A 41,130-nucleotide genomic window follows, 5' to 3' on the forward strand; every position below is an offset into this window, starting at 1 on the left:
CCCGGGCTTACGTCAGTCGCTTTAACTTTAGTGGTTCGGATCAGGAAAAGAAAATTTCGAATCTTTCCGGTGGCGAGCGTAACCGCGTTCACCTGGCCATGATGCTTAAGGAAGGTTCTAACCTGCTCCTGTTGGATGAGCCAACCAACGACCTGGACATTAACACGCTCCGGGCACTGGAAGAAGGTCTGGAAAACTTCGCGGGTTGTGCCGTAATTATTTCCCACGACCGCTGGTTCCTTGACCGGATTGCTACACACATTCTGGCTTTTGAAGGGGATTCACAGGTATACTGGTTTGAAGGTAACTTCAGTGAATACGAAGAAAACCGCCGCAAACGTCTGGGTACGGATGCTACACCTAAGCGGATTAAGTATAAAAAGCTGATGTAAATAGATTGAAAGAGGAATACGTCTAGGCGTATTCCTCTCATTTCTTCAGGGCTTGTGATACTGATATTGTAGCTGAATTCTTAAGGCTAAAATTCCTACATACGCGGCTACAGGGCCTACTAAAACTCGCCAAGTTAAAGCCGTAAAACAGGCGAAACTTTTCGTAAAAACTACCGTATATAAAACATACAGTACAGGAAACCCCAAAGCCCACATAACTCTCTTTTTGGTTAAAACTCCTTTTTTTACTAATGAAATTTGGCTTCCAATCATTCCCAGATATAAGAAGGTTTCCAAAAGAATTTCAGGCCATTCTGTAGAAAAATACGGCATCAGGTAATATAAAGGAAATCCTGTTTCATTATACCACAAAGGATAATAAGCCATTCCTCCATAACAATTAAATACCTGACAAAGCAGTGCACATAGTAATTGCATCCACGTTAAAAAGTAATCTACATTTTTCATATTTATCCCCTGTTATTTAGCTTTTCAAACCTACATTTAGCTTGTAATCATAACATTACCCAGAATCTAGTTCCGCCTTTATCCATGGTTATAAAAGATAGAATCTTTTTGTCTTTTATTAAAAGATTTAGCAACGTCTCATTATTTGATTTAACGCAGAAAACTCTTTCATTATATTTTTGCTTATGTAATAGGTTTTTCTCTTCCTTATGTAATTTTTCGTAAGGGACATATTGAAACGTACGCAGGTCTTTGGGAGCTATCTTTTGATGAACACTTTCTAATACCATTCCTATAAGTTCTTTCCTTTTTATTTGAATGATGTCATCTTCTTTGTTAGTACCGTTGCTAAAGTAAGCTTCTAAAATTTCTTGCTTATTAAAATTTGCTTCGTGAATAGCTATAACAAAGGACACAGCCATTTCTCTTTCGTTGCTAGCGATTGGTTTCGTATCCACAGCCATTATTCCCCATAGAAGCGGCACGAACAGTAAAGTTTTCATTTCAGAAATGATTCAATAGTTAATACTAATTCCTGCCTTGAATAAGGCACTATCATTTTCTTGCTAATAGCACGCAATCCTTCCCTATTTTGATGATGAGCTTCCCTGAAAGCCTCTGATTGTTACCTAATAAAAACAAAGTAGCTCTCTAAAGAAGGACTTAAATAGTCCTGAGAAATGTAAATAATCCAGCCGTTAAACGCTTGTTTTCTTACTCAGATTCATCTTATCCTGAATTGATACGGTATAGACCGTTCTTCGTATGTTTCAGATTACCAACAAACCATTATCCGCTTCGCTAACAGAAGTAGATTAATCTAAAGCGTCTAATAGTTCAATGGACAGCCGATAAGATAGGCCAAAAAATAGAGTAAGCACAGAAGATAAGAAGGCATAACGCTCATAGGTAGAACTGTTTTGTTTACAAAAACAAAACTCTATTCTCAGAACCAGCCATCCTTTTACAAATGTTAAAAAATCAATAGAGAAGCATACCTTTTAGGTAAATCCTTTTCACGAAACAACGTCGAGATGATACCAGTAATCTATTTTAGCTTATTTACCCTTGGCAGCTGTTAACATCTCTTTCGCCATATTAACCAAGTTACTCGAAGGATAATTATCAATGAAAACCGTCAGAGCTTTTCGATAGGCCTCGGCATTTTCGGTTTTAGCTACCAGCATAGTTTTCAACAGAGCAAATTTATCTTCGAGTGCATTGCCGGCATATTGCTTTAATCCCTGCTCGGTCTGCGTGAGAGCATTGGTATATTCTCCCTTCTGATAAGCTTCGTAAGCTTGGGCGTACAGGTTCTGAGCGGCGGCTTCTGCTCCGGCTGTCAGGGGCGTTAAGCTGCTGCGATTGATGAGTCTGACGTAATAGGATTCAGGAAACTTCTGGAACAAGCGGTTTTTGAATTCATTCTGGCGGGGTGTTCCTTCGCTAGCCAGATAAGATAAATACAGGGTTTCGGCTTCGTATTGCGTAGCTGGAAAAAGGGCTAGTAATTTTTCAAACGTGGCAATGGCTTTGTCGTTTTCTCCCAACCCAAGTCGGTAAATTTTTCCTAATTCATAATACGCGTACTCCTGCTTTTTCTTCGATTCTATCAACGCATCCGGCCCAAACGGAATCGTCTTCTTGAGCGTTTCTACTTCCTGTTGCAGCGGAGAAAGCTTTACCTCCGTCACATTACCTGACCCAGACTGAGTACTGTTGGTATTGCGGGCCGCAGCCACCGCTTCGGGGTTTTTAAAGACGTTTCCTTGGTTGCCCTTCGCCAGTTATCCTCCAGCGTACGCGTCCCCCACTTTTCCTGAAATTCCTGCCGACCGCGTTGTACCGAAGCTGGATTATAGAAATACCAGGCATTCGACGCCTGCACATTATCCGGCTGCATGCCCGAAGAAGCCAGAATCTGTTCCTGCTGAGCCCGGGCAGCTTTTTCTTCGGCGATCTGTTTTTCGCGGGCTTCTTTCTCTTTTTTCTGCTTTACGTACGTTTCCAGATATTTATCCAACTGAGTCGGATTCATAGCCGCCAATCGCTGTAAACTATCTTCGGTTTTTATGACTTTCCAATGCTCTACAAAAGCGTCAAGCACTTTCTTTTTCTCCGTGATCTGAGCCAGATTTGGCAGGCTTCGCGGATTCAACGCAATTGTACTGTCATAATACATTTTAGCTGCTTCGTATTCCTGCAAAGGCTCATAGCTCAAATCCGCAATTCGCAGATAAATAGCAGAAAGTTGCTCGGGTCGCTCTGTGGCTCTGGAGGCGGCCTGCTTGTAGAAAGGTAAAGCCTCGCGAATGCGACCCCGGCGTTCTTCAAATGAGCCCATAGCGAAGTAAATCTGATCTTGTAAATCAGCATTCTTACGATCTTTAAGCATCTTGTTAAAGCTTACTTTGGGATCGGTATTGGGCTCATTGAGCAACGCGTTCAGGCGGGCATAAAAAGAAAGATCATAGTTCGGACGGCTTCTCTGAACCGAAGCGTATTTCTCGAGAGCTTTTTCGGGCTTAGACGTTAATTCGTAAAGTTGTCCGAGAGCGTAATACACCCGGGCTTTCTTTTCGTTTTTCTTCATTAACGGAAGGCTTTCTTCCAAAATGGCCGCTGCAATGGCGTATTCCCGATTAAGCTCATGCAGGTAAGCTTTCGTTAAGTAATACGTCAGGGTTTGTTCCTTGGATAAGGGTAAATTCCGCACTACCTCAGCCACTCGCAGAGCCGAGCGGTATTCATCCTGCTCGGTATAGGCTCGCATCAATCCAATCAAAGCATCCGGTCGGGCATTCGACTCGGGATAATTCGTATTAACGTACTTAAAGGTTTCGATGGCATTTTTAAAATCTCCCTGAAGCAGGCGGGCTTTCCCCAGCAACACGTAGGCATCAGGCAAATATTTAGCATTCTGGTGACGCTCGGCTACCAGAGAAGACTTTTTAATAATTGCCGTTAAATCTTTTTCTACCTGTTTGGTTTCCATCGAATCGATGGGCATTAACACAGGTAATAGAATGGCATAGTTATCCTGACGATTAGCAAAAAGCGTTTTTTCGGCTTCTCCCATTATTTCCCGAGCCTGCAATAAGGCATTATACTTGGAAGTAACATTATGGAAAGCCACATTTGCCGGAGCCGTTGAGTGTTGCGTACAGCCAAACAGACCAGTCAGAAGAAAAAGGGCAATAAAAGAATATCGATACAAGGGAGTTGGCATGGAAATAATTACATCGATTCTAAAACGTAGGGGCTGGCTTATTTTTTATGCCAAGTTCGTAAATTCTTACCAAATATGAATTCAAAACCTTTTTACCTTAACACCTATGGCAGGCCAGGATCCCCAATCTAATCCCTACATTCGCTACACGGGTATTGCCATGCAGATGCTGGTTACCATCGGCGTAGGCGTGTTTTTAGGCCTTAAACTCGACGAGTGGATGGAAACCAAAACACCCTGGTTTACCATTGGCTGTTCGTTATTTTTCATTATGGCCGCTCTAATTTCTTTGATCCGTAGTTTACCTAAAACCTAGCACGCAGGCAGGTTCCCCTGCATCTACATCCTTATTTCGTTCCTACCTTTACAGCCTGATCTATTAAGAATAGCTGATATGTGGCGGTTAATTATCCCTATCATTCTCGTAGGAATTGTATTTTTTCTAGCTCCAGTGCTAGGCCTCCAGTCTTGGATTCATCCGCAAAGCTGGGAAATGTTAGCCTTCTTTGGGGGCCTCGGATTTTTAAACCATCGGCTGGTGGAAAGGGGCATGGCCCAAAACGGCGACAAGTTCGTTACTTTTTACATGGCGAGCATGGTTTTACGGCTTGTATTGAGTTTTGTATTCCTGATAGTCTACTTTTTTCTAGGCACGCTTGCTATCAAGCACTTCATAATTCAATTTTTTGTACTCTATTTATTTTTCACAGGTTTTGAAATTGCCGGAGTGTATAGTAACTTGCGGCACTTTTCGGAGAAAAAGCCCTGAAATCCAGACGTGATGAGCCGCAATCGTTCGTATAAAGCACTTGCTATCAGTATTCTAACTCTAGTATTTTCCGTTTTTAGCTCGCCAGCTACTTTTGCTCAACATGAGCACGAAGGGCATGCGGAAGCCACCCATAGCCATGGAGAAGCGGAAGAATTTAATCCTGGTCAAACTATTCTTCATCACGTAGCCGATGAACACCAGTGGCATTTAGCAACTATTGGCGAATCGCACCTGGCTATTCCTCTACCTGTGATCCTGTATACGCCAACCCGGGGGGTTCATGTATACTCTTCAAAGGAATTCTATCACGGGTCAGGTGAGCATGATGGATTTACTTTACACCACGAACATTTCACATCAGAGGATGGATCTACCGTTTATGATTTTTCCATTACCAAGAACGTAGCTTCTCTGATCATTAGTGTCATTCTTTTAATTACGATTTTCTTTGCCGTTCGCAATGGTTACGCGAAACGTCAGGGTAAAGCTCCCAAAGGAATTCAGTCTGCGATGGAGCCTTTCGTCATCTTTATTCGTGACGAAGTAGCAAAGAATTATATTGGTGAAAAACATTACCGCCGCTTCCTTCCTTACCTGCTGACGGTATTCTTCTTCATCTGGATTAACAACCTGCTCGGCCTGCTTCCAGGAGCAGCTAACGTAACAGGTAACATCGCCGTTACGTTGACCCTCGCCGTTTTAACGTTCATCATTGTGAACTTCAACGGTCGCAAAACCTACTGGACGCACATTTTTGCCATGCCTGGTGTCCCCAAATGGATGCTTATTGTGATGACTCCCGTAGAGATCGTGGGTATGATGATGAAGCCTTTCTCATTGATGGTTCGTCTTTTTGCTAACGTTACGGCAGGTCACATTATCCTGTTGAGCTTACTGAGCTTGATCTTTATTTTCAAGTCAGCTGCTTTAAGTGTGATTGTAGGTCCTTTCACCGTGTTTATGACGATGATTGAGCTTTTAGTAGCCGTACTTCAGGCCTACATCTTCACCGTGTTAACCGCTAGTTACATTGGAGCTGCCGTGGAAGAACATCACCACGACGATCATCATTAATCTTTGAATTTGTACCCAAGGGCTGATTTGGCCTGAGGCTTTTTATACATTTTTTGTTTCACTCTTATAATTACAAACAGTCATGTTGACTATTCTCTTACAAGCTGCTCAAGAAGGTGGACTTTCATTAGCTTACTTAGGTGCTGCTATCGGTGCTGGTCTGGTTGCTATTGGAGCAGGTCTGGGTATCGGTCGTATCGGTGGTACGGCTATGGAAGCAATCGCTCGTCAGCCAGAAGCTTCTGGTAAAGTTCAGGGTGCGATGTTGATCGTAGCTGCCTTCGTGGAAGCCGTTGCTCTGTTCGGTGCAGTAATCTGTCTGCTTGTTGCCGTAAAATAAGTTACGCTTCAAGTACGAACGTACGTAGAGTTATTAGGTATCAGGTCTGGCTTGCATTAGGTGACCAGACCTGGTATCAATCTTAGTGAAACAAGAAAGAGAATATTAAAACGCAGGGTTAGTATTAACCTGGTTTTCAATTTCCAACACCCAAATAGTTCCCACTAACATGGACTTAATTACCCCAAGTCTTGGTCTTATTTTCTGGCAGTTAGTATTCTTTCTGCTGTTAGTATTTGTACTGGGTAAGTACGCCTGGAGACCTATTTTATCAAGTCTGAGTGAGCGTGAAAAATCAATCGAGGATGCTATTGAATTAGCAAAAAACACTCGTAATGAAATGGCTCAGCTTAAGGCTGACAACGATAGAGCCAAAGCAGATGCTTTGATTGAGCGGGATGCCATCCTCAAACAAGCTCGTCAAACGGCAGAAAAAATGATCGCGACTGCTAAAAACGAAGCCGCTCAGGAAGCCAAAGCTGAAATTGAGAAAGCTCGTAAAGCATTCCGTGAAGAACAGGCTGCTGCCGTTTCTAAGCTGAAAAATGAAACAGCTAAAATTGCCGTTGAAATTGCTGAGAAAGTACTTCGTCGTGAATTATCCGACAAAAATGCTCAGGAAGCTTTAGTAAACGATTGGCTCCAAGACGCAAAACTGAACTAATTCCGCACGGCGAAAACGAGCTCCAATGCTTGTGTTCGCAAATATGCATCCCACTATGTCTGAACAAAGCGTAGCGTTTCGATATGCAAAGTCATTGATCGGGCTTGCTCAGGAAAAAGCAGTACTGGATACGGTTTATAACGATATGCAGTTGTTTGCAGAAACCTGCCAGCAAAACCGTTCGCTTGCTCTTACGCTGAAAAGCCCTATCGTTAAGCACTGGAAGAAACTGGAAATCCTAAAAGCCCTGTTCGAAGCACGGGTGAATCCGATTACTTTCAGCATTTTTGAAATTATTACTAAGAAAAACCGTGAAGCCCTGCTGCCTGCGGTTGCCAAAGAATTTAATCGGCAATACCAGCAGCTCAAAGGCATCGAGGTAGCCCATATTACGACGGCTTCTGCCCTGACTGAAACGCAACGTAGCGAATTTAAAGCAATGATTGCCAAACAGACGGGTAAGAGTATCGAGCTGTCGGAGACCGTAGACCCTCAACTCATCGGGGGTTATTTACTGCGGGTAGGAGATAATCAGATTGATAATTCCATTAAGAGTCGTCTGAACTATTTGAAAGTTCAGTTCGCTCAAGATTAGTTTAGTATAGAGTATCCCTTTTATTTCTGATTTTTTACCTGTTTGCATACAGTTAGAAAAAACCCACCAGATTGGCGGGTTTTTTTTGTGCCTAACTTACACTGGTAATCTGATAGGTTTTCCGATTAAAGAAAAAGGTATCTCCTACTCGTTTGTGAAGTAACTGATTTCCAATGGGAGATCCGGGTGAGATCACGAATACTTTAGTCTCCTCTATCTCCAAAGCTCCTATACTAATGGCAATGAAAAACCATTCGTCATTAGCCTGAATCAAAGCTCCCAATTCTCCTTTCTGGCAGGGCATGGCTAACTCCTTGCGTTCGAGTTGTAAACGCTCCTGACGCAGTAACTCGTATTGCTGAGCGTATCGATCGCGTTCGTTTTGAGCCATGGCCCGGCCCGTTTCGTATTTATCGCCAGCAGAGCTTTTACTCTCTTCATTAGCCGAAGCCTGAGCCGCCTGCATGGCGTTCCAGGCGATGCTTACTTTTTCGTCAACGATAGCTTTGAGTCGCTCCAGCAAAAATTCTTTAGTCATACATTCATTCATAAAAGAAGGGCTGATGAACACTCACCAGCCCTTGTGCTAAGATAAAATCGGAAGCCGATTATTTCAAGCCCAGATCTTCCTGAATCTGTTTTACTTTCGCTTTTAAGGCATCGTAAGTAGCGTTGAAATCTTCTGCCTTCTCCAAAGGAGCATTTACCGATACGTAGAATTTAATTTTAGGTTCGGTGCCCGAAGGACGAGCGGATACCTTCGAACCATCCGCCAGAATCAGTTGAATTACGTTCGACTTCTCAATACCCATCTCGGCAGGAATCGACGTTTGCTGACCCGTTGCCACATCTTTGGAAACCAGATTTTGGTAATCCAGAATCGTGACGGGCTTCGAACCGGCTACTTCCGCAGGTGGATTATTACGCATGTCGCTCATCATTCGCTGAATCTCTTCAGCTCCTTCTTTGCCTTTTTTCGTCAGTGAAATCAGTCCTTCGTAATAGAAACCGTTTTCCATGTACATTTCTGTAAGCATATCAAACAGACTCTGGCCGTTATCTTTGGCATAGGCCGTTAGCTCCGCAATCATGGCACAAGAGGCAATCGCATCTTTGTCGCGAACAGCGTCACCAATCAGATAACCATAACTTTCTTCTCCACCACCAATGAACTGCTCTTTACCTTCCAGATCGCGAATAACACCCGCAATGTATTTGAAGCCTGTGAGGGTATTGTAACAATTTACCCCGTAACTATCACACATTTTATCGATCAGATCCGTCGTTACAATAGTTTTGGCGACGAATTCTTTTCCGGTTAATTTACCGGCTTCCTTCCAGGCTCTCAACAGATAGAAGATAATCAGACTGGCCATCTGGTTACCGTTTAAAAGCTGCCATTCGCCATCGGCATTCTTTACGGCAGAACCCACGCGGTCGGCATCGGGGTCTGTTGCCATTACTAAATCTGCATCAATTTCTTTGGCCTGATTCATCGCCAGCGTCATCGCCTCGGTTTCTTCCGGGTTCGGGTAAACTACCGTTGGGAAGTTACCATCGGGCGTAGCCTGTTTTTCAACGATGGTTACATTGGTAAAGCCAATTTTCTCCAGAGCTTTTGGTACCAGCGTAATTCCAGTTCCGTGAATTGGAGTGTAGACAATTTTCAGGTCTTTCTGACGCTCAATAACCGCGGGATTAACCACGTTCTTAGTAATCACCTGCTCCAGGTATTTGGCATCCACCTCTTCGCCAATGCTTTCAATCAGCTCAGGGTTTCCTTCAAAGTTGATGTCATCAATTGACTGAATGGCATTTACTTCGGTAATGATATTTTTATCGTGTGGAGCTACTACCTGAGCTCCATCGTTCCAGTAAGCTTTATAACCGTTGTATTCTTTAGGGTTATGCGAAGCGGTGATCACTACGCCACTCTGACAACCCAGCAGACGAATTGTGAAGGAAAGCTCAGGAGTAGGACGCAGTTCACTAAACAGATATACCTTGATACCATTGGCAGAGAAAATGTCAGCCGCTACCTGAGCAAATTCGGGTGACATGTTGCGGCTATCGTGAGCGATGGCCACTTTAATCTCCTGATTGGGAAAGCTTTTCTTTAAATAATTGGCCAGACCCTGCGTAGCAGCTCCTACTGTATAGCGGTTCATGCGATTAGAACCTACGCCGATTAATCCGCGAAGACCGCCCGTACCAAACTCCAGCTCTTTATAGAAAGCATCGGTCAATTCTGTGTCATTTCCCTCATCAATCAGCTTTTGAACAGCTGACTTTGTTGTTTCATCATAATTTCCTGAAACCCAATTTTGTACTTTCTGGCGGATAATTGCGTCGAGACCGGTTGACATAATATGTTATGAATTGTTAGTAAATATTAGATTGAAGCTATGGTTTTATAAAAAGGTCTGCAATTATAAGAAGTGGATTCAAATGACAAACCATTCCTTGTCTTTTATTCCATTTTTATATCTTTTCTTAAGTTTTGGCTCAAATCCAGGAAAAGTGAATTTGAACATTTTATCTAAAAAATTTAAAACTTATAAATCCACACATCCTTAAAATCTCGTTAATATGATTTGAGAACCAATTACAAATCAACCCCTTACCATAACTAAGGACGGCCTGAAAATGTTAAGTGAATTTTTCATTCAGCCAGGGCCAGTTCGTAACCGGATCATTAACTCAATTCTAATTATTATTCTTCTTTAGTGGTAACTCACTTTCTTGTGTAACCCTTTATCCAGTTAATAATTGATTATTATGGAAACTACGAATCAAAACAAACAATCAAGTGGAATTTGGGGAGCTGCGTTTGCAGTAATGCTTGCCATCTCTGGTGTACTAGGCTTCTTGCTCTTCCAAGAAAAATCGGAAACGGATAAGCAATCCACTGAAATCAGTGTGAAAGCCCGGGACTTAGCTATTACCCACAGCCGACTCGACTCGATTTCTCGGGAGTTAGACGCCAAAATTGCTCAGGTTCAGCAATTAGGTGGTAACATCGAAGAGCTGCAAAAGTTAAAAGCACAATTAGAAGCGGATAAATCTTCTTTGTTGAAGTCTAAAAATGTATCCATTGCCAAGTACACTAAGAAAATTAAAGAATACGAAGCTATCCTGACCCAGAAAGACGAAGAAATTGCTCGTTTACAAGAAGAAAATGGTCAGTTGAATACGCAGAACCAACAGTTAACCCAGGAAAACACAACGATCCGTACCGACTTGGACAATACGCGTCGTTCCTATAGTGACTCGGTAAGTAATTTGCGTACTTCTAACCAGGAACTGGCTGATAAAGTAACGATTGGTTCAGCTCTGCGTGCGGAAGGCGTTCGGGTACTGGCTGTGAATAAAAGAGGTAAAACGCGTGAAAACGATGACAACGAGTATAAAGGCAGAAGAGTAGATAAAATCAAAGTAGCCTTTACGCTGGCTCCTAACCCTTTAACGAAAGAAGAATCGAAAGACATCATGCTTCGCGTGGTTGATCCTCAGGGTGCCGTATTATCAGATACCGAAACGGGTTCAGGCATCTTCTCTTTCCAGGGTCGTGACATGCAATACACCTATAAGCAGTCCGTGCAGTTCAACAATAACCGTCCTCAGGTAGAAATGCTGTACACTCGCGGTCAAGAGTACAAAAAAGGTAAATATAACGTAGAACTTTACGCCGAAGGGTTCAAAATTGGCCAGGGCGAGTTCGTAGTACGTTAATAGAATAAAGACTAGTTTAGTTAAGTAATTATCATAGCTGTAATAAAAAGAACCGCTCCTATTAGGGCGGTTCTTTTTTTGCTGTATTAATGAATGAATTTTATTGATAGGCAATGACTTCTGGAACAGAATCGCCCGTAATGAAGCGGGTAACTTCCAGGGCATTTTCCCGGCAAGCGGCAATGAGCGGATGCAGAGGTTCAGTCAGAGAAGCATTCAAATCCGCGATACCGGGCTTAGCCATATAGGCTGCATTGATTACTACCTCGCCTAACTCTGGGTGCTTATACACCAACAGAGGTCGCCATTCGGCTGAGGCCGTCAGGACATTATAAAGTTTTTTGGCAATTTCATAGGATTCATCCGTCGCTTCAAAGGCTATTAATTTTGTGGGTCGACTGGCTAAATGAGCCGTACGATCCTTGATAAGAGCATCGATTTTGGCTAATTCTTTGCGGTAAATACCAGTGAACTTACCTGTGCGGATGCGTTCGCGTAAGGAGAATCGAATGAAATAAGTCAGCGAGTCCGTTACATTTAAGCCAATTTCTGCCATTTGTTTAAAAATAAACGAAGACGGTGACATGCCAGGTAAGGTATTAGGATCGTGCAAAAGCACTTCCCCCTCCGGGCTTAAGAAACCATCAATGCGGGCACAGGCTCCGAAAGCAAACAAACGGAACGTTTCCTTTACGTACGCGTGGACTTTTTCATTATTCGCTAAGCTCGTACGGATTGGAATTCCTTTACGAACTACTGAGGTTAAATACTTGGTTTTAAAGTCAAAAACAATGTCCTCATCATCTTTGATGACTTCGGAAGGCGGTAAAGCCAGCGGTTTTCCGTCAAAGTCCTGAATAACCCCACAACTAAATTCCTGGCCTTTCACGAAGCTTTCGAATAAGACGGCATCTTCCGAATGAATCGAACTGAGCTGAACGGGTTCGTATTGCTCGGCGAAACGGGTGTCTAATTCTACCCAAAGCTCAGCAGGGTGCTTACAAAGTTTTTCTTCGTTGATAAACAAAGGAAAAGCAATGCCCTCGTCCAGATTGGTGATTTGCTGTAATAACGCTCCTTTTTCTTCGTAAGAAAGCATCACCCATTCCTGAGGGGTAATCGTTTTCTGGAAGAAGCTTTGAAGCACACCCGCTTCAAATGCCTTTATATCGTCGGTTTTAACGAAGGATACCCCAATGGATGAGCCCTGATGGGGAGCTTTACAAACAAAAGGTAGTCCTACCTGAGCTTTTACCTGTTCGAATAATACTTCTTTATCAAAGCGATCCCATTCGCTTTTACTCAACGAAAAGAGGCGTTTAGGCAACCCGACCGTTCGTTGAATGAGCTCGTTCTGAGCGATTTTATCAATACCAATGCCCGATCCCATAAGACCGGAACCGTAATAAGGGATACCGTACCATTCCAGTAAACCCTGAATGGCTCCATCTTCCAGTTGCGGGCCGTGCACCGCCAGAAAAGCAAAGTCAAAATAGGCCTTAAACTCATGGGGTAACAAACGTTTACCCACGCTGGCAATCATCGCCTCTTCCTGATCAGGGCTTAGGCTCAACGACTCTTCGTAGACCCGGAAAGGATATTTATCTGAAGAAACAAAGGCCTGAGGAGGGTAGAAATCGCGAATGGAAGCCGATTCCATGTACGTCGGATCGATCAGGATAAAGTTACCACGTCCATCAATAAAGATGGGGATAGGTTCAAAGAGGTAGCGATCCAGACCCGTATAAGTCGTTTTACCTCCCAGAAAAGAAATCTCCCGTTCACGAGCCGGGCCGCCGAAGAATATACCAACTTTAAACAAGAGCGTAAGCTTTTAAATATGTACAAAACCAAAACCGTCCTTTGACTTTCGAATTTACAGTGCACAGCATAGATTGTCACGAGCTTACCGATGATATTCTTACAAATACCATAAAATATCCCCCATACGCAAAATCCCGAAGTAGTGCTATTGAGCATACTTCGGGATTTTATCGTACAAGCAGACTAAAGGAAATCTATTGATGCCTAACCAGTAACTTCTTTGTAATTAAGGTTTTACCCTCTAAGGACAATTGATAAAAGTAAATATTGTTGGGTAAATGACTGGTTGAAATGCGTTGTTTACGCTCGCCAGGTTCTAATACCACCCCTCCCATTTGCATGCCTAGGGGGCTATACAGCGTAATTTTTGCTTCTCCTGCATGAGCTGCTACGGCATATTCTACTTCGATATGATCGTTCGCAGGATTGGGATAAGGGTTGGAAACGCTGATTTTATCGTTAACAAACAGTTTCTCTGACGAAGAAGATTCGTCAAAATCGCGGGAGCTTTCAGAAGCGACAACCGCCAGCGGAGCCAGGGGTTGTTCCGTTTTAGAAGAACCGTTAGACTTAGGTCGATTCCGTAAAAGCGTCCGGTAATACTCATTGACAGCCGTCGAGCGATTTGGTCTTACTTCGCGGGCAATTTCTGCCTTTGGGTAAAAATAAGGATTAATCTGCGTCGAGGCGGTCGTTGATTTTGCTTTAGGCTTAATATCTAATCGACTGCGTTTAGGCTCTCCCTGAGCATAGGTACTAATCGGATTCCCTAACAGGAAAACGATTAAAAGTCCGTACAGAAAGAGTAAAGTGTGTTTCATAAATCATCTAAACTACTAAAGCTACCAAATGCCTAAGCAAATGTAGCTATATTATATTGATAACCAAGTTTTTAACATGTATTAACAAAAGTAACCTTAGGCATTACTATTTGTTTTGAAATCGTTTGCAGAAAAAGATATACCAAAGCTTTTCTGCGAACAATTCCCCAAATTTTCTCATTTTTTCATCGAAGCCGTCGTCGGTACTTTCTTCGTACTCACAGGATTAGCAGGCGGAGTAACCGTTTTTTTAACCCGTTTAACCATGTCTCGGGTCGGTCGATCTTTCTCTCGCCAGTTAAAACCATCCAGCTCCCGGTTCTCACTGGTTACTTCTTTTGGGGGATGTAAAACCCCATCTGGCGTTCCCAGGAAAGCGATGCGTTTGACCTGTCCTTCTTTAAAATGTAATCGCATCCGTCCCGATTGGACATAATTCATGCCAATGGGTTTATTATCATCTTTCTTGGCGAAGTAAATACTTTCTCCATTTCCCTCCACCAGCGTATGATCCAGCTCCGATTTGGCATTAAAATAGGCCGTTATTCGCCTGCCTTTTACCTGATTAAATTGCATCAGCGTATCTCGGGCAATGATAAAAGCCCGGCGTTTGAGATACATCGTCCGCATCTTATTATCCACCAGTCTCACCAGAATGGTATCAGCTTCCGACTGATTCTGACCATTCCAGAGAATGGGCTTCTTAAAGAAAGAAATCAGTGAATCCGCCATATTATAGATTAATGAGTCACATTTGGCCTGCAAATCCCGCCTGAATACCAAGACATTTCGATCCGCAATCAAACGACGAGTCGTGTCTTTTACACCCCTGATTTCCTGTGAAATCAAGGTATCCGCCGAGAGTAACAGCGTGTCCTTGGAAAAGAATTTACGCAATAGAGCTTCTCCGTACACTCGGGAAATGCCCGTTTTGCCAAAATACCTTCCGATTTGCCCCGTCAAAATCGCACTATCTTTTTTAGCAATCATCACCACGTTTCCCCGGGCAATCCCGATCTGAGTAATCGGATCGTAAAACAGACTATCTCCGGTGAGTTCGTTATGAGGCATTCGCACCGTTGAACGCCCCCTAAAATTCGATATTCGTGTATTTAAGTTATAAGAACCCGAACTCGTAAAAAGGGTATCGTTTTCCGCCTGCGATTTTTTCTTTTTTGAAATAATCTTCGTCGGAGCAATGAAATAGGCATCTTTGGAAAGGGTACTGTACCTTAGAGAATCAGCAAACAGGTCCGTTTCAGGACTAATCATTTTTACGTTTTTCTTAAAGAGTGACAGCTTCGTCAACGTATTGTAATAACCTTCCTTACTCGTCAGCGTACTGGTTTTATCCACCAGCGTACCGCCCGTATTATAACTGGCAATGCGGGTGTTCATGTCATAATCCAGCTTGCGGGTTTTTAGCGTAGCCGTTTTATCGTTGAGCGTAACGACACGCCCCAGCATTTTCGATTGACGGGTATTACCAAAATACATGGCCGTATCTCCGGTGAGGGTCAGACTGTCCCCCTGAATAATCCTTACATTTCCGTAGGCTTCTACTACATTAATGAGATCATTTTTCTTAGCCAGGTTACAGAGCAAAACGACATTACCCTGCCGCATCCGCACATTGCCACGTAGAAAGGTGTTACCCGCCGTCTGATCCACCCATAGTGTATCCGAATAATCGACGTCAACAATTTTTCCTGTTAGAGCAGGGTTTTGAGCGGCTCCTAAAAAAGGAAGACCGAGTAATAAGCCGAGAATATATATTTGCCAGTATTTCATTGCTTTGGCAAAATTAACTATTCCGATCCGTGCTGACTGATTTTTTAGCATTCATTAACGAGAGAAAACTTTTTTCATCGACCCACCGCCTGTTAGTGGCCGTGAGTGGTGGACTCGATTCGGTGGTGCTAACAAAACTGCTCCAGCAAGCCGGCTTCTCTTTTGCCATCGCCCACGTTAATTTTCAATTACGAGGTCAGGAATCGTTCCGCGATGAGCTTTTTGTGCAAACGCTGGCTGAATCGTATCAGGTTCCTTTGTATATCGAACGTTTTGATACTAAAACTATCGCCCTACAAAGCGGACTTTCCACGCAGCTCACCGCCCGAAATCTCCGGTATGACTGGTTTGAGAAAATTCGTGTCAAAGAACATTTTGATTGGATTCTCACGGCTCACCATTTGAATGATTCGCTCGAAACCCTACTGATGAATCTAACTCGTGGGACGGGGCTTTCCGGCATTCGCGGGATTCCCGAAAAAAATGGGTTTATCACCCGTCCGCTTCTAGGCTTTAATCGCACTCAGTTACATCAATATGCACAGGAACAGGGCTTAAGTTGGGTGGAGGATTCCAGTAATGAAAAAGATGACTATCAGCGAAATCAGCTTCGTCACCATGTCGTTCCGCTACTGGAAAAGCTTAATCCTAGTTTGACCCAAACCCTTCGGCATACGCTGGATCGTTTGCAGGCAGCCGAGCGTTTCATTGATCAGCAACTAGGTGTGTTTAAACAAAAAGTCACCCAAAATTCCGTTATTCCTTTTACAGTCCTTGAAGCTTTTCCAGAACCCTTGTTGGTTCTCAGCGAAACGCTCAAGGCGTATCATTTTACGTATCAGCAGAGTAAAGCCATTTATGAGAACCGCTTTGCTCAGCCCGGAAAGCGGTATAGCTCCCCCTCCCACTTACTCGTACTGGACCGTCAGCAATGGATTCTTCAGTCCAATTCAGACCGGGCCTTGCACAGCTACGAAATCAGTACGGTTCCTTTTTCTATGAATACCCCATTTTTCAGCCTGACGTTGCAATGGGTTGAAAATTTTTCTTTTTCCTCAGATGCCCACGTCGTGTTTCTGGATGCATCTCTGCTCGATTTTCCGTTACAATTGCGTTTATGGGAATCAGGAGATTGGTTTTGTCCGCTGGGAATGAAGGGTAAAAAGCAGAAAATCAGCGATTTTTTAATTAATCAAAAAGTATCAGTGCTGGAAAAAGAAAGCCTGTATCTTCTTGAGTCAAAGGGTAATATTGTCTGGGTAACGGGCAAACGCCTCGACGACCGTTATAAAATTACTGAAAACACTACGCAGATTTTACGGGTTGAATTACGACCAATTTCGTCTATCCATTAATCTTCACTGCTTTGCGGTAGTGGACATTTCCGGCAAGTGTATAGATTTGTCAGGGCAAAAGCTCTAAGCCATAGGCCGTACTCTTAAACCTTACTCTCATGTCTTTATCATTTCTCAAAACCGGAGGACTCGCTCTGACTCTGGGCTTGGCCATAGCTTCCTGCCAGTCCTCCAGCGAAAAATCTGCTCAATCTCAAGAAGATTCCACCATGACCTCCCAAACTTCAACTATTACCAAAGCTCCTTTCGGAACGCTCGAAGGCCAGGCCGTTGATTTATACACGCTCACCAACAGTAAGGGCATGATCGTGAAAATCACTAACTACGGTGGAATCATTACCGAGTTACACACGCCCGACAAAGACGGCCATTTCGATGACATCGTGCTTGGATTTGATTCGTTAGCCGGTTACCGTCAGGATGTTCCTTACTTCGGAGCTTTGATTGGCCGTTTCGGCAACCGTATTGCGAAGGGCACCTTTAATCTGGAAGGAAAAACCTACAAACTGCCCATCAACAATGGCCCCAACTCTCTGCACGGTGGCAAGGTAGGTTTTGATAAAAAGGTCTGGACGGCAGAAGAAGTAAAAACGGATTCGACCGTAGGTCTGAAACTCAACTTGGTGAGCCCCGACGGTGATGAGGGTTACCCCGGAACGCTCCACGTAACGGTTACGTACACCCTAACCAACGACAATGCCCTTCGGATTGATTATGAAGCGACAACAGATAAGTCTACGGTGGTTAACCTAACCAATCACACCTACTTTAACCTGACAGGCGGAAAACGCGATATTCTCGATCACGAAGTGGAGTTGAAAGCGAGTAAGATTGTTCCTGTAGATGCTACGCTTATTCCAACGGGTAAGCTTCAGGATGTGAAAGGTACTCCCTTTGATTTCACCAGCTCGACGGTCATTGGCAAGCGTATTAATGATACTAAAGACGAGCAGATTAAAAATGGCGGCGGTTATGACCACTGCTGGGTATTCGATCAATCTGGTACTGGTCTGATCTCGCAAGGTTCTGCTTACGAACCAACGACGGGCCGTACCATCGAGTTATTAACGACCGAACCCGCCGTACAGTTTTATAGTGGTAACTTCCTCGACGGTAAACTGACGGGGAAAGGCAACACCAACTACAAAAAACGCTGGGGCTTCTGTCTGGAAACAGAGCATTACCCTGATGCTCCTAATCAGCCGTCATTTCCTTCAACGGTATTAAAGCCCGGTCAGACCTACAAATCGACTACGGAATATCGTTTCTCGGTTAAAAAATAAATCGTTTAATCTGGCAGGAGCCGGCTTGGAAAGGAAATCTTTTCGGGCCGGCTCTGCTGTTTGGTTTAGAATTTTTAGACCTTTTCGGGCATACAAACCAGAGCATACTCATGAATGTATACGTACAAACGCCCTTAGGCAATTCCGAAAAAGAATACTTTACCAGCAAACTTCCGGATTCCGTTCAGGCGGTTTTTGAATCCGATTTATCCGAATCCACCCGTCGGGAAAACGTCGAGAAGGCGGATATCATTTTTGGTAATGTACCGGCAGAGTGGCTCGAAAACGCCAAAAATCTTCGCTGGGTGCAGTTACATTCCGTTGGATTTGATAAATACCAGGATTTAAAAACCAAGGCCACGTTAACGAACATGAAAGGCTTTTATGCCCAACCCTGTGCAGAAACGGCGGTGGGCGGAATCTTGGCTTTTTACCGAAAAATGGACGTTTTCGGCATTCTTCGCAGTCAGAATAAATGGGTGGGACAATCCATGCGATGCGAGATGAGCTTACTGCGAAAGAAAAAAGTGCTCATCATCGGCACGGGCAGTATTGGACAAGCCTGTAAGAAAATTCTCAGCGGTTTTGATTGCCGCATCGACTTTTTTGGTCGTAGTAGTCCCGAAGCCCGTTTTCGTACCCCAGAAGAGCTCATAAACGGCATTCAGGAGTTTGACGTGATCATTAATACCCTACCTGGGACGGAAGAAACCCGCAAATTTGTATCAGCTGAGATGATTAGCCGTTTGAACGGTAATACCGTATTTGCTAACGTAGGCCGGGGTACTACCGTCGACGAAGAAGCTCTCACCCATGCCTTACTGAACGGGGATATCGCCGGAGCCGTACTGGACGTAACCCAGGAAGAACCCCTTCCCGAAAAACATCCGCTCTGGGATTGCCCCAACGTTATTCTTTCCCAGCATTCCGGCGGTGGTTACCGCGAGGAATTCCAGGATTTATCAGATATTTTTCTGGAAAACCTGGATCGTTTTTTGGCTAACCAGCCGTTGGAAAACATCATTGATCCGAAAAAAGGGTATTAGGTGGGTTTGACGCTGTTTGAAAAGGGCAATAAGGCTTGAGGGGTTTGATTTCGTTTCGCACGTGGACGAAACTTGAAACGTCTCCAACCTTTTCAATCATCAAACTCCTTTCAAACCACCTCAAACACGAATCAAACCCTTTCATAACGAGACTTTTAGATCCTGTTTTCAGGAAAATCTGATAATAAAGCAACCTCAACCGAATAGTTTTGCATCTTTTTACGTTAACAGGGCTGCCATCTTACTTAAAAAGCCTACGGAACCATTGTTAACTCTAAAAGGAAAGACGTATCTTTGCGGACTTATGCAGACTATTCGGTATTTTGTTCTATTTCTGGGCCTTACCGCCCTTTTGACTTCCTGCGGAAGTTTTGAGAAACTTCGCAAGAAAGGTACGGACGAGCAGAAGTATCAGGCTGCTTTGACCTATTACAAAAAAGGCGACTACGATAAAGCCGTTTTACTCTTCGAAGAGCTTAAACCTATCTTGAAAGGTTCGGATCAACAGGAGTTGGCTACGTTTTATGAAGCCTACTGTAATTATCACCTTTCGCAGTATGAAGTAGCTTCCTTCCAGTTCAAACGGTTTTACGAAACCTTTGGCCGAAGTGACTACGCCGAAGAAGCTCTTTACATGAGTTCCTATGCCTCGTACCGGGCCTCCATGCCCTATTACCTGGATCAGGCCAGTACCTTGACGGCTATGGATAACATGCAAAGCTTTATTAACACGTATCCTCAGAGTAAATTCGTAGACGAAGCTTCCAAAATTATCAAAGAGTCTCGCAGGAAGCTGGAAAAGAAAGCGTACGAACGGGCCAAGCTGTACTTTAAAACCAGCCCGGCGAACCTCCAGAATTTCCGCTCTGCCGTTTACGCCATTAACAACTTTAAGAAAGAATTTCCAGACTCTGATTATAACGAAGAGTTAGCCTTCTTACAGGTTCAGGCTCAGTACGAATTTGCTCAGAACAGTATTTACAATAAGCAAAAAGAGCGTTACGACGAAACTGTAAAATATTACCAGGATTTCGTTGATGCTTTTCCGCAGGGAAAATTCACCAAGAAAGCCGAGCGGTTCTACGAAGATTCCGTGAAACAATCGAGCAGACTGGCTGAAGAAGAGCGAATCGCGAAAGCTGCTCAGGAAAAAGCAAAAGAAAAAGCTGCTGAACCCGCTTCGACCGGACGCGTAGGTGGCTCGACTAATAAATAAGCTCACCTGGGGTGAGTGATTCCATTCAAATCGTAAACAATAAAGATCAGAGATATGCCTGCCAATCCTTCTATCGTCACCCGCGACACAGACAAACTGGCCGCTAAGACGAACGGCAATATTTATGAAGCCGTGGCCATTATGGCCTCTCGTGCCAAGCAACTTTCCGTTAAACAAAAGGAAGAGCTTAACCAGAAACTTTCGGAGTTTGCCTCAACGGTAGATAACTTGGAAGAAATTTTTGAAAACCGCGAACAAATCGAAATTTCAAAGCATTACGAGCGTCAGCCGAAGCCTTCTTCTCTGGCCATCGAAGAATATATCGAAGAGAAAGTAAACTGGCGTTACCGCACCGATTTACCCAGTGAAGATTAATCACTAGCCCTTCGAAAAAACCTCCGTATCTTCGCCGATACGGAGGTTTTTTCATATAATAACGATCTTATGCTTGCAGGAAAACGGGTGTTACTGGGCGTTTCCGGTAGTATCGCTGCCTATAAAATTGCCAGTCTGGTTCGCTTACTTATCAAAGCCGGGGCCGAAGTACAGGTCGTCATGACCCAGGCGGCTACCGAGTTTATTACCCCATTAACGCTTTCGACGCTTTCCAAGCGTCCTGTTTACAGTCAGTTTGTTAGTAATCCAGAAACAGGTACCTGGACGAATCACGTGGATTTAGGCCTTTGGGCAGATGTGATGCTGATTGCTCCTGCCACGGCACATACCCTCGCCAAAGCCGCTCATGCCCAGGCGGATGATCTGCTTTCAGCCGTTTATTTATCCGCTCGCTGTCCGGTTTACTGGGCTCCGGCGATGGATCTGGATATGTATCAGCACCCGGCGACGAAAGAAAACCTGCGACGGCTGGAAAGCTTTGGTAATCGCATGATTCAGGCTGGATACGGAGAACTCGCCAGCGGATTAACCGGCGAAGGCCGTATGGCGGAGCCCGAAGAATTACTGAGTATTTTAGAAAAACACTTTCAGCAGGATAGTCCCTGGAAAGGCAAAAAAGTATTACTAACTGCTGGCCCTACTCAGGAGGCTATTGATCCCGTTCGGTATATTTCCAATCATTCTACCGGAAAGATGGGTTACGCCCTGGCAGAGTCTCTGGCAGAAGCGGGAGCTCTGGTAACCCTAGTAAGTGGCCCCACACACCTGCTCATTAAAAACCCGGCTATTCGAAAAATTGATGTTCGCTCAGCCGGGCAAATGTATGAGGCGGCTCAACGGGCTTTTCCTGAACAGGATGTTACCATCCTAGCCGCCGCCGTTGCTGATTATACCCCCAGCGTGGTAGCTTCGGAAAAAATCAAGAAGAAGGAAGCCATTTTCAATATTGAACTTCGGAAAACCGTTGATATAGCAGCGACCCTGGGCAGTCAGAAAAAACCTGGTCAATTATTGATTGGCTTTGCCCTGGAAACCAATAACGAAGTAGAAAATGCGACGCAAAAGCTTCTGAAGAAAAATCTGGATTTGATTGTGCTTAATTCGCTTCAAAACGCCGGAGCAGGCTTTGGACACGATACCAACCAGATCAGTATTATTGATCGGCAGCAGCGTTTGCTTGCTTATGAATTAAAATCGAAAACGGCAGTAGCAACGGATATTCTCGAAGCTATTGCCGCGTATTTATAATGCCATCCATCCCCGATACGTTATGAAAAGCTTTTTACAGAAACTTGGGTTATGCTTTTCCTGCCTTTTGCTGATTAACCCGGTCATTAAAGCTCAGGAAATTGCCTGCACCGTCACACTACGGACCGATCAGATGCGGGTAAATCAGCAATCTAATAATGGGCAGCAGGTTTTTGGAGAATTACAACGGGTGATGACCGAATTTGTAAATGGTCGTCGCTGGACAAACGATCAGTTTCGGGAAGAAGAAAAAATTCGACTGGATATTTCATTAACCTTTCAGAAGGCCACCGCTCAGGGCGATTACGACGCTCAGGCCGTTATTCAGGTCTATCGTCCCATTTATAATTCCAGTTATGAAAGCGTACTGCTGCGGTACGTAGATCGGTCCTTTTCTTTCAGGTATTTACCCGAAAATCCGCTGAATTTTAATGATAATGTCTTTTCAGATAACCTGACATCGCTCCTGGCTTATTACAGTTACATCGCTCTGGCTCTGGATTATGATTCTTTCGGAAAACGCGGCGGCGAACAGTGGATTCAGCGGGCGTATAACGTAGCCAATTTGGCTTCAACGGGCGGTTTTATCGGCTGGGATCAACGTGGCGACCAACGGAGCCGGTATTGGCTGGTGGAAAATCTTCAAAATCAGCAGTTGATTCCTTTCCGTGAGGGCCTTTATACGTATCACCGTCTGGCCCTGGATACCTTTGGTGATCAGCCCGATGAGGCCCGTAAAAATATCCTCGGCGTTTTAAATAACATTCGTCAGGTTGTTCAGCTCAAGCCTTCTTCGTTAGTAATTAACAGCTTTTTTGATGCCAAATCCAACGAGTTAATCCAGGTCTTTTCCCGCGGAACGGCTGCCGAGAAAAATCAGGTCTATCAGGTTCTTTCCCAACTCGATCCAACCAAAGCCGATTCATACCGACAACTCGTCAAGTAAGCTTCTGGAATAAAGCTTTTAGACCTTTTAGTTATGATTTCGCTACGCCCTGCCACCACTAAAGACCGAGATTGGATTTATTGGGTTAAGAAAAAAACGCTGGGTTCGTACGTAGTGGCTACCTGGGGAGCTTGGTACGAAAAAGTCCAGCGAAACTTCTTTGATGAGACTTTTCAGGAATCCGTCATTCAGATCATCTATTATGACGAGCAACCCGCTGGCATACTCCGCGTAGAACGGCGGGATCAGGAAATATTTCTTTCGGAAATTTATATCTTGCCCCCCTTCCAGAATCGAGGCATTGGGTCTTTATTATTGGAAGAATTAAAGACCGAAGCTCAGCAACAGAACTTACCTTTGCAACTTACCGTTTTACAGGTTAATCAAGCCGCCCGCCGTTTTTACGAACGCCACGGCCTAAGCTGTACGGGCGAGATTAAGCATCATTACGTTATGACCTATCATGGGGAAAAGAATCGTTAGAATTCCGGCTACGTCAGAAGCCCTTTCGGGCCTGAAAGGCATTCATCTCAACCTGGTGTTGCGAAACGGCGTTACTTATTTTGGTCGCTTCATTTCGGAAGAAAATCAGGTGATTACTCTGGAAGATGGTTTACAGCGTGAACGCCGCTATCCGCTACAGCAGATTGAGGAAATTGTTTACGATATAAACGCTGCCTTTTAATTTTGGCATACGCCGCCTCGTATCCTTTTGTACCTTTGAAGGTGACCCTTATTCCTACTCATGCTTTCCAATCTGCTTATACAGAATTACGCACTTATTGAAACCCTTGAACTTTCGCCCAGCGGAGGTTTAAATATCATTACTGGTGAAACCGGAGCGGGAAAGTCCATTTTACTGGGAGCCATTGGCATGCTTCGTGGCAATCGGGCCGACACGAAAGTGCTTTGGGATCCCAACCAGAAATGTATCATTGAAGGTCAGTTTGATATTTCGGGTTACTTTATTAAGTCGATTTTTGAAGAAGAAGAAATCGATTACGACACTACGTGCATCATTCGCCGGGAGATTAGTCCTTCGGGTAAATCCCGGGCTTTTGTCAATGATACGCCCGTTAACCTGGAAACCCTCCGCCGGATTGGCTCGGAGTTAATGGACGTTCACTCGCAGCACGATTCTATTTTGCTGGGTTCGCAGGAATATCAGCTACAACTGGTAGATACCTACGCTCAGAACAGTTCTTTGCTAGAGGCTTACAAAACGCAATTCAGCGATTTCCGAAAAAAACGCGAAGCCTACGATCGGCTTCAGGCAGAAGCCAAGGATATTCGGAAAGAATTTGACTATAACTCCTTTTTGCTGGAAGAGCTTTCCAAAGCCCGTTTTCAGGAAAACGAACAGAGTGAACTAGAGAAAGAGTTAACCACGCTGGAAAACGCCGAAGAAATCAAGCAAAAGTTAATTGCGGCCACCGGCTACCTCAACGATCCCGAGCAAAGCATTCTGGGTTGGATGCAGAGCGTAGTTGGCCATCTCAATACCATCAGTGGCTATAACTCCGTTTACGCTTCCCTGCGGGATCGCGTGCAAAGCTGCTTGATTGAGCTTAAAGATGTCGTCGTGGAACTGGAGTCGGAAGGCGATTCCGTGGAGCTGGACGACGAGAAAATTGTTTTGCTTCAGGAGCGGTTAAGTATGCTTTATAATTTACAGAAAAAGCATAATGTCACCACCGTAGCCGAATTATTAGGTATTCAGGCTGAGTTGGAAACGAAAGTATCCAAAGTTCTCAATCTGGATGATGATCTGGCTGCGGCTGAAAAGGCCGCTCATAAATCCTGGGAAAAACTCGAACAAGTAGCTCGCAAACTTTCAGATTCCCGCAAGGCCGTTCTTTCGGAAATTGAAGATCTGGTATCGGGCTTGTTAAGCGATCTGGGTATTCCCAATGGCCGTTTAGTCGTGGACATGCAACTGGGCAAACCTAGCAGTCAGGGCATTGATACGGTTAATTTTCTCTTTTCGGCGAACAAAGGCATTCAGCCCCGGCAGCTTCGGGAAGTAGCTTCCGGCGGAGAATTCAGTCGCTTAATGTTGGCGGTGAAATACATTCTGGCTAATAAGCGGTCATTGCCTACGATTGTCTTTGACGAAATTGATACGGGTATCTCCGGCGAAATCGCCATTAAGGTGGGGAACATGATGAAAGACATGGCTCAGGGCCATCAGCTCATTGCAATTAGTCACCTTCATCAGATTGCCGCCAAAGGCGATGCTCATTATTTTGTTTATAAAGATCATTCTTCCGACCGAACGGTTTCCCGCATCAGGCAGCTTTCAACGGAAGAACGGGTGCTTGAGATTGCTCAAATGATTGGAGGAGCCAAGCCCTCTTCGGCTGTGATTGAAAACGCCCGGGAATTACTGAGTCAGTCTTAAATTCGCTTCATTCCTAATAAACCCCCAATAGTTATGAAAACAGGTTGCTTATCCCTTTTATTCATTGCTGCATTAACTGCTTGTCAGAATCCTCCCAAGGAAGATTTGACTAAATTTCAGAAAGAAGTAGAAGGCATGCACGACAAAATCATGGGTCCTTACATGCAGATTGCCGATTTACAGGAAGAAATCCGTCAGCAAATAGCCAAGGATACCACGCAACGAGCTCAGGGCGATAGTTTGATTGAAGCTCTGGGGAAAGCCGAAAAAGGAATGGACGAATGGATGGGTAGCTACAACGGTGATACCCTGCTGGATTTATCTCCCGAAAAAGGCAAGGCGTATTTAGAAGCTGAGAAAGCAAAAGTTACCGCTGTTGAGCAACAAACCAGCAGCAGTGTAGCCGCCGCTAAGGCCTTTTTGAAGAAATAATACTGATTGAAATTTCCATGAAAATAATAAAATTATCTGTACTATTACTTTCACTGGTAGGCTTATCTGCCTGTGAATCAGAACCAGTTCGTTTGCCCATTTTGGGGCCACGGCAGGGGGTTTCAACGAAAGTAGTAGACGGGAAAGAAGTAACTGATACCCTTTATCATCAGATTCCGGATTTTGCTTTTGCCAGTCAGTACGGCGATACCATTACCCAGAAAAATTTCGAAGGGAAGATCTATGTCGCTGACTTTTTCTTTACGACTTGTCCCACCATCTGTCCTAAAATGACGATGGAAATGCGGAAGTTATACGAGAAATACAAGGACGATCCGCAGGTCATGTTTCTCTCCCACTCGATTGATCCCAAACGCGATAGTGTAGGCCGTTTGAGGCAATACGCAACTGATTTGGGCGTATTTGGGCAAAAGAGCTGGTACTTTGTAACGGGTGATCGCAAGGAAATTTTTGATATTGGACAGAATGCCTACTTCGTTTCTGCTAAGGAAGACAGCGACGAGCCCGGCGGTATTCTCCACAGCGGAGCTTTCATTATCATTGACCCTCAGAAACACATCCGTGGCATTTACGACGGCACGCGGGATGAAGTAGTAGGCGAAGTAAGTGAAGCCATTACCTTATTAAAGAACGAGGCGGGAAAGTAATCAAAACTTAGGGCCGGGTTACTTTCGACAATCCTTATCTAGTAAAGTATTTCCGTTCCCCTCACTGAAAACTGTAAACCTGACAACTATAAATAAATTATGTCCCAACGTCAAACCATCCTTTCGGGCTCGCCCTGGGAAGATAAAGTAGGTTACTGCCGGGCCGTACGCATCGGTAATTTGATTGAAGTCGCTGGCACGGTAGCCATCGTAGACGGTGAAAAAGTAAAGGCTGATGATGGCTACGCTCAAACCAAAAACATCATCGAACGCATTGAAAGAGTGCTTGAAGAAGCCGGAGCCAGCCTGAAAGACGTGGTTCGTACGCGGATGTTTACCACGGATCTAACAAAGTTTGACGAAATTGGCCGGGCACACGGTGAGTTTTTCAAGGATATCAAACCCGTTACGGCTATTTACGAAATCAGTAAACTCGTTAGTCCAGAGTACCTGATTGAAATTGAATTTACGGCCGTTCTGGCTTAATCATTGGTACTATAAAAAAGTTCCGCTGTCAATCAAAACAGCGGGACTTTTTCTTTATAAAATCACTTCCTGATTATCCTTTATGTTCATCACGAAGCAGATCATTAACCGTTTTTACCGGATTAAACGTAATCAGGGGAACTTCCACGAATAAGGTATTCCAATCCGACATCGAGCCATTCCAGAGACCGGGTAATTCCTGAGCTTTCAGGTCTTTTCCGTCTTTGGATTTTTGGGTAATAAAGCCCGTCTGCGGATCGCGGAATTTCAAAAGGTCAAAAGCTTTGCCTGTGTAGTCCGTCCAGGAACAAACTAAATCGACGGGATTGAAGTGGGTAGCTTTCAGGAATTTGTCTTTCTGTACCTGATCGTCCATGTCAACCTGAGCGGATTCTACCACCTGTAGCTGACTCGTGCCATCTGAACTTTTCGCCCAGAAAGGTCCGCCCCCTGGCTCACCTACGTTTTTAACCATTCCGCACACCCGAATCGGACGATTGAGTTTGGTACGGAAGTACTCAACTACTTTTTCTACCGGCCATTCGTAGAAACCTTCAACGGGTTCTACGCACAGCACACGACGTAAAAACTCGTCGATTTCAGCCATTAATTCCTGACTGGTATCGCCGCTATCAAGCCGCTTGAGGTAATCAAATAACCGTTGACGTGTTTGCAACAACGTTCCGGCGATGGCTCGTTTGTAAATCGTTGTCGTGTTCTTTAAACGATCAGGAACAACGTTATCAATATTCTTGATAAACACCAGATCAGCCTCTACATCATTCAGGTTAGCCAGTAAAGCTCCGTGACCCGCAGGACGGAAGAGCAGCGAACCGTTTTTGTCAGTGAACGGTGTGTTATCGAGGTTTACAGCGATTGTATCCGTTGAAGATTTTTGTTCGGAGAAATCAATTCCGAAGCCGAGGTTATGACGCTCCGCGTACTCAGCCGCTTTTTCTTCGATTAATTCCGTGAATTTAGCCTTATGCTCCGGCGACACGGTAAAGTGAATAGCGACTTCGCCTTTCGAGCGGGCATAACTGGCTCCTTCCACCAGGTGCTCTTCCACAGGCGTACGATTTTCGTTTTCGTAACGGTGAAATTTCAGCAAGCCTTTGGGTAAAGAACCGTAGCCCAGACCTTTGTCCGTCAGAAAATACTCAGCAATGGTTAATCGGTCCGCCGTTTCGATGTCAAATCCGTCTTTAGCTAAAACAGCTTTCAGGTCATCATAAAACGCAAATTCACGGATTCTCTCGAAGAATTGCTCCACGGATGAGTCCGATTTTCCAGCTTCGAGAAAAGCAAATAAGGATTTAAACATACGGGTGGCGGCTCCCGAAGCAGGAACAAACTTAACGATCCGAAGCGTTGGCACGTATTCTTCGTAAGTATCGAGAGCTTCCTGAATTTGCTCATCAGTTAATTGAAGAATACCATCCTCCGGCATAGCGGCACGGGTTAGTTTCATCCATGGAAATCCATCAATAAAGTACTGAATCTGGTCTTTGACCGTTTGTATCTCAATACCTTTGGCTTCAATTTGTTCTAAATCCTTTTGAGAGAACATAATAAACAGTAATGTTGAGGCTGAAATTCCTTCGTTAAGTGGATAGTTAGTTTTTAATTCTGTTTTAAAATTAGAGCATTTTCTAGAAGAACTAACTTCAATCTTTACTTAAAGTTTATAAAAAGCCATGAACTATCACACTTCTTATCGATTGATTATTTTTTTAGGTTTACTCACGGGTGCCACCGCTTGTGATAAGCTATTTCCCGAGAAACCGGAGACGGCTTCTTTCGGCTCGGCCCAAAATCGAGGGGTACTTGACAACCCGGATATAACTGAAGCGTCGGGGCTGGCCGTTAGTCGTTATAGCCCTAATCTTATATGGACACACGACGACTCAGGTAATCCCAATGAGATTTATCTGCTCGATGATACCAATGCAAAATGGAAAGCTACCTTAGTGCTTGAAGGAGCCGTTAATAATGATTGGGAGGACATGGCGGCCTCCATCCGCGACGGCGTTCCGACTTTATACGTAGGCGATACGGGAGACAACCTCAACCAGTATGCCACGCATATTATTTACCGTTTTACCGAACCAGACGCTACCAAACTATCGGGAAAAACTTCGGTAGCGTCCTCGGCTATTGACCGGATTACCTATCGTTATCCCGATGGGCAGTGGGATTCAGAGGGCTTCTTTGTAGATCACGAGACGCAGGATATTTACATCATTTCCAAAGTTAGCTCTGCTACCAAGCTCTATCGTTTGCCTTATCCACAATCAACGCAGAGCGTTATTACCGCCGAAGTAGTAGAAGACCTTGCCCAAACTACCATCACAGCGGCAGATCTCTCACCCAATGGGCAGGAGTTACTCATCAAAGATTACCTAACGGTTTTTTACTGGAAGCGTAATAGCGGCGAGAGCATCGCCCAGATGATGAAACGTTCTCCCCGCGTGATGCCCTATTTCCCAGAGCCTCAAGGTGAGGCAATTGCCTTTGCTACGGATAACTCCGGTTATTTTACCCTTAGTGAAGATCGTTCCGGTATTCGCGGACATTTGTATTTTTACCCCCGCAGATAACCCGAACACTTGTGACGTTAAGTGACGAATACTTTATGGCCGTAGCCTACGAGCTGGCCCAGCAGGCCGCTGAAGTGGGCGAAATTCCCGTGGGTGCCGTGGTGGTATCCCAAAACCGAATCATTGGTAAAGGTCGAAATCAGACTGAAGAATTACGTGACGTAACGGCCCACGCCGAAATTATTGCCCTGACGGCTGCTAGCCATTACCTCGGCTCCAAATTCCTTCGCGATTGCACCCTCTACGTCACGCTTGAACCCTGCGTGATGTGTGCGGGAGCTTTATACTGGGCTCAGTTGGGGCGTTTGGTTTACGGAGCCAGTGATTTAAAACGGGGTTTTTCCCAATCGGGCTCTTTATTACACCCTAAAACCCGGGTTACCTCGGGCATTATGGCCGCTGAAACCGAGCAGCAGCTACTCGATTTTTTCAGAAAATTACGACGGAACTAAGCCTTTCTTTAATATTGCAATCGGTTTAAGGAACCTTTGGACCTTGGAACACCTTTTTAAAACGAGTAGTCACTCATTTACTATTTCTAAATTCTATAATATTCAACCAGCTATGGCTTTTGAACTTGCTCCTCTCCCCTATGCGGCAGATGCATTAGAGCCTCACTTCGATGCTCAGACTATGACGATCCACCACGACCGTCACCATCAAACCTACGTAACGAATTTGAACAATGCCGTTGCCGGTACCGAACTCGAAGGAAAGACACTGGAAGATCTTCTCAAAAATGTAGGTCAATTGCCCGTAGCCGTTCGTAACAACGGTGGCGGTCACTGGAATCATACTTTTTTCTGGAATATCCTTTCTCCCAGCGGAGGCGGTGCTCCTAAAGGCGATTTAGCTGCTGCGATTGATGCCAAATTCGGTTCATTCGATGCATTCAAAGACGAATTCAAGAAAGCCGCCGCCGCTCGTTTCGGTTCAGGCTGGGCCTGGTTAATTGTAGGAGAAGATGGCGAATTAGCCATTTCCTCTACGCCTAATCAGGACAACCCTTTAATGGACGTTGCCGAGAAAAAAGGTAAGGTTATTTTAGGTCTTGATGTGTGGGAACACGCCTATTACCTGAAGTATCAGAACAAACGCCCTGATTACATAGATGCCTTCTGGAATGTAGTAAGCTGGGACGTGGCTGAAACCAACTATCAATCAGCCAAGTAAGGTTAAAACAGGGAAGAAGTAAAGACTTTTTTATACTTTTCTTCTTCCCTTCTTTCAAAAGCACTTGCTTTTTGCTTTCTGATTGCAGTATATTTGTAGCTCGAAACGGAGGATGTAGCTCAGCTGGTTAGAGCACCAGATTGTGGTTCTGGGGGTCGCGGGTTCGAACCCCGTCTTTCTCCCTCCTGTCAAACCTGATAAGCGTCGCTTGTCAGGTTTTTTTCTTTTATCCCCTCTTCTTTCCTCTTTTTCATTAGATCGCACTCAGGAGTCATTAATCAGAGATAAGTATTTTTTATTAAACAAATAGTAAACGGCTACGGTTTATTAAAGCAGCCCGACTGGATGAATTTGGGTTTATACTATCTCTCTCCGTACGATAAACTAAGTCCACCCCCTTAATTGATACGTTGCGTATTGAGTTTGAACGTATGCTTCAGCCCTCCGTGATCTATTTATAGCCATGAGTACCTACTCGATTAAAGATTTAGAACAATTATCAGGAATTAAAGCACATACGCTCCGCATTTGGGAGCAACGATACGCTATTCTAAAGCCCCAGCGTACCTACAGCAATATTAGAACTTATGACGAACAGGAATTAAAGCTGGTACTTAATATTGCCCTGCTGAAAGAGCATGGCCTGAAGATTTCAGAAATCGCTAAGATGAAGACGGAGGAAATCCATCAGCGGGTTAATGCCATTTCTGAAAGTCAGATTAGTTACCCTGAACAAATTCACGCTCTCACCTTCGCCATGCTCGACCTTGATGAAGATCAGTTCGAGAAAATTATTACTACCAATATCATCAAGCTGGGTTTTGAAGCCCTGATTATCAATATCATCTATCCCTTTCTGAATCGCATCAGTACGCTTTGGATGACGAGCAGCATCGGCCCCGCTCAGGAACATTTCATTGCGAATCTCATTCGTCAGAAGATCATTGTAGCTATTGATGGTCAGTTAAATAAGCAGCGGGAAGGCTCTAAAAAATTCATTCTGTTTTTACCCGAAGGTGAACTTCAGGAGCTGATTTTACTTTTTGCGGATTATGTCATTCGTTCGCGTCAGAATAAGGTAGTCTATCTTGGTCAAAGTTTGCCCTTCGAAGAGCTATCGTTTGCCTATAATCTGCACAAGCCTAATTACTTACTAACCATTTTTAAGTCCGCTCTTGACTGTGGAGAGTTTCAGGCTTATCTCGAACGACTTTCGACGAATTTTCCCCAGGCCCAGATATTAATCATTTGTAATCTTCATACTTCTCACAACCGAATTCGCATTCCGGACAATATTCAGTTGGTGGGAGGAATTCAGGATTTAATTAGCATTGCTGAATACTAAAAACAAGGCGTTCCCCGAAAGGAACGCCTTGTTCAATTTTACACTACTAGTTCGAGTTGAACGATCTTTGGTGTTTTATTATCGTAACCATTCGTCAAAAGTCAAGCCGACGTAATACATACTTCCAATCTGCGGGTTAGCCCAGGCTGTGGTATACGCCTGATTAAGCAGATTATTAGCTCCTGCTTTAAGAACGGACTTAATGCTTTTCATTTTAAGGCTTACCTGAGCATCCAGGGTGCCATAAGCCGGTATAACAATTTGCTGGCTGTTCACCGCTGTGCGGGCTTGAGCAGGTAGAATCAGATCATTCCAATAAAATCTGGTTTGGTAGCGGTAGGTTACGTTAAAACCCCAATCACTATTAGCCGAAACAGCACGCGTCAGGGAAAGATTATACCGATACTTCGGCGTGTTGAACCCCACCTGAAAGCCATCGTCCAGAACATTATGATTAGGCGATCCGTTGAATAAGCTTACGTTTTTTGTTGGTAAGGTCGTATTAGAAAGGTTACCACTCACCACCAGGTTTTTCATTAACTGATAATCCAAGCCCAAGCCAAAACCCTGGTATCGAATGCTTTTGTTATAGTTTGTTGTGGTCGAAACCGTTCTTGTCCCAATCAATGGATTTTCTGGGGTTACAAAGACCATACCACCAATGTAATTCTGTAGCAGACTATGGTAATAATAGGCATCAATCACCAGACGGTTCAGCACCAATCCTTTATAGCCCACTTCATAAGTTAATACCCGTTCCGGCTTCAGGGGATTGAGTTGCAGCCGGTTCCACTGGGAAGGGTCCGTTGGATGAGCTAAATAACGATCATCATAGGTGTATAAAGCGTAATTGTTCAAATGGTACCGATCTCGGGTAATGGCTAATCCACCCACCAATAATGAAACGGGCGTTTCTAAATTAATGTATTGATGCTGAGCGGTGGGAATACGGAAACCCGTCTGATAACTAGCCCGAAGGTTATGCTGTTTGGCCAGTGTCAATACGCCTGAAAGTCGTGGACTCCACTGGCCTTTGAAGTTTTCATTCTTATCGTGCCGTAGAGAAGCCGTTAGTTTCAAAATACTAGCAAATGACCTGGACGCCTGTACATAGCCGCCCCACTCCTGAATGTTATACTCCGCATTGGAATTAGGCTTTTTCAGAAAGATAGTACCTTGAGAATTTAGATCATAGATTCGGTAATTTCCGCCCACTAACAGTTCAAGCACCTCTGGAGCAATCCATTTTCTCAGATTATACATACCTTCGGCGTGATACAAATTCGTCCGATCCATAAACTTGGCTCCGCTGGGAATAGCCGTGGACTTTATCTCTTGGGCAGCAGCATTGAATTCCGGTGTTCCTGGCATTAACCTTCCCTGATCCGCCGTGCTACGAGCTAGATTCTGTAGAAAACCGCTGTTAAGCTGAACCGCCTGTAGAGCAGATTCATAAGCTGACTGAGGAGCTTGACCCGCATTAATAGCCGACTGAAAAGCCTGATTGAAAAACGATAACGCCCCACCTCCGTAGGTAAAGGCGTATTGGGGATACCAGGAACCGCCCAGATTGGCAGCGTTCAGACTGGGTTTACCAGCTTCATTAAGGTAACTCGCCAACACGCCCGCCGCATAAGCATTACCCGAACGTTCCTGCGTGGTATACCCTCGAATGAAAAAATCTTCGCCTTTAAGCTCAAGTTTATACTGTCCCAGAATAAAATCTTTGATGTAATACCGATCTGTTGAAGTATAAACCGTAGTTCCCAAACCCCAGTTTCCCTGCAAAATGGCTTCCAGTTTGGGAGTAATCCGGTAATGCAGAGCCCCGCCGACTTTTAAACTCTGAGTACGATAATCCACCAGATCTTTTTCAGCATAACCCGTACGAGCCACAAGCTGATTGGGTAAAATAAGGGTATTAATAATCGTTGAAGCAGACTGGTTGGTAAGGGTTGCCAAGTTTCGAACGCCGTTAACTACCCCTACCAGTCGGGGGTCAATCGCGGCCAGTTGCTCCTGGGGTAACTGCATGAAACTTTCAAAATACGGACGAAAACTGGCCAGATTGACGTTGGAAGAATTCTCATCCCCATACACATTAACCCCATTATAATTCTGATTATCAGCAACAGTTCGATTGAAGCCAGGGTATCGAGCATCATCCTGACTTAAACCAAAACTTTGATCCCGGTAATCCGTAGCCTGCCAGTCTTTAGCGGTTAAGTAACTCACATTGAGTTTAAAGGCAAGTTTAGGATGAATAACCTTAGCGTAACGGACCGAGACATCATAAAAAGGCGTTGTAGCCATAGTTCGGTTAGCCGCGTGCATAATTCCGGTTTTTACCGAAGCACTGATTCCCTGAGAAGTGAAGGGATTTTTACTGTTCATTAACAATAAGCCATTCGTTGCATTGGGACCATACAAGGCCGAAGCAGCTCCCGGTAATAACTCTACGCTTTCAACGTCCAGTTCTGATAGCCCCACCATGTTGCCGACGGCGAAACCAAGGCCGGGAGCCTGATTGTCCATTCCATCTACCATCTGAACGACCCGCGTATTTCCATTTCCTGCAAACCCACGGGTATTAATCGAGCTAAACGTAAGCGATTGCGTAGAGATGTCTACTCCTTTCAAATTTCGTAAAGCGTCGTAAAAGCTGGCGGCTGGCGTGGACTGAATCGTTCGCATATCCATTTTTTCCACCGTCACAGGTGATTTTAACACATTTTCTTCTATTCGGGAAGCCGAAACAATCACTTCATCTCCCAAAAGGGCCTGTTCTTGTAAGGCAATAGGGAGAAAGGTTTGCGTAGGGTTCACTTCCACAATCTGAGTAGCGTAACCCACGCTGGAAACTTTCAGTTGAAGGGGGGGCTTTTGACTAGCCACCAACTGAAACTCCCCTTTGGTATTAGTAATGGTTCCATTTACCTGTCCAACAATCGTTATACTAACGCCAGCCAAGGCTTCTTTAGTAACCGAATCTATTACCTGGCCAGAAAGGAGAATTTGAGCCTGTAGGAAAAAAGGAAGCAAAGCAAGCCCTAGCCCAAATAGAATAGGAGAAGAATACGTAAAAAAATGCTTCATACCAGTGGTGAATACATAATGAAGGAATAAAATAAGGCTGAGGTATCTACAAAGTAGCTGATAATCTTACGTTTTTTTATGGATTCCTTCTAAAAGATTTACCACTACCGAAAGGGTTGCAATCCCTCTGAAACACTTTTAAATCTAAATTGTTAATCAATCATGTACGCACTGATTCGGATCATCCTAATACCCTCATTACTATTGATTTTCACCGGGTGTTTCCGTCCTAAACGTTACTTGATCGAATCAGCCTATTCCATGGATCAGCAACCTAACGCTCCTGATTACTCCAATTCCGCTCACTGGGCTACGCTCCCGGATCGGCAGGATGCGGCGGATCTTATCCCCAGAAAATCCGCGTATATCGATCAGCAGTCCACCGCTAAAGTTGACGTATTCTTTATTCATCCAACACTTTACGCGGCTAAACCCGAAGGTAATCAGTCTTGGAATGCGGATGTAAATGATGCTCGGATTAACGCCCGTGTGGATAGTAATTCGATTATTAATCAGGCCACGGTTTTCAATGGTTCAGGACGTATTTATAGTCCGCGTTACCGTCAGGCTCATTATTCCGTTTTTGTAACGAAAGACACAGCAGCCCGCGACCAGGCTCTGGCATTAGCTTATTCAGACGTAAAAAAGGCTTTTGAATATTATTGGAGGCACTACAATAAGAATCGGCCTATTATTATTGCCTCGCATAGCCAGGGCTCTATTCACGCGATTCGATTGATACAGGATTTTTTTGATGGGAAAGAGTTACAAGCTCAATTAGTGGCAGCGTACTTAATTGGTCGCCCGATTTCCAAAGGAACTTTCAAGTACATCTCTCCAATTGAAACGCCGGGCCAGGCCGGGACTTTTGCAAGTTGGTGCACCTTTAAAAAAGGGTATCACCCCGAAAAAGGCTTCTTTCAGGAAGGTCCAACTATTATTTCAACGAATCCTTTACTCTGGAATACATCTGATGCCTATGCTTCGCGTTCCTTACATCGGGGCGGCGTTGGCCTTAACTTTAAATTTCGCAAAAAATTAACGGACGCTCAAAACCACAATGGTCTACTCTGGATTTCGAAACCTCGGGTACCCTTTGGTTTTTTGTTACCGATCAAAAACTGGCATGTAGCCGATATTAATATGTTTTATGGAAATCTAAGAGAAAACGTAGCTTTGCAGGTGGAGAATTATTTCAAAACGCATTCCACCAGATAAGCTGCTTTAGATAGCCGCAAAACACTAACGTATCTATCCTTTAATCTATCAATGAACTTCCAACACACATACGTAGTCATTATGGCCGGGGGCGTAGGCACCCGATTCTGGCCTTTCTCCCGTCAGAGTTACCCCAAACAATTTCACGATGTATTAGGCGTTGGCCGCACCATGCTGCAAATGACCTTCGACCGGCTGGCAGAAATCTGTCCTCCTGAAAACGTCTACATTGTTACTTCTCAGGAATATTACGATTTAACCAAACAGCAGTTACCCCAGCTTTCGGATCACCAAATTCTTTTGGAACCTTCCCGTCGCAACACGGCTCCCTGCATTGGGTATGCCTGTTATAAAATTGCCGCCCGTGATCCTCAAGCCAATATCGTCGTTACCCCTGCCGATCATTTAATTCTTAAAGAACAAGAATTCGTTGACCGAATTAAAGTGGCTCTCGACGCTACTGAGAAATCAGACTTGTTGGTTACGCTGGGTATTACCCCTACTCGCCCCGATACGGGTTATGGCTACATTCAGTTTGATGACCAAGCCGAAGGAGAGGTAAAACGCGTGAAAACCTTCACCGAAAAGCCTCATTTACAGCTGGCTCAAGCTTTCTTGGAAAGTGGCGACTACGTCTGGAATGCCGGTATTTTTGTCTGGAATGCCAATTCAATCCGAAAGGCTTTTGAATCCTATTTACCTGAAATGGACGAAGCTTTCCGGGATATGGCTACTCACTTTTACGCCGACAGCGAAGCAACGCAATTATTAAGAGCGTATCCACAATGTCGCAACATTTCTATTGACAATGGAGTAATGGAAAAAGCCCAGAATGTGCACGTCGTATTAAGTGACATTGGCTGGTCGGATTTAGGTACGTGGAAGTCTCTTTATGAGGTAAGCGAGAAAGATGAAAACGGCAATGTGATGGATGGACACATCGTGACGCATAACACCACGGGTTCCATCATCAAAACACCTAAAGAGCGACTGGTAGTCGTTGAAGGCCTCCAGGACTTTATCGTTGCTGAGTTTGACAATGTACTGATGATCTGCCCTAAAGATCAGGAGCAAAAGGTTAAAGAGTTCGTGGCCGATGCTACCAAGCGAGGTTTTGAATTCGTTTAACTCTTTTTATCCCTAACAAAAAGGCCCCTAAATTCGATTTAGGGGCCTTTCTGTCAATATACGATGAGGTATTACTTTTCCCAGCCCTGAGCCGTTAGAGGAACAGCCTCATTTTGTTTGGTAATGAAAAAAGCTTCCGTTGGATCAGAAGACATGAAACCAATGAAACTGATATCAGTCGTATGATCCAGGATTTTCTGATAATCTTCCTGACGAATAGTAAAGAGTAGCTCGTAATCTTCTCCACCATTCAAAGCAGCAGTAAACGGTCCTAGCTTCAGCTCCGTAGCCGCCAGATAGGATTTTTGATGAATGGGAATTTGTTCTTCAAATACTCGAACTCCCAAACCTGACTCTGCCGCCAAGTGACGTAACTCCGATGCTAATCCATCTGAAACATCGATCATGGATGTAGGGACAATATTCAGCTCCCGTAACTGCTTAATAATGTCAAGACGAGCATCAGGCTTCAGTTGTCTCTGTAAAACATATTCATGACCTGTTAATACCGGCTGAGCTTCGGGAGCTTCAAGGAAAACTTTCTTCTCACGCTCCAGAATCTGTAAGCCTAAGTAAGCACCGCCTAAATCGCCCGTAACGCAAATGATATCATTAGCATTAGCACCTTTGCGATAGGTAATCTTTTCCGTTTCAACCGTACCAATAGCTGAGATTGAAAGAATAAGTCCTGACCGAGAGCTGGTAGTGTCACCCCCTACTAGTTCTACTTCATAATCTTCGCAGGCAGCGAAAATCCCTGCATACAATTCATCAATGGCTTCTACCGAAAAACGATTACTTAGGCCAATGTTAATGGTGATCTGCTTTGGAGTGCCATTCATAGCCAGAATATCAGAAATTCCAGCGACTACTACTTTATAACCTAAATGCTTTAAGGGTACATACCCTAAATCGAAATGCACGCCTTCAATTAATAATTCCGACGATAGCAGTTGATAGCCATGGTCAGCGACAACTACAGCAGCGTCATCACCAATCCCTTTAATTGTAGTAGGATTATGAATTTGGCTTTGAGATGCAATGCGATCAATAAGTCCAAATTCTCCCAGTATATTCAATTCCGTACGTTCCATTCTTTGCTAACCTTATGAAAAAGGCATTAGTTTCCGAGCATGAAAAAAGCCTCCCTGAACGGAGGCTCTGCAAAAATAATGTATAATTCGTTCAACTAAGGATTAACTAACTGATACTTGTTGGTGGTATTACCCGTTTTCGCATCTGGTGAAGTGCGAGTCAGGTTCAATTGGGTTTCCGTTGGAGCTCCGTCAAAAGTGAATTCTATAGTTCCTGTTGTACCCGTAGGAACGGGCTGTAAATTGGTAAGCGTTAATTTTGAATTATCAGATGAAATAGCCCAGTTGCCTACAAAGGTAGTCTGATCAATAGTGGTAAGTCTAACCGTTTGCTGAGCTGTACTACTGAGATCAAGCTTGAAGTAAGAATAACTATCTTTAATATTGCCAGTAGCTCCTTTCGTATAAACTGTAGTGGCATTTTCCTTAACAGTATTAGCAGTCCAAACTTTACGGATTACTTCCGATATGGGCTTGGAATTGGATTTGCCACAACTACTTACAAACACAGAAGAAATAAGGATAATAGAGAATAATAAATACTTTTTCATAAGTGCTATAATTTTTCACTAAAATAGTAGAATTCTAAAAAATACGCTATACCCCTAGGTAAACAACTTAAATTAATAAAGTGACATCTATGGACGATTTGCCGTTCTATACAAAATCACAGTTAGCCTTAAGAAACGGACAGGATAGAGAAGAAATATGGGTTGCCTATGAGGGATCGATTTACGAGGTAACTCATTCCAGGCTATGGAGAAATGGCAAGCACTATGAACACTGGGCCGGTCAGGATTTGACCGAAGAATTATCTGATGCCCCTCATTCCAAATCCGTATTTATAAAATTCAAAGTAGTAGGCCGATTGAAGTAATAATATGTTTTCCAAGGGTAGCTACCTTAGATCTGGAGTAGATACGAAGGAAAATAAAAGGTAATGAGAAGCGAAGGTAGGCGGATTATCTAGGCTAGGGAGTGAAGCAAAAAAACGACTCCTGCATCCCGGCAGGAGTCGTTAGGAATTATAAGGGGGAGGCGATTACCTACTTTCCCGGGGGTAAACCCAGTATCATCGGCGGAGCGGGGCTTAACGGCCCTGTTCGGGATGGGAAGGGGTGAACACCCGCCCTATGATCGCCATTGGCTCTTTTGGTTGCTAATCTCCGTAGAGTCAGCTTCCGATGCCTATCGAGGTGTTCCCTCTTTTGAACGTGATGTGAAAAACAGAAAAGTATACCTAAGCAACAATAAAGTTAATTTAAAAAGAAGTCTTGGAGGCATTAGTACTACTCGGCTTTGTTGTCACCAACTTTAGACCTGTAGCCTATCAACGTCATCGTCTCTGACGGCTCTCATAGGAATTCTCATCTTGAGGCAAGTTTCGCACTTAGATGCTTTCAGCGCTTATCTTCACCCGACGTGGCTACCCAGCGGTGCTCCTGGCGGAACAACTGGTCTACCAGCGGTCGGTTCAACCCGGTCCTCTCGTACTAAGGTCAAGCCCTCTCAAAATTCCAACGCCCACCACAGATAGGGACCGAACTGTCTCACGACGTTCTGAACCCAGCTCGCGTGCCACTTTAATCGGCGAACAGCCGAACCCTTGGGACCTTCTCCAGCCCCAGGATGTGACGAGCCGACATCGAGGTGCCAAACCTCCCCGTCGATGTGAGCTCTTGGGGGAGATCAGCCTGTTATCCCCGGAGTACCTTTTATCCTTTGAGCGACGGCCCTTCCATTCGGAAACCGCCGGATCACTATCTCCCACTTTCGTGCCTGCTCGGCCTGTTTGCCTCACAGTCAAGCACCCTTCTGCGATTGCACTCTACGCACGGTTACCAAGCGTGCTGAGGGTACCTTTGAAAGCCTCCGATACTTTTTTGGAGGCGACCACCCCAGTCAAACTACCCATCATGCATTGTCCAATCTAATGTTAGACTCCCAGCAACCGGAGGGTGGTATTTCAACGTTGGCTCCTCGATGCCTAGCGACACCGACTCATAGCCTCCCACCTATCCTACACACCAGTTACCAAAAGTCAGTGCAAAACTGTAGTGAAGGTTCACGGGGTCTTTCCGTCCCGTGGCGGGTAAGCGGCATCTTCACCGCTACTACAATTTCACCGAGCTCACGGCTGAGACAGTGCCCAGATCGTTACACCATTCGTGCAGGTCGGAACTTACCCGACAAGGAATTTCGCTACCTTAGGACCGTTATAGTTACGGCCGCCGTTTACTGGGGCTTCGATTCAATGCTTCGCCTTGCGACTAACATCCCCTCTTAACCTTCCAGCA

The 41,130-nt window shown here is 44.4% G+C and carries 40 protein-coding genes, 1 tRNA gene and 2 rRNA genes (2 of these 43 cut by a window edge); 28 read left to right on the forward strand and 15 right to left on the reverse strand.

The window, feature by feature from the left end:
- Positions 1 to 392: the 3' end of an energy-dependent translational throttle protein EttA gene (gene ettA, locus QE390_RS06505; protein WP_307141542.1), read on the forward strand. Its footprint begins 1,276 nt before the window's first position; only the last 392 of its 1,668 coding nucleotides appear in the window; the start codon falls outside the window, past its left edge; it ends in the stop codon at positions 390 to 392.
- A 45-nt stretch (positions 393 to 437) separates the two neighbouring features.
- On the opposite strand, the gene QE390_RS06510 is transcribed toward ettA, so the two are convergent.
- From QE390_RS06510 to QE390_RS06525, 4 genes are all read right to left on the reverse strand, one after another.
- Positions 438 to 860: a hypothetical protein gene (locus QE390_RS06510; RefSeq protein ID WP_307141543.1), complete on the reverse strand. Its 423-nt coding sequence runs from the start codon at positions 858 to 860 to the stop codon at positions 438 to 440.
- 47 nt (positions 861 to 907) lie between these two features.
- On the reverse strand, positions 908 to 1,363 hold the full coding sequence (locus tag QE390_RS06515) for a hypothetical protein (protein WP_307141544.1): 456 nt from the start codon (positions 1,361 to 1,363) through the stop codon (positions 908 to 910).
- A 555-nt stretch (positions 1,364 to 1,918) separates the two neighbouring features.
- Positions 1,919 to 2,602, reverse strand: coding sequence for a tetratricopeptide repeat protein (locus QE390_RS06520; RefSeq protein WP_307141545.1), 684 nt, complete (start codon positions 2,600 to 2,602; stop codon positions 1,919 to 1,921).
- Positions 2,551 to 4,089 (reverse strand): tetratricopeptide repeat protein, encoded by a 1,539-nt coding sequence (locus QE390_RS06525; protein WP_307141546.1) that lies wholly within the window; start codon positions 4,087 to 4,089, stop codon positions 2,551 to 2,553. Before QE390_RS06525 ends, QE390_RS06520 begins: the two co-directional genes overlap by 52 nt.
- Positions 4,090 to 4,195: 106 nt before the next feature.
- Here QE390_RS06525 and QE390_RS06530 point away from each other — a divergent pair, with 106 nt between their 5' ends.
- The 5 genes from QE390_RS06530 to atpH all read left to right on the forward strand — a co-directional run bounded on the left by QE390_RS06530 (position 4,196) and on the right by atpH (position 7,534).
- A complete protein-coding gene (locus tag QE390_RS06530; RefSeq protein WP_106637054.1) occupies positions 4,196 to 4,405 on the forward strand; it encodes an AtpZ/AtpI family protein in 210 nt (69 codons plus the stop codon).
- 465 nt (positions 4,406 to 4,870) lie between these two features.
- Positions 4,871 to 5,935, forward strand: a complete 1,065-nt coding sequence (gene atpB, locus QE390_RS06535) for a F0F1 ATP synthase subunit A (RefSeq protein WP_106637056.1) — start codon at positions 4,871 to 4,873, stop codon at positions 5,933 to 5,935.
- Positions 5,936 to 6,017: 82 nt separating this feature from the next.
- Entirely contained in the window at positions 6,018 to 6,275 is a 258-nt protein-coding gene (gene atpE, locus QE390_RS06540) for an ATP synthase F0 subunit C (protein ID WP_106637057.1), read from the forward strand.
- A gap of 169 nt (positions 6,276 to 6,444) precedes the next feature.
- Positions 6,445 to 6,939, forward strand: a complete 495-nt coding sequence (atpF, locus tag QE390_RS06545) for a F0F1 ATP synthase subunit B (protein ID WP_106637058.1) — start codon at positions 6,445 to 6,447, stop codon at positions 6,937 to 6,939.
- Positions 6,940 to 6,994: 55 nt separating this feature from the next.
- On the forward strand, positions 6,995 to 7,534 hold the full coding sequence (atpH, locus tag QE390_RS06550; RefSeq protein ID WP_307141547.1) for an ATP synthase F1 subunit delta: 540 nt from the start codon (positions 6,995 to 6,997) through the stop codon (positions 7,532 to 7,534).
- 91 nt (positions 7,535 to 7,625) lie between these two features.
- On the opposite strand, the gene QE390_RS06555 is transcribed toward atpH, so the two are convergent.
- The gene (locus QE390_RS06555; RefSeq protein WP_307141548.1) at positions 7,626 to 8,072 is read right to left on the reverse strand and encodes a transcription elongation factor; all 447 of its coding nucleotides are present in this window, start codon (positions 8,070 to 8,072) and stop codon (positions 7,626 to 7,628) included.
- Between the two features lie 70 nt (positions 8,073 to 8,142).
- Positions 8,143 to 9,900 carry a phospho-sugar mutase gene (locus tag QE390_RS06560; protein ID WP_106637060.1) on the reverse strand — a complete coding sequence of 586 codons (1,758 nt, stop codon included), beginning with the start codon at positions 9,898 to 9,900 and terminating at the stop codon, positions 8,143 to 8,145.
- Between the two features lie 412 nt (positions 9,901 to 10,312).
- Here QE390_RS06560 and QE390_RS06565 point away from each other — a divergent pair, with 412 nt between their 5' ends.
- Positions 10,313 to 11,266, forward strand: coding sequence for a hypothetical protein (locus QE390_RS06565; protein WP_106637061.1), 954 nt, complete (start codon positions 10,313 to 10,315; stop codon positions 11,264 to 11,266).
- Positions 11,267 to 11,366: 100 nt separating this feature from the next.
- On the opposite strand, the gene QE390_RS06570 is transcribed toward QE390_RS06565, so the two are convergent.
- From QE390_RS06570 to QE390_RS06580, 3 genes are all read right to left on the reverse strand, one after another.
- A complete protein-coding gene (locus QE390_RS06570) occupies positions 11,367 to 13,088 on the reverse strand; it encodes a D-alanine--D-alanine ligase (protein ID WP_307141549.1) in 1,722 nt (573 codons plus the stop codon).
- A gap of 196 nt (positions 13,089 to 13,284) precedes the next feature.
- Entirely contained in the window at positions 13,285 to 13,911 is a 627-nt protein-coding gene (locus QE390_RS06575) for a T9SS type A sorting domain-containing protein (RefSeq protein ID WP_307141550.1), read from the reverse strand.
- Between the two features lie 177 nt (positions 13,912 to 14,088).
- The gene (locus QE390_RS06580; RefSeq protein ID WP_307141551.1) at positions 14,089 to 15,702 is read right to left on the reverse strand and encodes an OstA-like protein; all 1,614 of its coding nucleotides are present in this window, start codon (positions 15,700 to 15,702) and stop codon (positions 14,089 to 14,091) included.
- Positions 15,703 to 15,731: 29 nt separating this feature from the next.
- Here QE390_RS06580 and tilS point away from each other — a divergent pair, with 29 nt between their 5' ends.
- From tilS to QE390_RS06645, 13 genes are all read left to right on the forward strand, one after another.
- Entirely contained in the window at positions 15,732 to 17,057 is a 1,326-nt protein-coding gene (gene tilS / locus QE390_RS06585) for a tRNA lysidine(34) synthetase TilS (RefSeq protein ID WP_307141552.1), read from the forward strand.
- Between the two features lie 98 nt (positions 17,058 to 17,155).
- Positions 17,156 to 18,340: an aldose epimerase family protein gene (locus QE390_RS06590; protein WP_307141553.1), complete on the forward strand. Its 1,185-nt coding sequence runs from the start codon at positions 17,156 to 17,158 to the stop codon at positions 18,338 to 18,340.
- A 110-nt stretch (positions 18,341 to 18,450) separates the two neighbouring features.
- Positions 18,451 to 19,386: a D-2-hydroxyacid dehydrogenase gene (locus tag QE390_RS06595; protein WP_307141554.1), complete on the forward strand. Its 936-nt coding sequence runs from the start codon at positions 18,451 to 18,453 to the stop codon at positions 19,384 to 19,386.
- A gap of 304 nt (positions 19,387 to 19,690) precedes the next feature.
- Positions 19,691 to 20,602, forward strand: a complete 912-nt coding sequence (locus QE390_RS06600; RefSeq protein WP_106637068.1) for an outer membrane protein assembly factor BamD — start codon at positions 19,691 to 19,693, stop codon at positions 20,600 to 20,602.
- 54 nt (positions 20,603 to 20,656) lie between these two features.
- Positions 20,657 to 20,977 (forward strand): DNA-directed RNA polymerase subunit omega, encoded by a 321-nt coding sequence (locus QE390_RS06605; protein ID WP_106637069.1) that lies wholly within the window; start codon positions 20,657 to 20,659, stop codon positions 20,975 to 20,977.
- A 69-nt stretch (positions 20,978 to 21,046) separates the two neighbouring features.
- Positions 21,047 to 22,246, forward strand: a complete 1,200-nt coding sequence (gene coaBC, locus QE390_RS06610) for a bifunctional phosphopantothenoylcysteine decarboxylase/phosphopantothenate--cysteine ligase CoaBC (RefSeq protein ID WP_307141555.1) — start codon at positions 21,047 to 21,049, stop codon at positions 22,244 to 22,246.
- A gap of 22 nt (positions 22,247 to 22,268) precedes the next feature.
- Positions 22,269 to 23,192: a DUF4835 family protein gene (locus QE390_RS06615; RefSeq protein ID WP_307141556.1), complete on the forward strand. Its 924-nt coding sequence runs from the start codon at positions 22,269 to 22,271 to the stop codon at positions 23,190 to 23,192.
- Positions 23,193 to 23,225: 33 nt separating this feature from the next.
- On the forward strand, positions 23,226 to 23,675 hold the full coding sequence (locus QE390_RS06620) for an N-acetyltransferase (protein WP_106637071.1): 450 nt from the start codon (positions 23,226 to 23,228) through the stop codon (positions 23,673 to 23,675).
- On the forward strand, positions 23,656 to 23,877 hold the full coding sequence (locus QE390_RS06625; protein ID WP_106637072.1) for a hypothetical protein: 222 nt from the start codon (positions 23,656 to 23,658) through the stop codon (positions 23,875 to 23,877). The genes QE390_RS06620 and QE390_RS06625 overlap by 20 nt, the downstream gene beginning before the upstream one ends.
- Before the next feature lie 60 nt (positions 23,878 to 23,937).
- Positions 23,938 to 25,593, forward strand: coding sequence for a DNA repair protein RecN (gene recN, locus QE390_RS06630; RefSeq protein WP_307141557.1), 1,656 nt, complete (start codon positions 23,938 to 23,940; stop codon positions 25,591 to 25,593).
- Between the two features lie 33 nt (positions 25,594 to 25,626).
- On the forward strand, positions 25,627 to 26,025 hold the full coding sequence (locus QE390_RS06635) for a hypothetical protein (protein WP_307141558.1): 399 nt from the start codon (positions 25,627 to 25,629) through the stop codon (positions 26,023 to 26,025).
- A gap of 17 nt (positions 26,026 to 26,042) precedes the next feature.
- Positions 26,043 to 26,693, forward strand: a complete 651-nt coding sequence (locus tag QE390_RS06640) for an SCO family protein (RefSeq protein WP_307141559.1) — start codon at positions 26,043 to 26,045, stop codon at positions 26,691 to 26,693.
- Positions 26,694 to 26,792: 99 nt separating this feature from the next.
- Positions 26,793 to 27,179: a RidA family protein gene (locus QE390_RS06645; RefSeq protein WP_307141560.1), complete on the forward strand. Its 387-nt coding sequence runs from the start codon at positions 26,793 to 26,795 to the stop codon at positions 27,177 to 27,179.
- A gap of 73 nt (positions 27,180 to 27,252) precedes the next feature.
- Here the strand turns inward: QE390_RS06645 and QE390_RS06650 are convergent, their stop codons facing one another.
- On the reverse strand, positions 27,253 to 28,749 hold the full coding sequence (locus QE390_RS06650; RefSeq protein WP_307141561.1) for a DUF4301 family protein: 1,497 nt from the start codon (positions 28,747 to 28,749) through the stop codon (positions 27,253 to 27,255).
- Positions 28,750 to 28,876: 127 nt separating this feature from the next.
- Here QE390_RS06650 and QE390_RS06655 point away from each other — a divergent pair, with 127 nt between their 5' ends.
- From QE390_RS06655 to QE390_RS06675, 5 genes are all read left to right on the forward strand, one after another.
- Positions 28,877 to 29,779, forward strand: coding sequence for a PE-PGRS family protein (locus QE390_RS06655; protein WP_307141562.1), 903 nt, complete (start codon positions 28,877 to 28,879; stop codon positions 29,777 to 29,779).
- Between the two features lie 11 nt (positions 29,780 to 29,790).
- Positions 29,791 to 30,231, forward strand: a complete 441-nt coding sequence (locus QE390_RS06660) for a nucleoside deaminase (protein WP_369804162.1) — start codon at positions 29,791 to 29,793, stop codon at positions 30,229 to 30,231.
- Between the two features lie 112 nt (positions 30,232 to 30,343).
- Positions 30,344 to 30,952 carry a superoxide dismutase gene (locus tag QE390_RS06665; RefSeq protein WP_307141563.1) on the forward strand — a complete coding sequence of 203 codons (609 nt, stop codon included), beginning with the start codon at positions 30,344 to 30,346 and terminating at the stop codon, positions 30,950 to 30,952.
- Between the two features lie 107 nt (positions 30,953 to 31,059).
- Positions 31,060 to 31,135, forward strand: a tRNA-His gene (locus QE390_RS06670).
- A gap of 280 nt (positions 31,136 to 31,415) precedes the next feature.
- Positions 31,416 to 32,297: a MerR family transcriptional regulator gene (locus QE390_RS06675; RefSeq protein WP_307141564.1), complete on the forward strand. Its 882-nt coding sequence runs from the start codon at positions 31,416 to 31,418 to the stop codon at positions 32,295 to 32,297.
- Positions 32,298 to 32,375: 78 nt separating this feature from the next.
- Here the strand turns inward: QE390_RS06675 and QE390_RS06680 are convergent, their stop codons facing one another.
- Positions 32,376 to 35,393: a TonB-dependent receptor gene (locus QE390_RS06680; protein ID WP_307141565.1), complete on the reverse strand. Its 3,018-nt coding sequence runs from the start codon at positions 35,391 to 35,393 to the stop codon at positions 32,376 to 32,378.
- A gap of 162 nt (positions 35,394 to 35,555) precedes the next feature.
- Between QE390_RS06680 and QE390_RS06685 the strand changes: the two genes are divergently transcribed.
- The gene (locus tag QE390_RS06685) at positions 35,556 to 36,611 is read left to right on the forward strand and encodes a DUF3089 domain-containing protein (protein ID WP_307141566.1); all 1,056 of its coding nucleotides are present in this window, start codon (positions 35,556 to 35,558) and stop codon (positions 36,609 to 36,611) included.
- A gap of 51 nt (positions 36,612 to 36,662) precedes the next feature.
- Positions 36,663 to 37,739, forward strand: a complete 1,077-nt coding sequence (locus QE390_RS06690; protein WP_307141567.1) for a mannose-1-phosphate guanylyltransferase — start codon at positions 36,663 to 36,665, stop codon at positions 37,737 to 37,739.
- A 71-nt stretch (positions 37,740 to 37,810) separates the two neighbouring features.
- Here QE390_RS06690 and thiL read toward each other — a convergent pair whose 3' ends face one another.
- Both thiL and QE390_RS06700 read right to left on the reverse strand, forming a co-directional pair.
- Positions 37,811 to 38,833, reverse strand: a complete 1,023-nt coding sequence (thiL, locus tag QE390_RS06695; RefSeq protein ID WP_307141568.1) for a thiamine-phosphate kinase — start codon at positions 38,831 to 38,833, stop codon at positions 37,811 to 37,813.
- Between the two features lie 95 nt (positions 38,834 to 38,928).
- Entirely contained in the window at positions 38,929 to 39,384 is a 456-nt protein-coding gene (locus tag QE390_RS06700; protein WP_307141569.1) for a hypothetical protein, read from the reverse strand.
- An 89-nt stretch (positions 39,385 to 39,473) separates the two neighbouring features.
- On the opposite strand from QE390_RS06700, the gene QE390_RS06705 reads away from it, so the two are divergent.
- On the forward strand, positions 39,474 to 39,710 hold the full coding sequence (locus QE390_RS06705) for a cytochrome b5 domain-containing protein (RefSeq protein WP_307141570.1): 237 nt from the start codon (positions 39,474 to 39,476) through the stop codon (positions 39,708 to 39,710).
- A 156-nt stretch (positions 39,711 to 39,866) separates the two neighbouring features.
- Here the strand turns inward: QE390_RS06705 and rrf are convergent.
- Both rrf and QE390_RS06715 read right to left on the reverse strand, forming a co-directional pair.
- A 5S ribosomal RNA gene (gene rrf, locus QE390_RS06710) occupies positions 39,867 to 39,978 on the reverse strand.
- Positions 39,979 to 40,096: 118 nt separating this feature from the next.
- Positions 40,097 to 41,130: ribosomal RNA gene (locus QE390_RS06715) — 23S ribosomal RNA — on the reverse strand; it runs 1,777 nt beyond the window's last position.

This window comes from Siphonobacter sp. SORGH_AS_1065, from assembly GCF_030818595.1.
Taxonomy (GTDB): domain Bacteria; phylum Bacteroidota; class Bacteroidia; order Cytophagales; family Spirosomataceae; genus Siphonobacter.

Bases quoted from the DNA above. Each gene is read 5' to 3' on its own strand.
- QE390_RS06510 (WP_307141543.1), bottom strand. From the start codon at position 860: ATGAAAAATGTAGATTACTTTTTAACGTGGATGCAATTACTATGTGCA.
- QE390_RS06515 (WP_307141544.1), bottom strand. From the start codon at position 1,363: ATGAAAACTTTACTGTTCGTGCCGCTTCTATGGGGAATAATGGCTGTG.
- QE390_RS06525 (WP_307141546.1), bottom strand. From the start codon at position 4,089: ATGCCAACTCCCTTGTATCGATATTCTTTTATTGCCCTTTTTCTTCTG.
- QE390_RS06530 (WP_106637054.1), top strand. From the start codon at position 4,196: ATGGCAGGCCAGGATCCCCAATCTAATCCCTACATTCGCTACACGGGT.
- atpB (WP_106637056.1), top strand. From the start codon at position 4,871: ATGAGCCGCAATCGTTCGTATAAAGCACTTGCTATCAGTATTCTAACT.
- atpE (WP_106637057.1), top strand. From the start codon at position 6,018: ATGTTGACTATTCTCTTACAAGCTGCTCAAGAAGGTGGACTTTCATTA.
- atpF (WP_106637058.1), top strand. From the start codon at position 6,445: ATGGACTTAATTACCCCAAGTCTTGGTCTTATTTTCTGGCAGTTAGTA.
- atpH (WP_307141547.1), top strand. From the start codon at position 6,995: ATGTCTGAACAAAGCGTAGCGTTTCGATATGCAAAGTCATTGATCGGG.
- QE390_RS06555 (WP_307141548.1), bottom strand. From the start codon at position 8,072: ATGACTAAAGAATTTTTGCTGGAGCGACTCAAAGCTATCGTTGACGAA.
- QE390_RS06560 (WP_106637060.1), bottom strand. From the start codon at position 9,900: ATGTCAACCGGTCTCGACGCAATTATCCGCCAGAAAGTACAAAATTGG.
- QE390_RS06565 (WP_106637061.1), top strand. From the start codon at position 10,313: ATGGAAACTACGAATCAAAACAAACAATCAAGTGGAATTTGGGGAGCT.
- QE390_RS06575 (WP_307141550.1), bottom strand. From the start codon at position 13,911: ATGAAACACACTTTACTCTTTCTGTACGGACTTTTAATCGTTTTCCTG.
- QE390_RS06580 (WP_307141551.1), bottom strand. From the start codon at position 15,702: ATGAAATACTGGCAAATATATATTCTCGGCTTATTACTCGGTCTTCCT.
- QE390_RS06590 (WP_307141553.1), top strand. From the start codon at position 17,156: ATGTCTTTATCATTTCTCAAAACCGGAGGACTCGCTCTGACTCTGGGC.
- QE390_RS06595 (WP_307141554.1), top strand. From the start codon at position 18,451: ATGAATGTATACGTACAAACGCCCTTAGGCAATTCCGAAAAAGAATAC.
- QE390_RS06600 (WP_106637068.1), top strand. From the start codon at position 19,691: ATGCAGACTATTCGGTATTTTGTTCTATTTCTGGGCCTTACCGCCCTT.
- QE390_RS06605 (WP_106637069.1), top strand. From the start codon at position 20,657: ATGCCTGCCAATCCTTCTATCGTCACCCGCGACACAGACAAACTGGCC.
- coaBC (WP_307141555.1), top strand. From the start codon at position 21,047: ATGCTTGCAGGAAAACGGGTGTTACTGGGCGTTTCCGGTAGTATCGCT.
- QE390_RS06615 (WP_307141556.1), top strand. From the start codon at position 22,269: ATGAAAAGCTTTTTACAGAAACTTGGGTTATGCTTTTCCTGCCTTTTG.
- QE390_RS06620 (WP_106637071.1), top strand. From the start codon at position 23,226: ATGATTTCGCTACGCCCTGCCACCACTAAAGACCGAGATTGGATTTAT.
- QE390_RS06625 (WP_106637072.1), top strand. From the start codon at position 23,656: ATGGGGAAAAGAATCGTTAGAATTCCGGCTACGTCAGAAGCCCTTTCG.
- recN (WP_307141557.1), top strand. From the start codon at position 23,938: ATGCTTTCCAATCTGCTTATACAGAATTACGCACTTATTGAAACCCTT.
- QE390_RS06635 (WP_307141558.1), top strand. From the start codon at position 25,627: ATGAAAACAGGTTGCTTATCCCTTTTATTCATTGCTGCATTAACTGCT.
- QE390_RS06640 (WP_307141559.1), top strand. From the start codon at position 26,043: ATGAAAATAATAAAATTATCTGTACTATTACTTTCACTGGTAGGCTTA.
- QE390_RS06645 (WP_307141560.1), top strand. From the start codon at position 26,793: ATGTCCCAACGTCAAACCATCCTTTCGGGCTCGCCCTGGGAAGATAAA.
- QE390_RS06650 (WP_307141561.1), bottom strand. From the start codon at position 28,749: ATGTTCTCTCAAAAGGATTTAGAACAAATTGAAGCCAAAGGTATTGAG.
- QE390_RS06655 (WP_307141562.1), top strand. From the start codon at position 28,877: ATGAACTATCACACTTCTTATCGATTGATTATTTTTTTAGGTTTACTC.
- QE390_RS06665 (WP_307141563.1), top strand. From the start codon at position 30,344: ATGGCTTTTGAACTTGCTCCTCTCCCCTATGCGGCAGATGCATTAGAG.
- QE390_RS06675 (WP_307141564.1), top strand. From the start codon at position 31,416: ATGAGTACCTACTCGATTAAAGATTTAGAACAATTATCAGGAATTAAA.
- QE390_RS06680 (WP_307141565.1), bottom strand. From the start codon at position 35,393: ATGAAGCATTTTTTTACGTATTCTTCTCCTATTCTATTTGGGCTAGGG.
- QE390_RS06685 (WP_307141566.1), top strand. From the start codon at position 35,556: ATGTACGCACTGATTCGGATCATCCTAATACCCTCATTACTATTGATT.
- QE390_RS06690 (WP_307141567.1), top strand. From the start codon at position 36,663: ATGAACTTCCAACACACATACGTAGTCATTATGGCCGGGGGCGTAGGC.
- thiL (WP_307141568.1), bottom strand. From the start codon at position 38,833: ATGGAACGTACGGAATTGAATATACTGGGAGAATTTGGACTTATTGAT.
- QE390_RS06700 (WP_307141569.1), bottom strand. From the start codon at position 39,384: ATGAAAAAGTATTTATTATTCTCTATTATCCTTATTTCTTCTGTGTTT.
- QE390_RS06705 (WP_307141570.1), top strand. From the start codon at position 39,474: ATGGACGATTTGCCGTTCTATACAAAATCACAGTTAGCCTTAAGAAAC.